The organism is Caballeronia sp. LZ043 (genome assembly GCF_031451075.1).
Classification (GTDB): domain Bacteria; phylum Pseudomonadota; class Gammaproteobacteria; order Burkholderiales; family Burkholderiaceae; genus Caballeronia.
On record NZ_JARUXT010000003.1, the window covers coordinates 570,268 to 627,938 of the forward strand.

At 62.7% G+C, this 57,671-nt stretch carries 45 protein-coding genes and 5 pseudogenes (2 of these 50 only partly in view); 36 read left to right on the forward strand and 14 right to left on the reverse strand.

Annotated features, from left to right (window positions below; all coding sequences use genetic code 11):
- On the forward strand, positions 1-1,208 hold the 3' portion of the coding sequence (locus QCE64_RS22760; protein WP_310006387.1) for a DUF308 domain-containing protein. 145 nt of this gene lie to the left of the window's left edge; the window shows 1,208 of its 1,353 coding nt (coding positions 146-1,353); its start codon lies beyond the left edge, outside the window; the stop codon is at positions 1,206-1,208.
- A 15-nt stretch (positions 1,209-1,223) separates the two neighbouring features.
- On the opposite strand, the gene QCE64_RS22765 is transcribed toward QCE64_RS22760, so the two are convergent.
- From QCE64_RS22765 to QCE64_RS22780, 4 genes are all read right to left on the reverse strand, one after another.
- Complete coding sequence (locus QCE64_RS22765; protein WP_309816050.1) at positions 1,224-1,481, reverse strand: hypothetical protein; 258 nt, start codon at positions 1,479-1,481, stop codon at positions 1,224-1,226.
- Positions 1,482-1,609: 128 nt separating this feature from the next.
- The gene (locus QCE64_RS22770) at positions 1,610-2,671 is read right to left on the reverse strand and encodes a glycosyltransferase family 2 protein (RefSeq protein ID WP_310006389.1); all 1,062 of its coding nucleotides are present in this window, start codon (positions 2,669-2,671) and stop codon (positions 1,610-1,612) included.
- Positions 2,672-3,673: 1,002 nt separating this feature from the next.
- Entirely contained in the window at positions 3,674-3,919 is a 246-nt protein-coding gene (locus QCE64_RS22775; RefSeq protein ID WP_309923820.1) for a hypothetical protein, read from the reverse strand.
- Between the two features lie 75 nt (positions 3,920-3,994).
- Positions 3,995-5,047: a LacI family DNA-binding transcriptional regulator gene (locus tag QCE64_RS22780; RefSeq protein WP_309923823.1), complete on the reverse strand. Its 1,053-nt coding sequence runs from the start codon at positions 5,045-5,047 to the stop codon at positions 3,995-3,997.
- 147 nt (positions 5,048-5,194) lie between these two features.
- Between QCE64_RS22780 and QCE64_RS22785 the strand changes: the two genes are divergently transcribed.
- The 3 genes and pseudogenes from QCE64_RS22785 (at position 5,195) to QCE64_RS22795 (ending at position 7,850) form a co-directional block, all read left to right on the forward strand.
- Positions 5,195-6,274 (forward strand): fatty acid desaturase family protein, encoded by a 1,080-nt coding sequence (locus QCE64_RS22785; protein WP_310006391.1) that lies wholly within the window; start codon positions 5,195-5,197, stop codon positions 6,272-6,274.
- A 20-nt stretch (positions 6,275-6,294) separates the two neighbouring features.
- Positions 6,295-6,603 carry a non-heme iron oxygenase ferredoxin subunit gene (locus QCE64_RS22790; protein ID WP_310006393.1) on the forward strand — a complete coding sequence of 103 codons (309 nt, stop codon included), beginning with the start codon at positions 6,295-6,297 and terminating at the stop codon, positions 6,601-6,603.
- 4 nt (positions 6,604-6,607) lie between these two features.
- Positions 6,608-7,850: pseudogene (locus tag QCE64_RS22795) on the forward strand (NAD(P)/FAD-dependent oxidoreductase).
- 9 nt (positions 7,851-7,859) lie between these two features.
- Here the strand turns inward: QCE64_RS22795 and QCE64_RS22800 are convergent.
- A complete protein-coding gene (locus QCE64_RS22800) occupies positions 7,860-9,815 on the reverse strand; it encodes a Cache 3/Cache 2 fusion domain-containing protein (RefSeq protein ID WP_309933423.1) in 1,956 nt (651 codons plus the stop codon).
- A gap of 95 nt (positions 9,816-9,910) precedes the next feature.
- Positions 9,911-10,783 carry a DMT family transporter gene (locus QCE64_RS22805; protein WP_310006395.1) on the reverse strand — a complete coding sequence of 291 codons (873 nt, stop codon included), beginning with the start codon at positions 10,781-10,783 and terminating at the stop codon, positions 9,911-9,913.
- Positions 10,784-11,158: 375 nt separating this feature from the next.
- On the opposite strand from QCE64_RS22805, the gene QCE64_RS22810 reads away from it, so the two are divergent.
- Positions 11,159-12,448: an MFS transporter gene (locus QCE64_RS22810; protein ID WP_309923833.1), complete on the forward strand. Its 1,290-nt coding sequence runs from the start codon at positions 11,159-11,161 to the stop codon at positions 12,446-12,448.
- A 49-nt stretch (positions 12,449-12,497) separates the two neighbouring features.
- Here QCE64_RS22810 and QCE64_RS22815 read toward each other — a convergent pair.
- Positions 12,498-13,508 (reverse strand): annotated as a pseudogene (locus QCE64_RS22815) (LacI family DNA-binding transcriptional regulator); the annotation flags it as partial.
- Between the two features lie 175 nt (positions 13,509-13,683).
- On the opposite strand from QCE64_RS22815, the gene QCE64_RS22820 reads away from it, so the two are divergent.
- From QCE64_RS22820 to QCE64_RS22830, 3 genes are all read left to right on the forward strand, one after another.
- Entirely contained in the window at positions 13,684-14,514 is an 831-nt protein-coding gene (locus QCE64_RS22820; protein WP_309923836.1) for an NAD(P)-dependent oxidoreductase, read from the forward strand.
- On the forward strand, positions 14,511-15,419 hold the full coding sequence (locus tag QCE64_RS22825; RefSeq protein ID WP_310006397.1) for an SMP-30/gluconolactonase/LRE family protein: 909 nt from the start codon (positions 14,511-14,513) through the stop codon (positions 15,417-15,419). Before QCE64_RS22820 ends, QCE64_RS22825 begins: the two co-directional genes overlap by 4 nt.
- 233 nt (positions 15,420-15,652) lie before the next feature.
- Positions 15,653-16,999: an MFS transporter gene (locus tag QCE64_RS22830; protein WP_310006399.1), complete on the forward strand. Its 1,347-nt coding sequence runs from the start codon at positions 15,653-15,655 to the stop codon at positions 16,997-16,999.
- 85 nt (positions 17,000-17,084) lie between these two features.
- Here QCE64_RS22830 and QCE64_RS22835 read toward each other — a convergent pair whose 3' ends face one another.
- The gene (locus QCE64_RS22835; protein WP_310006402.1) at positions 17,085-17,873 is read right to left on the reverse strand and encodes a FadR/GntR family transcriptional regulator; all 789 of its coding nucleotides are present in this window, start codon (positions 17,871-17,873) and stop codon (positions 17,085-17,087) included.
- 141 nt (positions 17,874-18,014) lie between these two features.
- Here QCE64_RS22835 and QCE64_RS22840 point away from each other — a divergent pair, with 141 nt between their 5' ends.
- From QCE64_RS22840 to poxB, 6 genes are all read left to right on the forward strand, one after another.
- Entirely contained in the window at positions 18,015-18,860 is an 846-nt protein-coding gene (locus tag QCE64_RS22840) for an NAD(P)-dependent oxidoreductase (protein ID WP_310006404.1), read from the forward strand.
- Positions 18,861-18,982: 122 nt separating this feature from the next.
- Positions 18,983-19,729, forward strand: a complete 747-nt coding sequence (locus QCE64_RS22845) for an amino acid ABC transporter permease (RefSeq protein ID WP_310006406.1) — start codon at positions 18,983-18,985, stop codon at positions 19,727-19,729.
- A complete protein-coding gene (locus QCE64_RS22850) occupies positions 19,726-20,379 on the forward strand; it encodes an amino acid ABC transporter permease (protein ID WP_309923848.1) in 654 nt (217 codons plus the stop codon). Before QCE64_RS22845 ends, QCE64_RS22850 begins: the two co-directional genes overlap by 4 nt.
- Positions 20,363-21,091, forward strand: coding sequence for an amino acid ABC transporter ATP-binding protein (locus QCE64_RS22855; RefSeq protein ID WP_309923850.1), 729 nt, complete (start codon positions 20,363-20,365; stop codon positions 21,089-21,091). The genes QCE64_RS22850 and QCE64_RS22855 overlap by 17 nt, the downstream gene beginning before the upstream one ends.
- Before the next feature lie 73 nt (positions 21,092-21,164).
- Positions 21,165-21,962, forward strand: a complete 798-nt coding sequence (locus QCE64_RS22860) for a transporter substrate-binding domain-containing protein (protein WP_309923852.1) — start codon at positions 21,165-21,167, stop codon at positions 21,960-21,962.
- A 358-nt stretch (positions 21,963-22,320) separates the two neighbouring features.
- Positions 22,321-24,042: a ubiquinone-dependent pyruvate dehydrogenase gene (poxB, locus tag QCE64_RS22865; RefSeq protein ID WP_310006408.1), complete on the forward strand. Its 1,722-nt coding sequence runs from the start codon at positions 22,321-22,323 to the stop codon at positions 24,040-24,042.
- A 73-nt stretch (positions 24,043-24,115) separates the two neighbouring features.
- Here poxB and QCE64_RS22870 read toward each other — a convergent pair whose 3' ends face one another.
- The 3 genes from QCE64_RS22870 to QCE64_RS22880 all read right to left on the reverse strand — a co-directional run bounded on the left by QCE64_RS22870 (position 24,116) and on the right by QCE64_RS22880 (position 26,403).
- The gene (locus QCE64_RS22870) at positions 24,116-25,039 is read right to left on the reverse strand and encodes a hypothetical protein (protein ID WP_309933430.1); all 924 of its coding nucleotides are present in this window, start codon (positions 25,037-25,039) and stop codon (positions 24,116-24,118) included.
- Positions 24,973-25,767 carry a DUF899 domain-containing protein gene (locus tag QCE64_RS22875; RefSeq protein ID WP_310006410.1) on the reverse strand — a complete coding sequence of 265 codons (795 nt, stop codon included), beginning with the start codon at positions 25,765-25,767 and terminating at the stop codon, positions 24,973-24,975. The genes QCE64_RS22870 and QCE64_RS22875 overlap by 67 nt, the downstream gene beginning before the upstream one ends.
- 126 nt (positions 25,768-25,893) lie before the next feature.
- Complete coding sequence (locus QCE64_RS22880) at positions 25,894-26,403, reverse strand: DUF6622 family protein (RefSeq protein ID WP_310006412.1); 510 nt, start codon at positions 26,401-26,403, stop codon at positions 25,894-25,896.
- Positions 26,404-26,834: 431 nt separating this feature from the next.
- On the opposite strand from QCE64_RS22880, the gene QCE64_RS22885 reads away from it, so the two are divergent.
- Positions 26,835-27,794 carry a bile acid:sodium symporter family protein gene (locus tag QCE64_RS22885; protein WP_310006414.1) on the forward strand — a complete coding sequence of 320 codons (960 nt, stop codon included), beginning with the start codon at positions 26,835-26,837 and terminating at the stop codon, positions 27,792-27,794.
- A 74-nt stretch (positions 27,795-27,868) separates the two neighbouring features.
- Here the strand turns inward: QCE64_RS22885 and QCE64_RS22890 are convergent, their stop codons facing one another.
- Positions 27,869-28,429: a thioredoxin family protein gene (locus QCE64_RS22890; protein ID WP_309933437.1), complete on the reverse strand. Its 561-nt coding sequence runs from the start codon at positions 28,427-28,429 to the stop codon at positions 27,869-27,871.
- 636 nt (positions 28,430-29,065) lie between these two features.
- Here QCE64_RS22890 and QCE64_RS22895 point away from each other — a divergent pair.
- From QCE64_RS22895 to QCE64_RS22935, 9 genes and pseudogenes are all read left to right on the forward strand, one after another.
- Positions 29,066-30,351: pseudogene (locus tag QCE64_RS22895) on the forward strand (glycine betaine/L-proline ABC transporter ATP-binding protein).
- Positions 30,348-31,250, forward strand: a complete 903-nt coding sequence (locus QCE64_RS22900) for a proline/glycine betaine ABC transporter permease (protein ID WP_310006416.1) — start codon at positions 30,348-30,350, stop codon at positions 31,248-31,250. Before QCE64_RS22895 ends, QCE64_RS22900 begins: the two are co-directional and overlap by 4 nt.
- 86 nt (positions 31,251-31,336) lie before the next feature.
- Positions 31,337-32,218 (forward strand): glycine betaine ABC transporter substrate-binding protein, encoded by an 882-nt coding sequence (locus tag QCE64_RS22905; RefSeq protein ID WP_310006417.1) that lies wholly within the window; start codon positions 31,337-31,339, stop codon positions 32,216-32,218.
- 46 nt (positions 32,219-32,264) lie between these two features.
- Positions 32,265-33,559 (forward strand): annotated as a pseudogene (gene glyA, locus QCE64_RS22910) (serine hydroxymethyltransferase).
- Positions 33,560-33,604: 45 nt separating this feature from the next.
- Positions 33,605-34,492, forward strand: coding sequence for a dihydrodipicolinate synthase family protein (locus QCE64_RS22915; RefSeq protein WP_310006419.1), 888 nt, complete (start codon positions 33,605-33,607; stop codon positions 34,490-34,492).
- Positions 34,493-34,498: 6 nt separating this feature from the next.
- Entirely contained in the window at positions 34,499-35,830 is a 1,332-nt protein-coding gene (locus QCE64_RS22920; RefSeq protein WP_309923876.1) for an FAD-binding oxidoreductase, read from the forward strand.
- Positions 35,831-35,848: 18 nt separating this feature from the next.
- Complete coding sequence (locus QCE64_RS22925) at positions 35,849-37,342, forward strand: aldehyde dehydrogenase (RefSeq protein ID WP_309933445.1); 1,494 nt, start codon at positions 35,849-35,851, stop codon at positions 37,340-37,342.
- Between the two features lie 16 nt (positions 37,343-37,358).
- On the forward strand, positions 37,359-38,126 hold the full coding sequence (locus QCE64_RS22930; RefSeq protein WP_309933446.1) for a pyrroline-5-carboxylate reductase: 768 nt from the start codon (positions 37,359-37,361) through the stop codon (positions 38,124-38,126).
- A gap of 131 nt (positions 38,127-38,257) precedes the next feature.
- Positions 38,258-39,260, forward strand: a pseudogene (locus QCE64_RS22935) (LysR substrate-binding domain-containing protein).
- Between the two features lie 6 nt (positions 39,261-39,266).
- Here the strand turns inward: QCE64_RS22935 and QCE64_RS22940 are convergent.
- Complete coding sequence (locus QCE64_RS22940) at positions 39,267-39,719, reverse strand: YaiI/YqxD family protein (RefSeq protein WP_309923885.1); 453 nt, start codon at positions 39,717-39,719, stop codon at positions 39,267-39,269.
- A gap of 3 nt (positions 39,720-39,722) precedes the next feature.
- Positions 39,723-40,427, reverse strand: a complete 705-nt coding sequence (locus QCE64_RS22945) for a GntR family transcriptional regulator (protein ID WP_309923887.1) — start codon at positions 40,425-40,427, stop codon at positions 39,723-39,725.
- A gap of 169 nt (positions 40,428-40,596) precedes the next feature.
- Between QCE64_RS22945 and QCE64_RS22950 the strand changes: the two genes are divergently transcribed.
- The 12 genes from QCE64_RS22950 to ssuD form a co-directional block, all read left to right on the forward strand.
- Positions 40,597-41,871, forward strand: a complete 1,275-nt coding sequence (locus QCE64_RS22950) for a glucarate dehydratase family protein (RefSeq protein WP_310006421.1) — start codon at positions 40,597-40,599, stop codon at positions 41,869-41,871.
- Between the two features lie 45 nt (positions 41,872-41,916).
- Positions 41,917-43,233 (forward strand): MFS transporter, encoded by a 1,317-nt coding sequence (locus QCE64_RS22955; protein ID WP_309923892.1) that lies wholly within the window; start codon positions 41,917-41,919, stop codon positions 43,231-43,233.
- 994 nt (positions 43,234-44,227) lie between these two features.
- The gene (locus QCE64_RS22960) at positions 44,228-47,239 is read left to right on the forward strand and encodes an enterotoxin A family protein (protein ID WP_310006423.1); all 3,012 of its coding nucleotides are present in this window, start codon (positions 44,228-44,230) and stop codon (positions 47,237-47,239) included.
- A gap of 330 nt (positions 47,240-47,569) precedes the next feature.
- Positions 47,570-49,168, forward strand: a complete 1,599-nt coding sequence (locus QCE64_RS22965; RefSeq protein ID WP_309923898.1) for an ABC transporter substrate-binding protein — start codon at positions 47,570-47,572, stop codon at positions 49,166-49,168.
- Between the two features lie 11 nt (positions 49,169-49,179).
- Positions 49,180-50,160, forward strand: coding sequence for an ABC transporter permease (locus QCE64_RS22970; RefSeq protein ID WP_310006425.1), 981 nt, complete (start codon positions 49,180-49,182; stop codon positions 50,158-50,160).
- Positions 50,161-50,177: 17 nt separating this feature from the next.
- Positions 50,178-51,110: an ABC transporter permease gene (locus QCE64_RS22975; protein ID WP_310006427.1), complete on the forward strand. Its 933-nt coding sequence runs from the start codon at positions 50,178-50,180 to the stop codon at positions 51,108-51,110.
- A gap of 12 nt (positions 51,111-51,122) precedes the next feature.
- Positions 51,123-52,811, forward strand: coding sequence for an ABC transporter ATP-binding protein (locus QCE64_RS22980; RefSeq protein WP_309933453.1), 1,689 nt, complete (start codon positions 51,123-51,125; stop codon positions 52,809-52,811).
- Between the two features lie 38 nt (positions 52,812-52,849).
- Positions 52,850-54,061 (forward strand): acyl-CoA dehydrogenase family protein, encoded by a 1,212-nt coding sequence (locus QCE64_RS22985; protein WP_309923907.1) that lies wholly within the window; start codon positions 52,850-52,852, stop codon positions 54,059-54,061.
- Between the two features lie 34 nt (positions 54,062-54,095).
- A complete protein-coding gene (locus tag QCE64_RS22990; RefSeq protein ID WP_310006429.1) occupies positions 54,096-55,439 on the forward strand; it encodes an LLM class flavin-dependent oxidoreductase in 1,344 nt (447 codons plus the stop codon).
- Between the two features lie 112 nt (positions 55,440-55,551).
- The gene (locus QCE64_RS22995; protein ID WP_309923913.1) at positions 55,552-55,812 is read left to right on the forward strand and encodes a hypothetical protein; all 261 of its coding nucleotides are present in this window, start codon (positions 55,552-55,554) and stop codon (positions 55,810-55,812) included.
- Positions 55,813-55,931: 119 nt separating this feature from the next.
- Complete coding sequence (locus tag QCE64_RS23000) at positions 55,932-56,906, forward strand: sulfonate ABC transporter substrate-binding protein (protein ID WP_310006431.1); 975 nt, start codon at positions 55,932-55,934, stop codon at positions 56,904-56,906.
- Positions 56,907-56,963: 57 nt separating this feature from the next.
- Positions 56,964-57,671 carry the 5' portion of an FMNH2-dependent alkanesulfonate monooxygenase gene (gene ssuD / locus QCE64_RS23005; protein WP_310006433.1) on the forward strand. 441 nt of this gene lie beyond the right edge of the window, so only the first 708 of its 1,149 coding nucleotides appear in the window; it begins with the start codon at positions 56,964-56,966; the stop codon falls past the right edge of the window.

Here is a 57,671-nt window from a genome sequence, read left to right on the forward strand (position 1 = left end):
AGCTCGTGGGCTGGCTGTTGCTGATCGAGAGCGTGCTTTCGCTGGCGGTGGCATGGGCAGGCGTCGGCGGACAGCGCAGGCTGCGTCATGCGAAGGGTATCGTCTTCCTGCTCACGGCCGCGCTGATTTTCGAAGGCAATCATCATGGCCACTTCATTCTGTCGATGCTGATCGGCGTGGCCTTCGTCTTCGATGGACTGCTTCAGGCGACGTCCGCGCTCGTCGTGCGCTACCGGCGCTTTCGCGTGGCGCTCGGGTTTGCGTTCTTCGAGATCCTGCTCGGCGTCTTCATGCTGCAACCCTATCCGACGCACTACAAAGGGACCGTGCCCTATTGCGTCGGGGCATTCTTCATCTTCGCAGGGATCAATCTGATCCTGATCGCGACCCGCGTCCGCAGGTTGACGGGCAATCCCGCATTACACGAGGCAGAGGTCGCGCGTCCTCCACAGCCTGCGCGTGAATGGGACGGCCCGCCCGCCGATGACGAGCCCGCGCTCACCGTGCATGTGTGGACGCCAGTGGGATCGTCGAAGGCGGAGACACAGTGGCATCCGGTCGTGGACCGCTATATCGCGGCGGTGGATCGCAACGGCGTCATCTCGACGGGACATGCGGCGCTCGAAGCGCCTGGCGGGCTTTATGTGAGCCTGTATCCGGCGGTGGAGATCGACCGCTCGCCGGACGACTTCGCGCGCCTGTTGCGTGCCACGCGTGAGAACGACGTGCCCGGCACGTTCCAGCCGAGCTATGAGTTCGAATCGAAAGCATGGTGTCCGTCGACGGTGCGCGTGCGTATTCGCAACTACGACCCTGCGCGGCTCGATAGTTTCTGGCGCAACTATCGGCAGGACACGACGTATAACCTCACGCACCGCAATTGTTCGAGCAGTGTCGCGCGTGCATTGGACGCTGCGCTGGAAGGAGCGGCGGGGCGCCTGTATGGCACGCATGCCGGCTGGGGCGCGCTGGTTCGCATGATTCTGACGCCGGAGTTGTGGGTCGCCGCGCAGATCCGCAAGCGCGCCGTGACGATGGCGTGGACGCCCGGTCTCGCGCTCGACTATGCCCGTGCGCTCAGCATGGTCGCCGATCCGCGGCCGTATGGGTGGCTCAAGGTTGCGCGCATGGCGTTGACGAAGATGCGCGACTCGCGGCGCGCGTGGCGTGGGGAAGGACCGCTTGCAGAGAGTGGCGAACGGGATTAGGCGCGTGCGAATCCGTCAGAGGTCGAGTTCGTCCTCGGCCTTGCGTGCCCGGCGTTCTTCATTGGCGCGGCGTGCGCGCAGGCGTTGGCGCGACAGCTGGGCGATGACTTCACCCGTGCTGGCGCCCGGCGGAATTTCGTTGCGAATGACCTTCGGCACCATGGGCAGACCCATGCGTTGTCTGCGCAACGCGCGCGCGATATGGGTGCGGCACTCCTGCCCGTGACAATCCCATTCGTCACGGATTCGCTCACAGTAGGGACATTTTTCCATCCCGGCAGTTTATCGCGAATCGCCGAAAGGTCTGTAAGCCGGGCGCGCCAGAAGAACGTGCTGACAAGCGAGTCAGCGTGCGGGCGAAGGAAGCGCAATCGATGCCTCCCGCCCGCACGCTGGCGCGCTCATCCGCTGAACTGGTTCGAGGCGCTCGAACGCCGCTCGCGCTGATGATGATCGAGACTGCGCCGCAAGACCTTCTTCACGAGCCCTTTAAGGAAGTGGATCGAACGATCCGCGCGCACGTTCAGATCGAAAGGCTTGAGCTCGACGACTTCGCGGCCGCTGCGTTCGGCGAGTGTCGTACGCGTCTTGCGATGATCGACCGCCATCGCCGACAGCGTCTCGGAGGCCTGCTTGAACGAGGCGCGATCCACGCGCGCGCACACATGGCAGGCGCGATGGAACAGCTTGTCGAACACAGTGAGCCAGTAATCGTCCATCTCGCCGCCGTTGCAACGCGCGAGCGCTTCGCGGCCATTGAGATGGAGATCCTCGACATCGTTCAGCGAGGCGCATTGCGTGATGCTGCCGAAGCGCCGGCGATAACCGATGAGCGGCGTCGGGACGCGATACAGGCTGCTCGCGCGGAGATACGTGGAGGGCACCACGGCCGCATCCTCGTAATGACGTCCGACAGGGAACGGCGCTTCGTCGAACAGGGAGGTGCGATAGACCCGCGCCCACACGAAGGTGTGGAAGTCGTCGGCGAAGTGCTGCAGCGCGGCCCGGTCCATGGGCGCGCCGCCGCGCGTGTCGCCGTCCACGATGTTGATCTCGTCGAGTTCGCGGCCTTCGTCGTCGATGATCTTGACGTTGTATTCGACGATATCCCACTTGTTCTCGGCCAGCACCGGAATGATCGACTCGCCGAAGCTCTTGAGGAAGACGTCGTCGCCATCGAGAAAGCCGACATAGGGCGTGCGCACCGACTTGAGGCCGGTATTGCGCGCCGCGCTCAGGCCACCGTTCTCCTGATGCACGAGTTCGATATGCACGCCGCGGTCGCGCTCGACAATCGCGCGCGCGGCGGCATAGGTCTGGTCGCGAGATCCGTCATCCACCACGATGATCTTCATTGCATCGATGCAGGGCTGGCTCAGGAGGGACTCGAGCGCTTCCTCGATGTAACCCTCGATGTTGTAAGCCGCGACGACGATGCTAAGCAGCGGGGTCGTGTCTCGCAAGGAGTCACTCTCAAACGGCATATATGACGCTCTCCGTCGATGATTGGGCTATGTCTCCTTGCATCGTGTGCAAGGAGCCTCGTCAATACGCGACGTGTGGCGAAACAGAGCCTTTCGCGCCAAAGCGAAAAATGCTCCGCCCAACGCGCCACACGGCGAGTCGTGCAGTGGTCTGTCAGTAACGGCGGGCTCGTTCACCGTGTAACGGCGGGGAGAGCCATTCGGAATGCCGATGCGGCGCAGCCAGTCACGCAGGACTTACGACAAGCAAGCCGCATGATCGGTCTGTCGACGCTTATTGTTGGTGCATGTCGCGTCATTCGGCCGGCCCCGGAAGCCCCGGCGTGACGCACATGTCAATCGAGCCAACGCCATATAGCACGTTGTAAGGGGCGGGTTCCCCAGCGTTTTTTCACTTCACTGACGCCATTCCCGTTGTCACCGAGTTACCGTGCCTGTTCTATGCGGAACTCCCTGACAGATCAGGCTGATTGCGTGGCCTGCATGTTAGCCGCTCAAAAAAGACCAGATTGCGCGACTGGTCAAACCAGTCATCGAAGTCCTGCCTCTTTGAAGACAACAATACGAAATCGTTCACGCACTACGCGTACTTATTGCATTGCGCGTGCATCCGTTACCCTTCTTGAATCTTGCGGTGTCACTTCAGTGATAACCCTTACTATGCTCCGGGCTCAAGTTTGCCTGCTCCGTGCGGTCCGCCACATGGGAGTGACATCAAACCCTCTGATTAGTGACAAACCGTTTCATTTTGCAAGCACGTATAGCAAGCGCAGGCATATTTTTCATGACAACTCCGATCGCGCCGCAGGGCGCTGAAAAATATGCTGATCACGTCCAGATGTGATGCGGGCTGGACAATCATGCAGTTCGTTACAGCAGAAGCAGTCGAGAGGCTTTAGCAAGCGTAATGCCACTGCATATCTGCTTCTGCTTCTTGATCTGAATGGCTGCAATGAAAGGAAAATGAATGAAAGCCAGGTTTCAACGATGCTTGTAGAGCGACTGTCCGAGTGCTTGCTCTGAAGGCTGGGTCAGCCATGCGTCCTGACGAGGGCTGACACCGGAGCCCGGTTCATGCATGTGCTGCGTAACAGCATAGATGACTTTTGATTGATGCAAAGGGCCATCGTGCAGCAAGCCTGACGAGGCGGGCGTTTCGGTTTGCGCATAAGTGAGCGCGGGCACTGCCATGGCGACAGCCAGCAGGGCCGCAAGAGGCATTTTCATGAGCGTCTCCTTGATCGTGTGGGAACTCACGAAGCAGGTTAGGCGCGCAGAATGAGTGCAAGCTTAGCCGCCTTCTCAGACGTTCTCCGGCGTGTAGAGCTGCGCGGGCAACGGATACTGACTCGCCAGTGCGGACTCGCCGGGGAGTGCCTGCAAGGCGCGTAACATGGCCTGCACGGCTGTTTCGGCAATGCGTTGCAGCGGCGTGTCGATCACCAGATCGATGACGCCTTCCACAAGCGCTTCGTAGCGGTCCGGCATCAGATCGCTGCACACGGTGACGATGCGTCGCTCCGAAGCCTCTTCACGCAGCGCGCGAATCACGCCGCCCACACCGCCGCCGGGAATGTAAAGGCCGGCGAGATCGGCATGGCGCGCGAGCATCGCCAGGGTAGCTTCGTAGGCGAGTTGCTTGTCTTCGAGGTTGATCTGCGTGTCCAGCACGCGCAATCCTGGTGCATGTTCGCGCAGATAGGAACGAAAACTGATCTCGCAGCTTTCCTGTCCCAGATAACGCGGTGTGCCGACGAACACGCCCACCGTCCCTTCGTTGCGATGGGCCAGCCGGCTCACGGCCCATGCGGCGGTGCGTCCGCTCTTGCGCGGATCGACGCCGATGTAGCCGGCGCGCAATGGCGCGCTCAAGTCCGATAACAGCGTAACCGTGGGCTTGCCTTGCGCGTGCAGGGTTTCGATCGCGGCTGTCACATGCGGATGATCGACAGCCACGACACCGAGCGCGTCCGCGCTATCGCCCAGTGCAAGCAGCGTGCGGGCGATCGAAGCCGGATCGAGTTCGTCCATGTATTCGATGACGGCCTTGCAGTCCTCGGGTTCGTGTCGCGCGGCGGCGTCGGTGAGGATGCGCGCAAAGCTCTGATAGAACGGATCAGCGCGTTTCTGAAGACAGAAGCCCAGTGTGTGGCGCTCGCGGCGTTCGCCGCGCTGCGCGCGCAAGCGCTCCCGCATCAATCCGGCGCCGTGATAGCCGATGCGTTCGGCGGCTTCGATGACGCGTAGCGCGGTGCCATCGCGGACGCTCAGACGCCCGTTGAACACGCGATCGACGGTTGCCGGACTCACGCCGGCCGCTTCGGCCACTGACTGAAGTGTGGGACGCTTGCTCATCGATTGATGTAAATGATGGGTTTCAAACGTGCGCAATGATGCTTAAAGATAGCAAATGCGCGCGCATATTGCGTGCGGGAAACGTCGCTCCTATTATCGATTCCAACAAGAACCCATGATGTGAATCCAATCAAAGCTTGAGGTGACATGATGGAATCGCGGCAGCCCGGGGAGACGGGCGAGCATGAGCGGCATCGCGCATACCGGCTGATCGATGGAGACGGAGAGCGGGCGAAGCTGGCCGGTCTCGTGAATGCGGAGTGGTACAAATGCGCCGTTCCGAGGCCGGTGATGAAAGGCCTGATGCAGCGAAGCGATGCTCGTGCGATACGCGACACGCTGCTGTGGTATGCGGCCATCGTCGCGAGCGGCGTGCTTGCATGGTTCGCCTGGCGCGCGCATTCGCCATGGGCGATTCCCGCGTTCTTCCTGTATGGCACGCTGTATTGCAGCCCCGCGGATTCGCGCTGGCATGAGAGCGGTCACGGCACTGCATTCAGGACGGCATGGATGAATCAGGTGCTGTATCAGATGGCATCGTTCCAGGTGTTCCGTCGGCCCACCATCTGGCGCTGGAGTCATGCGCGACACCACACCGACACCCTGGTGGTAGGCCGCGACCGCGAGATTGCCGTGCCGCTGCCCACCGACTGGCTGAGCCTCGCGCTGAACGTCTTCGCGCTGAAGCACGCGGCGGCGGAGGTACCGAAGATGATCTCGGCGGCGTTCGGCGACATCGGCGAGGAAGAAAAGACCTTCGTACCCGAATCAGAATGGCCGAAGGTGATCCGGGAAGCACGCATTCATCTGAGCATCTACATCGCGGTGATTGCGTCGTGCTTCATATTCCGCTCGATCCTGCCGTTGCTTTACGTCGGTTTGCCGAGCCTGTATGGCGCGTGGCTCTATCTCTACTTCGGTCTCACGCAGCATGCGGGCATGCCCGAGAACGTGCTCGATCATCGCAAGAACTGCCGCACCGTGATGATGAATCCGGTCTTCAGGTTTCTTTACCTGAACATGAACTATCACGTCGAGCACCATATGTTTCCGATGGTCCCTTATCACGCGCTGCCGCGTCTTCACGATGCCGTCAAGGACGACATGCCGCCGCCTTATCCGAGTTCGCTCGCGGCCTATGCCGAGATCATTCCAGCGCTGATGCGGCAGACGCGCGATCCGTCGTATCACGTCGAGCGGCCCGTGCCGGCCGCCACGCAGCCCTGAGCCCCGAAGGAGACAAGAACATGACGCAATGGATCGATGCAGCCGCGCTGGACGACATAGAAGACGAGGATGTCATGCGCTTCGACCATGACACGCGCACGTTCGCGATCTATCGCGTGAACGACGCCGTCTATGCAAGCGAGGGCCTGTGTACGCATGAACAGGTTCATCTGAGCGACGGCTTCGTCATGGATCATGTGATCGAATGCCCGAAGCACAACGGCCGTTTCGATATCCGCGATGGCCGGCCCCTGTGCGCGCCAGTATGTGAAAAGCTCAGGACCTATCCGGCGAAGGTCGAGGGCGGTCGCATCTTCATCGAGATCTGATGCCATGACCGACCAGCACGATGCCCGGGCGATGGTGATCGTCGGTGCGGGGCATGCCGGCGGGCGTGCCGCCGCTGCGCTGCGTGAGTTCGGATGGCGCGGGCGCATCGTGATGATCGGCGCGGAGCCGCATCTGCCTTATGAGCGGCCGCCTTTGTCCAAGCAAGTGCTGACCGGCGAGGGCGATGTGTTGCAGTGTGCGCTGCGCAGCCGCGATGCATGGGAGGCGGACCGGATCGAGCACAAGGTGGCCAGCGTCCGCGGCATCGTGCCGGGTTCGCGTGAAGTGATGCTCGCCGATGGCAGCCGCATCGCGTATGAAGCCTTGCTGCTGGCTGCCGGAGGACATGTACGCAAGCTCTCTATCCCCGGCGCGCAGCTCGACGGCGTCATGACGCTGCGCACCCTCGACGATGCCTTGTGCATCGCGCCGCGTCTCGTCAGCGGAGCGCGCGTGCTGATCGTCGGTGGCGGGTTCATCGGGCTGGAGGTGGCGGCGTCGGCACGCATGCGGGGTTGTGAGGTCAGCGTGATCGAAGGGGCGGCGCGGCTGCTTGGACGCGCAGTGCCCGAAGGCATCGCGTACAGCGTGCAGCGTCTGCACGAGCGCAATGGTGTCGCGATACACGTGGGCGTTGCACCGGTCGAGATCGCTCGCACATCACAAGGCGTGCTGCGCGTCCTGCTGTCGGACGCGCGTTCAATCGATGCGGACATCGTGATCGTCGGCATCGGTATCGAACCCGCGGACGAACCTGGCGCGGGACGCCGGTCTTGTCGTGAATCGCGGCGTCATCGTGAATGCGCAACTGGAAACGTCGGCGCCGGGCATCTTCGCGGCAGGCGATATCGCGATCCATCCAAGCCGCTTCACGGGCGCGCCCATCCGTCAGGAAACCTGGCACAACGCCGAAACCCAGGCGCGCACAGCTGCCCGGAACATGCTCGGCGCGCAGGCCGCTCATGACGATGTGCCGTGGTTCTGGTCCGATCAGTACGACCATCAGTTGCAGGTGGCGGGCGAGCCGTTGCTCGGCACGCGCACGGTGCGGCGCGCGCCGGGAGAGTCGGCTTCGATGGACTTTCATTTCGACGCGGCGAACCGGCTCGTGGGCGTAAGCGGATTCGGCCCGGCTCACGTCATCGCGAAAGACATGAAGCTTGCGCGCATGCTCGTGGAGCGCGGTCTGTCACCGTCCGCGGATGTGCTCAGCGATGCAGGCTTCCGGTTGAAGGCACTGCTTTGAAGCGGCGCGTCAGACGCGGAAGCGGCTGACTGCTTCTTCGAGTTGCCCCGCCTGATCGCGCAGTTCGGCGGCGGAGTGTTCGGCATTGCCGACGAGCGTCGCATTCTGCTGCGTCGCTTCGCCGATCAACATGACCGCGCTGTTGACCTGCTCGATGCCGCTCGCCTGCTCACGCGAGGCCACGTCGATCTCGCCGACGATGGCGTTGACGCGCGCCACGCGTTCGAGAATGCCGTTCATCGTGCTGCTCGCTTCCTCGGCGATGCGATAGCCGTGCGAGACCCGCGCGGCCGACTCGGCGATGAGCGCTTCGATTTCCTTCACGGCGCCCGCGCTGCGTTGCGCGAGCACGCGCACTTCGGCGGCGACCACCGCGAAGCCCTTGCCATGCTCGCCTGCGCGCGCGGCCTCGACCGCGGCATTGAGCGCCAGGATGTTGGTCTGGAACGCGATGCCTTCGATGGTCGCGGTGATGTCGGCGATGCGACGCGCCGATGCATCGATATCGCCCATGGTCTGCACCACGCGCGCAACGGCGTCGCCCCCGGCGCGCGCCGCATCCGATGCCGACGACACCAGCTCGCCAGCTTGCGCGGTGTTGGCGGCGTTCTGCCGCACGGTGGACGTGAATTGCTCCATGCTCGCGGCCGTTTCCTCGACGCTCGCGGCCTGCGTGGCGATGCGCGTGGCAATGTCGCTGCTGTCCGAAGCAATCCGGCCGGTTCCTTCGTTCATGCCGGCCGACGCATGGCGCACCTGCACGACGATGCCGGCGAGACCGCGCGCGATGCCGTCGATGGCGCGCATCAGGCGGCCGATATCGTCTTCGCGCGCACTGTCGATGCGGACCGTGAGATCACCAGCGGCGATGCGTTCGGAAGCGCGCGTGATCTTGTCGATGGGATGCCCGACGAGCCGCGCGACCGCATAGAGCAGCACGGCGACCAGCATCACGACGACGATGAGCCCGATGGCAAGGAACACATTGCGGCTGTGATCCACGTCCGCGAGCAGTTCGTCGCGATAGGCAATGCCGCCGATCATCCATTGCCATTGCGGCACGCTCATGTAGACGATCTCCTTGGTGCCGCCATGCACGCGCGGATCGGCGCCGGGAATGTCGGCGCCTTCGAACACGAGCTTGCCTTCGCGTGTATCGAGCATGTGCGCGAAGGGCGCGACGCGTTCGTCCATGCTCTGGCCTTGCGCTCCGGGATGCACCAGCAGCTTGCCGCGATTCGCGCCATTCGATGCATCGACGACGAAGTGATAGCCGCTCGCGCCGATCGCCAGCTTCGCGATGGTGTCCTGCAGCGCGGCGAACTCCGCGGTGACGTCGACGCCTACGAACAGCGCGCCGATCACGCGGCCGGACGTGTCCACGACCGGCTTGTACTCGGTGATGTATTGCTTGCCGAACAGCGCCGCGATGCCGATATACGGCTTGCCGGAGAGGATCGGCGCATAGGCCGGGCCCTTGCGGTCGAGCAGCGTGCCGATGGCGCGCGTGCCGTCCTGCTTCTTCAGCGACGTCGTGACGCGGACGAAGTCGTCGCCGGTGCGGGCGAAGATCGTCGCGATGGCGCCGCTGTCCGCGAGAAACGCATCGGGAATCGTGAAGTCGTTGTTGAGGGGCTTGTCGCCGGCCAGCATGGTTGGTGTCGACGTGCCGGCGATCTCGACCGTATGCGCGGGGTCGAGCGTGAACGAAGACGGCAGGCGATGCGCGAACAAGGTCATGAAGCGCGAGACTTCGGCGCTCACGGCCTTGTCATAGAGGCCGATCATTGTGGCAATGGACCGGTTCTCGCTCTCGACACGCGCCAGCGCATGCGTGTCCACCTGTTCTCCGGCGCGCTTCGTGACAGCGAGGGTAAAGAAAGCAATGGCGATCGCCGTGAGCGCGCAGGCGAGCACGGCAAACTGGGTCCCGACGTTCATGCGGGCCAGACGAGTTCGAAACATGGGCAGTGGTTGAACGTTATATGTAGTAGTGGTCCTTATCGGCAGCCGGCGCGTGCGTCTTTAATTTTTCGCTTGGGGCAGGACACCGCAATGTGCTAGCGGCGCTGACGCATCGCGAGCGCGACGCCCGAGAGCGTCAGTGCCATCGCCATGGCTTCGCGTGCGCCGAGCGGCTCGCCCAGCGTGACGGCCGCGGCGACGATGCCCATGACCGGCACGAGCAGCATGCCGATGGCGGCGACCTCGGCGGGCAGCCGGCGCAGGGTGGCAAACCACGCCAGATAGCACGCGCCCATCGGTACGAGGCTCATGTAGACCATGACGGCCCAGCCATCGAACTTGAGCGCCGCGAACGAAGGATGCTCGATCATCGCGCCGAGCAGGACCATCGGCACGCAGCCGATGCCGACTTGCCAGGCGACCAGCGTGATCGGCGCGACGGGCATGGGTCCATGCGTGATGACCGTGCCAAGCGCGAACAACACTGCCGCCGCCAGCGCAAAGGCGATGCCGGCGAGCTTGCCGCCATCGAACAAAAATCCGTGCCCCGAAAGCAGGACGATCACGCCGGCCAGGCCCAGAGCGAGGGCGCAAAATCCGGCGAAGGAGGGCTTGCGCTTCGACATGGGCCACGCGAGCAGCATGGCCCAGATCGGCATGGTGTAGACGAGCAACGCGCCTTCGCTCACGGATAGCCATTTCATCGACAGCGTGGCGAAACCCATCCAGGCGAACACGTTGATCGCGGATGCGAGGAGCAGGCGCGGAACACATGCGCGCGGCACGCGAAGGTTTTCCCCGGCAAAGACCGCGATAAGGCTCAGCAGGACGGCGGCCGTCACGCCCGCGACGCCGCGGGAGAAGAGCGGCGGCCATTCGCGCAGCAGAACCTTCATGGCCGGCCAGTTGAGCGCCCAGCCGATGGCGGTGACAAGCAGATAGATGAACCCCGTGAGACGAGAAGGCATGACGCGCGCGATGCGTTGCGATGGATGAATGGGGCTCGATCTTACAGGCGCGCGTAGACGCGGTTGGAATACAAAACACCTGATGCATAAAACCGTTCGCTTCTGGGAAAAATCGTAGAAAACGATTAACTTTTCGGTTGAGGCTTGCTCGGATCCCGCCAGAATGCCTGTGAGGCCGTGCTGTTGTGCGACCTAGGGCAAACACCAGGATGGTCACTCCGGTTCAAAACGACTATTCTTGATAAAACGTTTTCCAAAACGGCTGTATGGGTGACCGTCTGGTGCCTCCGGATGGATCCGCCCGCGGCGCTCGTCGCCCAATCCATGCAACAAAGAACGCGGCACGACGAGCGCCGCCGCGTCCGGAGACTCTTCATGAACACTGTCGTTGCCGGCGTCGTACGAACCGCCAGCCGTTATCGCTGGACCGTGTGCGCGCTGCTCTTCTTCGCCACGGTCATCAACTACATGGACCGGCAGATCCTCGGTCTGCTGGCGCCAATGCTTCAGCACGACATCGGCTGGACGCAGGTGCAGTACGGCCGCATCGTCATTGCGTTCTCGGCGTTTTATGCCATCGGCCTGCTGTGTTTCGGGCGGATCGTCGACTGGCTCGGCACACGCATCTCCTATGCGGCTGCGATGTTCATCTGGAGTATCGCGGCGATGCTGCACGCAGCCGTCGGGTCGGTGATGGGCTTCGCGATGGTTCGCGCACTGCTCGGCATCGGCGAAGGCGGTAATTTCCCGGCCGCGATCAAGACCACCGCCGAGTGGTTTCCGCGTCGCGAGCGTGCACTCGCCACTGGCATTTTTAATTCAGGTGCAAACATCGGCGCGGTCTTTGCGCCCGCGCTCATTCCGGCTCTGGCGGTGGCTTTCGGCTGGCGCGCGGCGTTCGTGCTGGTGGGCGCCGTCGGCCTCGTGTGGCTCGTCGTGTGGTTCGTGATGTATCGCCAGCCGGACGGCAGCGCGCACGACGACGAACTCGCCGATGAAGGCGACGAGGCGAAGATCGCCGACGCCGCCCATGCGAAGGCCGGCGCACCGGGCTTCAAGGAACTCATCAGGAAGCGCGAAACGTGGGCGTTCATCGTCGGCAAGTTCCTGACGGACCCGGTGTGGTGGTTCTATCTGTTCTGGCTGCCGAAGTGGCTCAATGAATCGCGTGGCATGGACATGCAGCACATCGGCCTGCCGCTCGTCGTGATCTATGCGATCACCACGGTGGGCAGTATCGGCGGCGGCTGGATCTCGTCGGCGCTGCTGCGCTCGGGCTGGACCGTGAACGCGGCGCGCAAGACTGCGATGCTGATCTGCGCCTGCGCGGTACTGCCCATCGCGTTCGTCTCGCAGGCGGAGAACCTGTGGGTCGCGGTGGCGATCGTCGGTCTCGCGGCGGCGGCGCACCAGGGCTGGTCGGCGAATCTGTTCACGACCGCATCGGACCTGTTCCCGCGCCGCGCGGTGGGTGCGGTGGTCGGTATCGGCGGCATGGCTGGTTCGATCGGCGGCGTGCTGTTCTCGGAAGTGATCGGTCAGGTATTGCAGCGCACGGGTCACTACTGGGTGCTGTTTGCGATCGGTGCGTCGGCTTATTTGATTGCATTCGCAATCATGCATGTACTGACGCCGAAGATGACGCCGGCGAAGCTTGCCGGTTGAGTTTGCGCAAGACCGGCGCGCAGGCCGCGCGCCGTGCATCATGCGTGCATCAGGTCGCGGCAGCCGTGGATTCACGCACGATAAGCCGCGGTTCGAACATGGAATTGCCCGGATCGGGATGTCCGGCGAGCGCGTCGATGAGTTTCTGCATGGCGAGTTCGCCCATCTTCTCGCTTTGAATGTCCACTGTAGTGAGGCCGGGCGCGGCATAAGCGCCGTACGGGACGTTGTCGATGCCGGTGACGGAAACGTCATGCGGCACCCGTATGCCGAGTGTCGCGGCTTCCTTCATGAAGCCGAGCGCGATCAGGTCGTTGTAGCAGATCACCGCCTGCGGCCGCTTCGGTCCAAGCATCACGCGCGAGCACGCCTGTTCGCCCGCGATGGAAGTCGGTGCATGGGCTTCATAGACATCGAGTTCGAGGCCCGCTTCGGCAAGGCAATCGCGAGCTCCGCGGATGCGCTCATCGTTGATGCGCGCATGCTCGAAGCCGAGGTAAGCGATACGCCGATGCCCCAGGTCGAGCAAGTGACGCGTCAGCATGTAGGTGGCAAGGCGGCTGTTGATGCCGACGCTCGGAATCGGCAGCTCGGCATTGCGCAGAAGCACGACCGGTTTGTCGAGTTCGAGCATCCAGTGCGCCTCTTCGTCGGGCAGGCGCGAACTGACGAGCAAGCCGTCCACGCGTTGCGCGAGCGCTTCGATGAGGGGACGCTCACGCGCCTGGTTCTCGTCGATGTCGACGAGCAGCAGCGTGTAGTCATGACGCAGCGCGATGCGGTTGGCGCCCTTGACGACGTGAGTGAAGTGCGGATTGCTGATGTCCAGGATGGTGAGTCCGATGGTGCGGGTCTTGCCGGTGATCATCGAGCGCGCCAGCGGATTCGAACGATATCCGAGCGTCTCGATCGCCTCCTTGAGCCGCGCTTCAACGGGCGCCGAAAATCGTTGCGCGCCGTTGATGTATTTGGAAACTGTCGCGACGGATACGCCCGCTGCGGCAGCAACGTCGCGAATGGTTGAGGAATTTTTTTTCATTCGGAGGGTAACGTTTTCGCGGAATTGACGAATTGTCGCAGAAAATAGGGAAACTCGGAAAACGGATCTGCATTTTGGATGATGTGTTATGCATTCAAAACCTTTCCAGCTCTTCCGCAGACTGCGCCGTCGACGCCGAAAACGTTTTCTTCCTTTTTGCTTTCAACGCAGTGCAACGTATCTCCAAGGAGTTTCGATGAATCAGCCAACGGCAGCGGGCAAACCGTTCAAGCGTCTGCTTCTTACCGGCGCAGCCGGCAACCTGGGCCGACAGCTGCGCGGTGCACTCTCGCAGTGGGCGGACGTGGTAAGGCTCTCGGACATTGCGCCGCTCGACGATGCCGGACGTCATGAAGAGACAAGCGCCGTCGATCTCGCTGACATTGCCAAGGTGATGCAGCTTGTCGAAGGCGTGGATGCGATCGTGCACCTGGGCGGTATCTCCATCGACGCCCCGTTCGATGACCTGATCGAAGCAAACATTCGCGGTACCTACAACATCTACGAAGCGGCGCGTCGCCATGGCGTGAAGCGGGTGGTGTTTGCGAGTTCGAATCATGCGATCGGCTTTCATTCCGTGACCGACGTGCTCGACGCCGACTCGCCGCAGCGGCCCGACAGTCTCTACGGTGTGACGAAGTGCTTCGGCGAGTCGCTGTCGCGCTATTACTTCGATCGCTTCGGCATCGAGACCGTCTGCCTGCGCATCGGTTCGTCGTTCGAGGAACCGAAGAACCCGCGCATGCTGGTCACTTACCTGAGCTATCGCGACTTCATCGAACTCGTGCGCTGCTCGCTGTTCACTAATCGCGTGGGACATACGATCGTGTACGGGGCATCTGACAATCCGGTGAAGTGGTGGGACAACTCGAAAGCCGGTTTCCTGGGATTCAATCCGCAAGACAGCTCGACGCAGTTCAACGAACTGTTCCCGCCGAAGGCGCCGACCGCCGATTACGACGATCCCGCCCAACGCTTCCAGGGCGGGCAGTTTGTCATCGGCGAGCCGATGGAGCGCAAGCGATGAGCAGCGCCGAGCGCGTGGAGCGTCTCGACCCGGCGGGCGCCGCGACGGTCGGCGAATGCCCGGTCTGGCGCGCGAAAGAGGGCGCGCTGTACTGGGTCGACATTCCGGCACGGCGCATCGTCCGACTCGTGCTCGAGAGCGGACAGCGCTCCGAATGGACCTTCGCTGAACAGGTCGCATGTATCGCATTCGATGCCGCCGGACGGATCGTCGCCGGCATGGAGAGCGGCATTTTTGCCGTGGCACTGCATGACGACGGTGATGCCTGCGCCGCGAGGCTCGCCGCGCCCTCGTTCGCCGCACCAGGCATGCGTTTCAACGACGGCCGCTGTGACAGGCAGGGCCGTTTCTGGGCGGGCACGATGGTGCAGGACATGTCGCTCGCGAGTGCGGCCGGCGCGCTATACCGCTTCGATGGACATGGCGTGCTGTCGGACCCGCTTGTCGAGGGTTTGATCACGCAGAACGGATTGGCCTGGTCGCCCGACGGCAAGACCATGTATCTGTCGGACTCTCATCCGCAACGTCGCCTGATCTGGGCATTCGACTTCGACGTGGACAGCGGCACGCCCGGCGCACGACGTGTGTTTGCCGACCTGCATCATCACACGGGACGTCCGGACGGCGCAGCGGTCGATGCGGACGGTTGTTACTGGACATGCGCGAACGATGCCGCGCGCCTGCTGCGCTTCACGCCGCAAGGCCGACTCGACCGCGAAATCGCGTTGCCGGCCAGCAAGCCCTCCATGTGCGCGTTCGGCGGCAGCGACCTCTCGACGCTTTTCGTCACGACGATCCGCCCGTCAACGAACGCGACTGACGACGACGGTCATGTGTTCGCGCTGAACGCAGGCGTGCAAGGATTACCGGAACCGGAATACGCCGGAATGTTACCGGTCGCATGACGGGTACGAAGCGGAACGATCTGTTCACATTTTCTTCGATATATGGCGTCGCAAATGCTGGGATGCAAGGCGTTCCGGCACCGGATTGGCGCATGCCGTTCCGGTTGCCAGCCGGTCTCCGGAACCGATACCAAGGCTAAACACCAATGCTGAAGTTCCTCCGTAAAGAGTAGGCTCCGCAGGTATCCCGAGTACCCGCGATCCAGCGATTCTTCTATCCGGAGGAGACATAGATGGACCTTGAAACTCGCACCATGAAGCGCGTGATGGTTCGCCTCGTGCCGTTCCTGATTTTGTGTTACTTCATAGCTTATCTGGACCGCGTCAACGTCGGCTTTGCAGCATTGCAAATGAACAAGGCGCTCGGCTTCACTGCGAGCATGTTCGGGTTCGGCGCCGGTATTTTCTTCATCGCGTATTTCTTTTTCGAGGTTCCGTCGAACCTGCTGCTTGAACGATTCGGCGCGCGCCGCTGGATTGCGCGAATCATGTTCACCTGGGGCATCCTCGCCGCCGCGATGGCATACATACCGCACATCGCGCAAGTTACGGGTCTGTCCAACGCCTACGTGTTCTACGGCTTGCGGATCCTGCTTGGCATCGCCGAAGCGGGCTTCTTCCCCGGCATCATCTTTCTGCTGACGCTGTGGTTTCCGGCCAAGTACCGGGGGCGCGTGGTCGGCTATTTCATGGCGGCGATTCCGCTCTCGACCGTGATCGGCGGCCCGATTTCCGGTGCGCTATTGCAGATGGACGGTATGGGCGGGATGCAAGGCTGGCAGTGGCTTTATTTGATCGAGGCCATTCCGGCGCTCCTGCTTGCATTCGTCGTGTATTTCTACCTCACCGACAAGCCCAAGGATGCGCACTGGCTCGCAGATGACGAGCGCAAATGGCTGGTCGACCGTCAGGCGCACGAGCGCGCGCATCGCGAATCGGTGCATGCGTTCAGCGTCAAGGAAGCGATCTTCAATCCCCGCGTGCTGGCGATCGCGCTGATCTACTTCGGCGCCAATGCCACCAACTATGGCCTGAGTTTTTTCCTGCCCCAGATCGTCAAGGCGTTCGGCCTCACCAATCTGCAGACGGGCTTCGTGACGTCGCTGCCTTACGCGGTCGGTGTCGTCAGCATGGTCTTGTGGGGACGTCATTCGGACCGCAAGCTCGAGCGTCGCTGGCATGTGGCGATTGCGTTGATGGTCGCGGCCGGCGGCATCGCTGTCTCGGCCGGACTCGACGATCCGGTCTTGAAGATGATCGCGCTGTCGATTGCGGGCTTCGGCATCTTCGGCTGCCTGCCGGTGATCTGGACCTTGCCTGCATCGTTCCTGTCGGGCGCTGCGGCTGCCGGTGGCATCGCCGCAATCAACTCGCTCGGCAATCTCGCCGGGTTCTTCGGTCCTTACGCAATGGGCTGGATCAAGGACAGCACGGGCGGTTTCGGCGCGGGGCTGCTGTGTCTCGCGGGGGCAGGCATGGTCGGCGTGGCGGCGGTTCTGCTGCTGCACCATGACTCGGCGCTGGAGACCATCTCGGGCGCCCACGACGTCAACGATGCGGAGCCCAAGCTTGCGCGCTGAGCGAGCGTGAGTGCGGGTGTTGCGAAAGACAAGGGACCGCGGAAAGAACGCGGTCCCTTTGCATTTTTAATCTTGCATCATGGATTCAATCGGTCGATGTCTGCGCGCGGCGCAGGCGTTCCCGGCTGTTGATCAGATGAAGACGCATCGCCGTGCGGGCGGAGTCAGCGTCGCCGCGTTCGATTGCATCGGCGATCTGTTCGTGTTCCCGATTCACCCGTGTCAGGTATTCAGCGTGGCGTTCGGGCGCGACAGGCGTTGCGGTAAGGCGCGTGCGCGGAATCATTCGCGCGCCCAGATGCGCCATGATCTCCACGAAATAGCGGTTGCCGGTCGCCTGTGCGATTTCCATGTGGAATCGCAGGTCCGGTGCGACGGTATCGGCTTGTCGGTCGACGTTCCTCGCGAAATCGACGAGTGCGGCGCGCATGGCCTTCACGCGTGCGGCATCGCATCGCAGGGCCGCGAGTCCTGCGCTCTCGGTTTCGAGGCTGATGCGCAATTCGAGGATGGCCAGAGCGTCGAGAGAGCCGGGGACATCGGCGGGATCGATCTGCAGCAGCGGCGGTGCGGCCGATTCGCAGATGAACGTGCCGATGCCATGGCGCGTTTCCACGAGTCCTTCCGCTTGCAGGCGCGACAGCGCTTCGCGTACCACGGTGCGGCTCACGCCGTAGTGCTGCACCATTTCTGCCTCGGTAGGAAGGCGGGCGCCGGCCTTCAGTTCGCTCGCATCGATCTGTGCGCGCACGGCGTCCACCATGCGCAGCGTGAGGCTTCGGCGCGTGCCTGAAGCGCTGTTCGGAGCAGTCGACGATGCATGCACGGAAGAAAGGGAATCCGCGTGATTGTGAGGATCGGGCGATTGCGTCACGGCGTTCTCGTTGGAATGGGTTTTACACACATTGACAAATCGGTTGGCAAATGATGATATGCGTCATGCGGTGATATGACAACGTACAAGAAGATGCGTGCAGGGTAATCCCTAGCCGAATCTCGCAGGAGACATGATTCGATGGAACAACGAAATAAAGCTTCGTCACGCGAGCACTCGGCTCGCTTCGAAAGACTGCTGCTCACCGGCGCCGCTGGAGGTATCGGGCAGGATATCAGGCATCGGGTTGCCGAATTTGCGCACCACGTGCGCATTTCCGACCTTCCTGGCGTACTCGTCAGCGAGGCTGCGCTGCACGAGGAAATCGTGCCTTGCGACCTTGCGGACCGTGAGGCCGTTGACACGCTGGCAAGCGGGTGCGAAGCCGTCATCCATCTGGGCGGCGTATCGGTGGAGCGTCCGTTCGAGGAAGTGCTCGAAGCGAACATCAAGGGCGTGTTCAATCTCTACGAGGCAGCGCGCCGACAGGGCGTGAAGCGCATCGTGTTCGCCAGTTCGAATCACGTCACGGGTTTCTACCGCCAGGACGAGATCATCGATGCGACGGCACGCAAGCGTCCCGATGGCTACTACGGACTGTCAAAGTCCTTCGGCGAGGACATGGCGCAGTTGTACTTCGACCGCTACGGCATCGAGACCGTGAGCATCCGCATCGGTTCGGTTTTTCCGGAGCCCAAGGATCGCCGCATGATGGCGAGCTGGATGAGCCAGGACGATTTTCACGACCTGTTGCGCCGCAGTCTCTTCACGCCCGATGTCGGCCACACGATTGCCTTCGGCATGTCCGCCAATGCGCACACGTGGTGGGACAACCGCTGCGCAGCGAATCTCGGCTTCGTGCCTCGTGACTCGTCGGAACCGTTCCGCGCAAAGATCGAAGCCACACCGCCGCCCCTTCCGACCGATCCCGTCGCGGTCCTTCAGGGCGGCGCCTTCACGACTATCGGACCGTTCGATCCGGTTTAATGCATGCAAGATTCATTATCACGAATCGTAGTATGTCGTCATACATCCAGTGCAGGATCGAATCAGCGGCGTGAAAGCCGTCATAGCGTGTAGAGCGCCAACCTGACAGAGACATCGCCTCCATGTTTTCACTCGATTTTTCACCCCTATGGCCTTATTGGCCGACGTTCCTGCTAGGGGCGTGGCTCACGCTCAAGATGACGTGCGTCGCGGTCTTCTTCGGCTTGATCGTGGGGATGTTCGTGGCATTCGCGAAGCGCGCCCGCGTACCTGTGCTGACGCGCCTCTGCATCATCTATATCGAGGCGGTGCGAAACACGCCGTTCCTCGTGCAGATCTTTCTGCTCTATTTCGGACTGGCGAGCATCGGCTTGCGCATGCCGACCTTCGCGGCCGCTGCGCTTGCGATGACGATCAACATCGGCGCCTATGCAGCCGAAATCATTCGGGCGGGTCTGGAATCCGTGCCGCGTGGACAGATCGAGGCGGCGGAATGCCTGGGCTTGCCGAAATGGCGCATCGGCTGGCATGTGATGTTGCAGCCGTCGATCGAAAAGGTTTATCCGGCGCTGACGAGCCAGTTCCTGCTGATGATGCAGGCGTCCGCCATTGCATCGCAGATCTCCGCGGAAGAACTCACGGCCGTCGCCAACACCGTGCAGTCCGATACCTTCCGTTCGCTCGAAACCTACATCGTGGTCGCGGGCCTGTATCTCGTGCTCTCGCTGATCATCAAGCTGATCGCGTGGCAGGTCGGCGAGCATCTGTTCAAGCGTCGCCGCGCGATCCGTCTGGCGGCGAAGAGGGCCGGCAAGGCGCCGCCCGATCCGCAACGGATCGATACGGTCATACCCGGGGGCGCGGCATGAGCGGCGGATTCACGGCTGCGCACCTGGCCTACCTGGTGCAATCGATCGGCTGGACCGTGGTGTTGTCGCTGCTCGCGTTCGTGCTGGGCGGCATCGGCGGCTTCGTCGTGATGCTCGCGCGCATCTCGCCGCGCGCATGGGTGTCGCGCGTCGCGCTCGTTTATATCGAAGCCATTCAGGGCATCCCGCTGCTGATCCTGCTGTTCATCGTGTATTTCGGCCTGTCCGTGTATGGCTATCAGGTGCCCGCGCTGTTCGCAGCGGGCCTTGCCCTGATGGTGTATTCGAGCGCGTATCTCGGCGATATCTGGCGCGGCTGCATCGAGGCGATGCCCAAGCCGCAATGGGAAGCCTCGGAATGCCTGTCGCTGTCGCGCTGGCAGACATTGCGGCTCGTGATCATTCCGCAGGCCATGCGCCTCGCATTGCCGCCCACGGTCGGTTTCCTCGTGCAGCTCATCAAGATGACATCGCTTGCTTCGGTAATCGGCTTCATCGAACTGACGCGCGCGGGCCAGATCATCAACAACTCGATCTTCCAGCCATTCCTCATCTTCGGCGTGGTAGGCGCGTTTTATTTCGTCCTGTGTTATCCGCTTTCGCGCTGGAGCCAATCGATGGAGAACAAGCTCAATGTCAGCAATCGTTAAGGTCGACGATATTCACAAGAGCTTCGGCTCCAATCATGTGCTCAAGGGCGTGTCGTTCGAGGTCAACAAGGGCGAGATGATTGCCGTGATCGGCGCGAGCGGCTCGGGCAAGAGCACGGCGTTGCGATGCATCGACCGGCTGGAGACCGTCGATCAAGGTCAGATCGAGGTCTGCGGCATCCGCGTCGACGACCCCAAGGTGGACCTTCATCACTTGCGCCGTGAAGTGGGTATCGTGTTCCAGAGCTATAACCTCTTTCCGCATCTGACGGTGGAAGAGAACATCATGCTTGCGTTGCGCCACGTGAAGAAAATGTCGCGCGACGAGGCACGGCGCATTGCGTTGAATGTGCTGGAGCAGGTTGGACTCGGACAGAAGGCAGACGCATATCCTGAGCAGCTGTCCGGTGGACAGCAGCAGCGAGTCGCGATTGCGCGCTCGCTGGCGATGTCGCCGAAGGTGATGCTGTTCGACGAAGTGACATCGGCGCTGGATCCGCAACTCACCGGCGAAGTCCTTCGCGTCATGGAGGATCTTGCCGCGGACGGCATGACCATGCTGCTGGTCACGCATGAGATGGCTTTTGCCAAGCGCGTGGCGGACCGCATTATCTACATGCATCAGGGGCGGGTCTGGGAAGTCGGCGACGGCAGCATGCTCGATTCGCCGCAGACGCCGGAACTGCGCGCTTTCCTCGATAACGGGCTGTGATTCCTGCTTCACGCAAGCACGCATTCGACTCACGCATCAATCCACGCAACAACCATAACGACGGAGACGTAACTTGAAAGCCAAGACTATCCTTGCACGCGCGGCCCTTGCCACGCTGATGCTGGCAGGCGCGGTGCACAGCGCCATGGCCGACCAGCTCGACGACATCAAGAAGGCCGGCGTCGTGCGCGTCGCCATTGCAATGGGCACGCCGCTGTTCAGCTATGCCGACGAGAACCTGAAGCCCGCTGGATCGGACGTGGATACTGCCGCCGCGCTCGCCAAGGATCTCGGCGTGAAACTCGAACTGGTGCAGATCACCAATGCCGCGCGCATCCCGACGCTGCAAGCCAAGCGGGCGGACCTCGTGATCGCCGACTTGTCGATCACGCCGGAACGCGCAAAGGTGGTCGACTTCTCGAATCCTTATGCGGTGATCACGATCATCGTCGGCGGCTTGAAATCCATCAAGGTGAAGGACTATGCCGATCTCGACGGCAAGACCATCGGTCTCACGCGCGCAACCGTGAACGACACGCTCACGACGCAGCAGGCAAAGGGCGCGCAGATCCAGCGTTATGAAGACGATGCAACGCTCATCACCTCGATGGTGACGGGTCAGATCGACGTGTTCTCGAGCACACCGTCGAACCTGCAGGAAATGCAGCACCGCGCGCCTCAGCGCAACATCGAGATGAAGTTCGAGCAGAAGAATTTCGATCTCGGGATTGCGATGAACAAGGATCAGCCGCGTCTGAAGGAATGGGTGAACAACTGGGTGGGCACGAACATGAAGAACGGCAACCTGAACACGATCTACAAGAAGTATCACGGCCGCGATCTGCCGGACAACGTTCGCAAGGGTGCGTGACGCATAGCACGTCGCGGTAGCCTGAAGGCCCGCCAGGGCCATGAAGGAGGGCGGATAGCGCAGGGCGACGAGCCCTGAGGCTATTCGCCCTTTTACATTTTGCATGCAGAAGGCAATCGGGCATTACGTATTCAAAATGCCCGATTTACCGCCTCTTCGGATCGTAGGGCAGGATCCGTTCACTCGCCGTGACGCGCTGCAGGCAAGGTACAAGACAATATTCACAGAGCCGGCATACACTTGCGTCTGCATTTTGCATCGTGCATTCAACGAGCCGTCGCTCGTTTGTGGCTCGTTGCGCTCCGAGTCCGCACGACTGCGCCATCTCCCGGCATCCCTTTCCACGCATGGAGCAAACATGGCCACTAAAACCATCGCCGATTACCTCGCAAGGACGCTTGCCGCAGCCGGTGTCGAGCGCATCTGGGGCGTCACGGGCGACAGCCTCAACGGACTCGCCTTCAGCCTGGATCGGGTTGGTTCGATCCGCTGGATGCATACCCGGCACGAGGAGGCCGCCGCGTTCGCTGCCGGGGCCGACGCCGCGACGACCGGCAAGCTGGCCGTCTGCGCGGGCAGTTGCGGGCCGGGCAATCTTCACCTGATCAACGGGCTCTACGACTGTCACCGCAACCATCAGCCGGTGCTCGCCATTGCCGCGCACATTCCGTCGACGGAAATCGGCCTCAACTATTTCCAGGAAACGCACCCGCAGGAATTGTTCAGGGAATGCAGTCATTTCGTCGAACTCGTGGCGAACGCATCGCAGTTTCCCCGCGTGCTCGAACGGGCGATGCGCGCGGCGCTGGATCAGCGCGGCGTCGCGGTGATCGTGCTGCCCGGCGATGTCGCGTTGAGCGAGGGCCCAGGTATCGAGCCTCGTTGGACGGCGAGCGCACCCGGCGCGATCGTTCCTTCCGACACCGAACTCGACAAGCTGGCCGGCCTCCTCAACGGCTGCGAGGCGGTGACGATCATGTGCGGCAGCGGCGTTGCAGGATCGCACGATGAAGTCGTGACGCTGGCGGACACGCTCGGTGCGCCTGTCGTGCATGCGCTGCGCGGCAAGCAGTTCATCGAGTATGACAATCCATTCGATGTCGGCATGACGGGTCTCATCGGCTTCAGCTCCGGGTATCACGCGATGATGAATTGCGACACGCTGCTTCTGCTCGGCTGCGACTTTCCCTATCGTCCGTTCTATCCGCCGAACGCGAAGATAGTCCAGATCGACTGGCGCGGTTCGCAACTGGGGCGTCGCGCGCAGTTGGAGATGGGTGTGGTCGGCACTGTCAAGGAAACGCTCACGGCGCTGCTGCCGAAACTCACGCGCAAGGACGAACGACGCTTTCTCGACAATGCGCTCAAGCATTATGCGAGCGCCCGCAAGGGGCTCGACGATCTCGCCACGCCTTCCGCTCCGGGCCGGCCGATTCATCCGCAGTACCTGACCAAGCTGGTCGACGACATCGCCGCCGAAGATGCGATCTTCACGGCGGATGTCGGCACGCCGACGCTGTGGGCCGCGCGCTATCTGACGATGAATGGCAAGCGCCAGTTGCATGGGTCGTTCAATCACGGCTCCATGGCCAATGCGATGCCACAGGCGCTCGGGGCGCAGGCGGCGCATCCGCAGCGTCAGGTGGTGTCCCTGTCGGGCGATGGCGGTCTCGCCATGCTGCTCGGTGATCTGCTGAGCGCCGTGCAACTCGAGTTGCCGATCAAGGTCGTCGTATTCAACAACAGCCTGCTCGGATTCGTATCGATGGAATTGAAAGCGGCGGGCTACGTCGATACGAACGTGGATCTGAGCAAGACCGATTTTTCGCAGATCGCAAAGGGAGCGGGAATCTGGTCAGTGCGCGTCGAGGAATCGGAACAACTCGAGAGCGCGCTGCGCGACGCGTTCGCGCACGCGGGGCCGGCGGTCGTGGATGTGGTGACGTCCAAGCATGAACTCTCGCTTCCGCCGACTATCGAGCTCTCGCAGGCGAAGGGGTTCAGCCTCTATATGCTGCGAGCTATCCTGAGCGGCCGCGGCGACGAGATCATCGAACTGGCGCGCACCAATCTTCGTTGAGCCTGGACGACGAGCGAAAACAAAGTGCGTGCCTGGTTCGGAACATCCGCGTGGAAACGAGCGCGACACGCGCTCAGAAGCGATACGTGACGCCAACCTTCACGATCGGGAAGAAGCGCAGCTTGTCGGCCTTGTTCTGCAGATCCTGTTTTTCCGCGTCGACGTTTGCCTGTCCTGCTTCAGCGACGATATCGGCGGGCACGTCGAAGTCGATGTGCGGGCGGCCGTACGCGACGCCGGCATCGAAGAAGGCCGAGAAGCCCTTTTGCGCAACCGGCGTGTGGCCGAAACCAATGCCGAGATAAGGACGGACTGTCGGGAAGCGCGCCTTCGCGTGAATGCTTTGCCCGAGCGTCGAATACTGCACGCCATTGATGGTGTACGTGCCGTTCATGCTGGTCGCGGTGGCATCGACGTTATCGCCGCCGACGAGCGCGCCGGCTGTGATGCGAAAACCGACGGTGTCAGGCGCCGGAAAAAAATCGAAATAAAAGCCGCCGTGATAAATGCTCGCCGTTCCGTCGTAATGCAGGCCGCCGGCATTGAAGTCATGCGAAAAACGAAATCCGTTGAACTCGGCGCGCACATTGTCGCGGGTGCCGAGCGGTTCGGAGTAGCCCAGGCCGACGCCTTCGGTGCCGATCTGACCATAGATTTCGCGAGCGTGCGCAAGCGGCGTGGCAAGCGCGGCAAGCGTGCCGGCGAGGGCCGCAAGCGCGGCCAACGAGTTCTTCATTGCAAAAATTTCCAGGGATGGATTGGACGGAAGGGGCGTCCTGGCGAAAGCGGCGGGGGGTGCCGGCTGGTGCGAGAGGCCATGTGCGATGAGCTTGCATCGCGGATAGTTTCGATAACGGAAACGTTTGGCGGATTCTTTAGATGAAAAAGGGCGGCTACCAAGCCGCCCTTCTGGCAAACGGTATTTTCGACTTATTGTTTTTTCTTTGCGCTTTCCGCACGGAATGCGGCTTCGCCCGCGTCCGACACTTCGACCCATTTTCTGTCGAGCTGGGCATCCGCTGAGTAGCTGTCATGCCAGTTCCACCATTTATAGGTGGGGGTCTGCGGGTAACCTTCAGGTGAGTCTTCCCAGAGTTCCTGACGGCCCAGCGGCGTGATGTCGAGGTAGTTCCAGGTATTGCCCATCTGTTCATCGCCGCGATTGTTGATGAAGTAGGTTCGGTACAGGGTGTCGCCGTCGCGGAAGAAGACATTCGTGCCGTGCCATTCGTCCACGGCGAAGTCCTTGTCGAACTGATCCGTGATGGTGACCCACGGTATGTCCCATCCCATGCGTTGCTTCAGTCTTGTGATGTCTTCCTGCGGCGCGCGCGATGCAAACACCAGCGTCGTGTCGCGCGCATTCAGGTGGGCAGGATGCGCGACCTGGTCCGCGACCATCGAGCAGCCGCGGCAGGCATGATCGGGCCAGCCGAAAACGCCCGGCTCGAAGAACGCGCGATAAACGATCAACTGACGCCTTCCATCGAAGAGATCAAGCAGGCTTCGCGTGCCTTCGGGCGTTTCGAACTGGTAATCCGCTTTCACGGCCATCCATGGCATGCGGCGACGTTCAGCGGCAAGCGCGTCGCGTGCGCGAGTGTGTTCCTTTTCCTTCACGAGGAGCCGATCGCGCGCCGCCTCCCATTCAGCCGGCGAGACAACCGCCGGCGTTTGCATGGCCGGTTGCGGGCCGTTCCCTGCGTTTTCGTCCGATGCAGTCATGACGTGTGTCTCCTCCTGAACAAGACCGTGAGTGTTGCGCCAGTGTGAGGCTGTGACGCGCGGTTCGGGAGTAACAAGTTTGACGCCATTTGCATCGGACTGTCTGGAGCAACGTCGTGCGCACCATCAAGCGGCGGCCGGACGGCACGCATCGAGCCCGCGCCAGTAGGTGATGAAGCGTCCTCCGAACATGCCTGCAACGAGTCCCGATATGGCCGCTTCGAGCGACGCATAGTGGACGAGCGAGGTGGCAAGCATCGTCGTGGCCATTTCAAAGCCGATCCAGAACTTGGCGATGAAGATGACGGCGATCAGCACAAGCGGAACGAAAGAGCCCGGCAGCATCACGGTGCGCGCAATCGGATCGACGATGAAACGCGAACGGCTCGCGGTGAACATGCCGCCCGCGATACCTGCTCCGACACCGATGATCCACGCCAGGACGGCGCTCCAGCCGGCGAACGGGTCCGACGTCAGATGCGCAATACCCAGGCCGGCGAAGATCAGCGGCACCACGGCGAGTTTCGAAAGCGGCGCGGTGCTGGTCTGTAATGCCTTGATTCCGCGATATAGAAGAAAGGCGAGCAGCACCCAGACCCAGGTCGGCGTGCCCTGAAGGATTGCGATTGGTGACATGACGATCTCCTTGTTGTGATCACCGGACGACTCATGGGGCTGGCATTCGCGCCATGAGTCTTCGTTCTTGCGCAGCATGAACGAAACGAATTAGCGGGAAATTAAAAAACGGAACGGCCCGTATCGACGCAAGCGGCGTCGGAATTAAGCGAATTCAGAATAGAACCGCGCCGACAGGTAAAATGCGGCGCCTGATGGATTTTTCTTGCCGCACCGCGCGCGATCCGCGCCTGACGGCACGGCGATCAGGCAGCCCAGGTGCCCAGGCGGCCGCCCCACGAGGGCAATCTTGCTGCGCATGGCCCCATTTGTTTCGCACGAGATCACACGATCGTTCCTGCGCAGCCGGCGCCCCCGGCGCCGCGGCAGCCACCGCGGTTCCGCCAGGAAGGCACGAAACGCTACCCATACGACTTTCGAGGATTGTTTTCATGTTTGCCCGCATCACCCGCCTTTTTCCGCTCTGGGCCGTGCTGGTTTCCATCGCTGCCTATGCCGAGCCTTCGTCCGTGACGGGCATCGCACCGCACGTCACGACGCTTCTGACCATCATCATGTTGTCGATGGGCGTCACGCTTTCCCTCGACGATTTCCGGCGCGTGTTCACGCGTCCCGCGCCCGTGATTGCCGGCATCGTTCTGCATTACCTCGTCATGCCGCTCGCCGCCTGGGTCATCGCCAAGGCGCTGCGCATGCCTCCCGACCTGACGGCCGGCATGGTGCTGGTGGGCAGCGTCGCGAGCGGTACCGCGTCGAACGTGATGATCTATCTGGCGCGCGGCGACGTGGCGCTGTCAGTCACGATCAGCGCACTGTCGACGCTGGTCGGCGTGTTCGCCACGCCGCTGCTTACGCGCCTGTACGTCGATGCATCCATCGTGGTCGATGTGCATGGCATGTTGATGAGCATCGTTCAGATCGTGGCGCTGCCGATCGTCGTCGGTCTCGTCGTCAATCATCTGTTCGGCAAGATCGTGCGCAAGATCGAATGGGTCTTGCCGCTCGTGTCGATGGTGTCGATTCTGCTGATCATCGCGGCGGTCGTCGGCGGTACGCAGAAGAGCATTGCCTCGGTCGGTCTCGTGGTGGCTCTGGGCGTGGTGCTGCACAACGGCATCGGGCTGCTGGGCGGTTACTGGGGCGGACGTCTGCTCGGTTTCGACGAGGCTGTTTGCCGCACGCTTGCCATCGAAGTCGGCATGCAGAATTCGGGTCTTGCCGCGACGCTTGGCAAGCTGTACTTCACGCCGATCGCCGCGCTTCCGGGCGCCTTGTTCTCGGTGTGGCACAACCTGTCGGGCTCGATGCTGGCCGGCTATTGGGCGGGCCGTCCCGCCAAGGGCGCGACGCGGGATGAGGATGCCGATGCCGCCGTCGCTCGCCATAGCTAAATAAAAGCGGAACCGCTTGTTCCAGATAAGAGGCGTGCCGCGGGCACGCCTTTTTTTCTGAACGCGCCTCGTGATCACGCTCCCAGCAGTTCCCTGATCTTCGCCTCGGTCTCCGCATAACCGCCCTCGCCATAGCGCCGGTACACGATCTTGCCGTCCTGGTCGATCAGGTAGAGTGCAGGCCAATACTGATTGCCGTAGGCGTTCCACGTCGCGTAGGCATTGTCCTGCGCAACGGGAAAGTCGATACCGTAGCGTTGAATAGCCTTCTTCAGGTTCCCGGTGTCGCGCTCGAAGCCGTACTCGGGCGTATGCACGCCCACGACCACGAGTCCCTTGTCGCGATAACGCGCATCCCAGTCCTTCACATGCGGCAGCGTATGCGCGCAGTTGATGCAGTCGAAGGTCCAGAAATCGACCAGCACGACTTTTCCGTGCATTTGCTTCAGATTCAGCGGCGCGCTGTTGAGCCAGTTGTCGATGCCGGTGAATTCCGGCGCCTGGACCGCGATCTGCCGCGCCGGGTCCGGTTCGGACGAGGCCCCCGTCGATGCGAAGGCGGTCAGCGCGGCCACCGCTCCGAAGGCGGCGATCATGGCGGCAGCGAAGGCGGCGATCTTGATGCGATCGAACATGAGGTTTCTCCTTTCCGGTTGGCGTGGAGCGTATTGAAGCGCGCGGATGTATCGGGCGCTTGTCCCGGTGGACGTCCTTCGGCATCACTGTGTATCCGGGGGCCTCGCAGATACATGGGGATACATGGAGAGCGTTCGTTCCGCCTTGCCCGAGGCAGCGATTGCGATAAAAGACCGAACGTTCCACACCGGTTTTTTCCGCAACGCGGGACGAATATCGTCGGCGCAAGGACCACGTTCGTGCGCGGCTTCCGAGCCCTTAACCTCACGAAAAGTCATGCAGGACAGCCCGTCTAGGTGCATTCCCTAGCGCCGCCGCATCAAGTTCACCCCGCCAGACCCGCTTCCGCTCAAGCTCGACGCCCGCAAAGCCGCATCCACACAAGCTTCCAGCGATTCACCCGCTCCCGCACCGTTTCCCTGCATCGCTGCACCACGGGAATCCATTACCAGAAGTATCGGAAAGGGCGCAGGAAATGTCGGTGGATGATCGAAATTGACCAGTTACGCTTCATTCCAACGCAACGAACGCCGGAATGTGATCGGCGCTGTCGACCCGGATCGTACTCGAAGGACGCATATGGCACACGTCCCCAACGTTTCGGTTTTTTCGAACTTGCCAGCTGGAATGAAACGATGATTCCGAACCTGACGCTCGCACCGGGCGACCTGTCAAAGACGGTTCCGCAGAGCCGGACAGCCTGTCTTCGGCACGATCCGTCGCCGCTTCGCAGACCGGGATCCTCACGGTCAAGAATCTCTCGAAGATCTTCGGCGCCAAGCCCGAGCGTGCGCAGGAACTCCTGAAACAAGGCCTCGGCCGCAACGAAATCTTCGCGCAGACCGGCAACATGGTCGCGGTCGATGACGTCAGCCTCGCGGTCAACGCGGGCGAAATCTTCGTCATCATGGGACTGTCCGGCTCGGGCAAGTCCACGCTCGTCCGCTTGCTCAATCGCCTGATCGAGCCGACTTCGGGTCAGGTGATTCTCGAAGGCCGCGACATTGCGCCGATGAACGTGAACGAATTGCGCGCGGTGCGCCGCGAAAAAATGGCAATGGTGTTCCAGTCTTTTGCGCTGCTGCCGAACCGCTCGGTCATCGACAACATCGCGTACGGACTCGAAGTCGCCGGCAAGAAAAAATCGGAACGATATGACATTGCCCGCGCTGCGTTGACGCGCGTCGGCCTGGGTTCCTACGAAAAATTGCTGCCGAGCGAACTGTCGGGCGGCATGCAGCAGCGCGTCGGACTGGCGCGAGCGCTCGCGGTGAATCCCGCGGTGCTCCTGATGGACGAAGCGTTCTCGGCGCTCGACCCGTTGATCCGCTTCGAGATGCAGAACGAACTGCTGCGCTTGCAGAAAGAAGAACAGCGCACGATCGTCTTCATCTCGCATGACATCGAGGAAGCCGTGAAGATCGGCGGGCGCATCGGCATCATGAAAGACGGCCGGCTGGTTCAGGTCGGCACGCCCGCTGAACTCATCCAATCGCCCGCCGACGATTACGTGCGCGACTTCTTCCGCAACGTCGACGTGTCGCGCTTCCTCGCGGCAGCGAGCCTGCTCACGAAGGTCGAGCGCGGCCTGATTGCCTGCGACGGCGGCGCACCATCCGAACGCTATCTGAACAGCCTGATCGACAGCGGCGCCGACTGCGGCTATGTCTGCGACGAAGCCGGACGCTATCAGGGATGCGTGACGCCCGCATCGCTGCACAAGAGCGGCGCGCGTCCGATTCGCGAAGCCTTGCTGCGCGACGTCGCCGCCGTGCCGCTCGACGCCGATCTGCACCGGCTCGCGGCCATCGCACTCAGTCAGGAACACGACGTGCCCGTCACCGACGAACAAGGCCGTCTCGCCGGCGTCGTCTCGTGCCGCACGATTCTCAAGCAGGTCATGGAGCGGAGGGCAGCATGAACGGTTCGAGCAGTTCGATTTTCGGCAAGTTCGCCGAGGACGCGGTCAATTTCTTGTTCTCACATTTTCGTGGCGGTTTCGATGCCTTTTCCGCCGCACTCGGCGCGGTCATCAAGGTGCTCGAAGATGGCCTGGGCGCGGTCCCGTTCATCGCGATGCTGGTGATCCTGATGGCGCTCGCGCTGTGGCGCAAGGGCGTCGTGTTCTCGGCATTCGTCGGCGTGACGCTCTACGCGATCAACTATATGGGCCTCTGGGCGCAGACGGTTTCCACGCTCGCGCTGGTGATTGCGGCGACGTTCTTCAGTCTCGTGATCGGCGTGCCGCTCGGCATCTGGGGCGCGCGCAGCAATCGCGCCGAAGTCGTGCTGCGCTCACTGCTCGACTTCATGCAGACGATGCCCGCGTTCGTCTATCTGATTCCCGCCGTGATCCTGTTCGGTCTCGGATGCGTGCCTGCCGTGATCGCGACCATCGTGTTCGCCATGCCGCCCGTCGTGCGCCTGACCACGCTCGGCATCCGCCAGGTGCGCGAAGAACTGCTCGAGGCAGGCCGCTCGTTCGGCAGCACCGATGCGCAGCTGCTGTGGAAGATCCAGCTGCCCAACGCGTTGCCGTCGATCATGGCAGGCGTGAACCAGACCATCATGATGGCGCTCTCGATGGTGGTGGTCGCATCGATGATCGGTGCGGGCGGACTCGGCGAATACGTATTGAGCGGCATCCAGCGGCTCGACATCGGCATCGGCTTCGAAGGCGGTCTCGGCGTCGTGCTGCTCGCGATCATCCTCGACCGTCTGACGGAAAGCTTCGGCGTCAAGGCAAAGAAGGCAAAGAAGGCAAAGAAGAAGAAGGTCATCTCCACGCCGGTCACGCCTTCCAAGGCGGCGCAGACCTGAAAGAAGACCGAGAGAAGAAAGGCGCCGGCAACGACCGGCGCACTAGCGAACCAGACCACACGCAGACCCACCCATCCGGAGTCGAAATGAAGAACCTGTCCATCAAGGCGGTGCTCGCAAAGGTGGTGATGCCCGCTGTCGTCGCCTTCGGCGTGGCGTCCGCTCCGGCCATGTCGGCCGAGCCTCTCAAGATCGCCGTCACCAACTGGGCCGACGTGCTGGCCGTCGCCAATGTCGCGAAGTACGTGCTCGAGACGCAACTGAAGCAGCCGGTGCAATTCGTGCAGGCGGACATCGGCATCCAGTATCAGGGCGTCGCGCGCGGCGACCTGGACATCATGGTGGGCGGCTGGCTGCCGGTCACGCACGGTCAGTATGTGGCGCGCTACAAGAACGATCTTGATGACGTCGGCATCATTTATACGGGCGGCAAGAACGGCTGGGCCGTCCCGGCGTATGTGCCCGAGTCGCAGCTGTCGTCCATCGAGGACCTGAAGAAGCCCGACGTGCAGAAGCAGCTCAACGGCGTGATCCAGGGCATCGAACCGGGCGGCGGACTGATGCAGGCATCGGAGAAGACCATCAAGGCCTACGACCTCTCTGGCTATCACCTGCAATCCGCAAGCGAGGCGGGCATGCTCGCGTCCATCCAGCGTGCCTATCAGTCGAAGCAATGGATCGTCGCAACCGTGTGGAGCCCGCACTGGCTGTTCCAGAAATGGCAGATGCGCTATCTGAAGGATCCGAAGGGCACGCTCGGCGGCGAAGAACAGGTGCATGCATTCGCGTCCAAGCAGTTCGCAGGCAGGTTCCCGCGCGCCGATGTCTTCTTCAAGCATCTGAAGCTCAATCTCGCGGATGTGGAAGCGATCGAGTTCGAGGGCAACAGCACCAACGACTATGCGACGGCCGCAAAGAAGTTCGTCGATGCGCACCCCGACAAACTGAAGGCATGGCTGGCGCAGTAACGCCAACGCCCTGCCATTCGCTGCACGATCCACGCGGAGTCTTCCTGTGAACGCACATGCGCGCTTCTTTGGCGAGAGCCTGCAGAGCCACGATCCCGTCATCGCTGCGGAGATCGCGCTCGAACTGCGGCGCCAGCAGAGCCAGATCGAGTTGATCGCATCGGAGAACATCGTGTCGTCCGCCGTGCTCGAGGCGCAGGGCACGGTGCTGACGAACAAGATTGCGGAAGGCTATCCGGGCGAGCGCCATCACGGCGGCTGCGAGCACGTGGACCGGATCGAGGCGCTGGCCATCGATCGCGTCAAGGCGCTGTTCGATGCCGGCTTCGCCAACGTGCAACCGCATTCCGGCGCGCAGGCGAACACTGCGGTGCTCCTCGCGCTGCTGGCGCCGGGCGACACCGTGATGGGCATGTCGCCCGATGCGGGCGGCCATCTTACGCACGGCGCGCGTCCCGCGCTCTCGGGCAAGTGGTTCAACGCCGTGCAGTATGGCGTGAGCCCGGAGACGCTCCGCATCGATTACGACGCGGTCCGGCGTCTTGCCGAGACACATCGGCCGAAGCTGATCATCGCCGGCTCTTCTGCTTATCCGCGTGCGCTGGACTTTGCCGCGTTCCGCGACATAGCGGATCGCGTCGGCGCGATGCTGATGGTGGACATGGCGCAGTTCGCGGGCATCGTCGCGGCGGGCAAGCATGAGAACCCGTTGCCGTTCGCTGACGTGGTCACGTCGACGACCCACAAGACACTGCGCGGCCCGCGCGGCGGCTTCATCCTGACCAACCACGCCGACCTCGCGAAGAAGATCGATACAGCCGTGTTTCCGGGCGCGCAGGGCGGTTCGCTGATGCATGTGATCGCGGGCAAGGCGGTGGCCTTCGGCGAGGCGCTGCGGCCCGAATTCGGCGCTTACATCGAGCGGATGCTGCGCAATGCACAGGCGCTCGGCAAGGTGCTGCAAGCAGGCGGCCTGCGTCTCGTCACGGGCGGCACCGACAACCCTCTCTGCTCGTGGATCTGCGCAGCAAGGGCATCACCGGCACGCAGGCCGAGAAGGCGCTGGAGCGCGCCGGCGTCACCTGCAACAAGAACGGCATTCCGTTCGATATCGAGAACCCGACCGTCACCTCCGGCATTCGCCTCGGGACGCCGGCCGGCAACACGCGAGGCCTGGGCGTCGCGGAGTTCGAAGAGGTTGGAGAAATGATCCTGCAAGTCATCGCGGCGCTCGTGCGCGATCGCGGCGGCGACGCGCAGGTGGAGTGTTCAGTGCGCGCGCGGGTGCGCGAACTGTGCGCGCGGTTCCCGATTTACACGCGTGCGGATGCGCTGGTCTGACGCATCGCAAACGACGACGCACGATCCTATTTCAGAGAGACGATCATGAGCTTCGAAGGCGTACATACCCCGCTGGTCACCCCGTTCAAGGCCGACGGCGAAATCGATCACGACATGCTCGGCAAGCATGCGGCGAATCTTGCCGGCCGCGTGACCGGACTTGGTGTGGGCGGCACCACGGGCGAATACTATGCGCTGAGCTTCGACGAGCGCGTGAAGACATTCGATACCGTGGCGCAGGCGGTGGGCGGCAAGACCTGGCTCACGGCGGGCATCAATGCAACCACCACAACTGAAGTGCTGCGCCTCGGTCGCGAGGCGAAGCGCGCGGGCTATGACGCGCTGCTGGTGGCTGCGCCTTACTACGTGCAGCCGACGCAGGACGAATTGCTGACGCATCTGCTGAAGATCGACGATGCGCTCGACCTTCCGGTCATGCTCTATAACTTCCCGGCACGCACCGGCACCGCGATCGGCGATGAAGTGCTCATGAAGCTGCTCGAGCGTCCCAACTTCGCCGCGATGAAGGAGAGCACGGGCGATGTCGCGCATCTCCATCATCTCGCGACGCAACTGCCCGAGCGCTTCGTCCTCAGTTGCGGCATGGACGACCAGGCGCTCGAGTTCTTCGCGTGGGGCGTGCGGAGCTGGGTGGCGGGCGCATCGAACTTCCTGCCCGAAGCGCATACGGAACTGCTCGAAACCTGCGTGAAACAAGGCGATTTCAACGCAGGCCGCAAGCTCATGACGCAGTTGCTGCCCGTGCTCGAACTGCTCGAACGCAGCGGCAAGTTCATTCAGTATGTGCGTTATGGCTGCGAGCTTGCGGGCACGCGTGTGGGTCATGCGCGCGCGCCGCTCGGCACCCTCGACGACGAAGAGCGCAACGCTTTCGCGAAGCTCGTTCAACCTTTGCTGCGCAACGCTCAGTGAACCTGCATGGCCTCGAAACTGGAGTTCGCGCATCTGCCTGCCCCGGATGGCGTCAACGGCTGGTGGGAAAGCCTGCCGCCCGCCGCGCCCGCGAGGACCGTGACGGGTGAACACGCTTTCGACTACGTCGTGGTGGGCGGCGGCATTACCGGGCTGTGTGCGGCGCGGCGGCTGGCCGAGCTCGCGCCGGACGCATCCGTCGCGCTCGTCGAGGCCGATCGTATCGGCCGCTCGACGGCGGGCCGCAATTCGGGCTTCTTTGTGGATCTGCCGCACGACATCAGCAGCGAGAGTTATTCGCGCAGCGTAGAGGCCGACAAGGCCGATGTCCGTCTGCAACGGCACGGTATCGACTATGTGCGTTCGATCGTGAGGCAGCATGGCATCGATTGCGACTGGCGCGACGACGGCAAGTATCACGCGTCGGTCAACAAGAAGGGACATGCGGCGCTCACGCATTTCGCGGAAGGCCTCGCACGCATCGGCGAAGCGTGCGAATGGCTCGATCAAAACGCGATCGAGAAAGTGACGGGCACGCCGTTTTACGAGAGCGCGCTGTTCACGCCGGGATGCAGTACGGTTCAGCCGGCCGCGCTGATGCGCGGTCTCGCTGCGACGCAACCCGCGAACGTGACGGTGTTCGAGCTGAGCGCGGTGAAGGGCATGGACACGCGCGGCGCAACGACGCTGCTGAAGTTCGCCGGCGGCAGCATCACGACAGCGCGCGTCGTACTCTGCACCAACGCCTATGCAGCGACCTTCGGCGGCCATCCGAACGGCCTGCTGCCGGTCTACACGTTCGCGTCGATGTCGCGGCCGATGAATCCCGACGAGATCGCGCGGCTGGGCGGCATGCAGTCGTGGGCGCTGATTCCCGCCGATCCGATGGGCACCACCGTGCGCCGTCTCGCCAATCACCGCATCTGCATTCGCAACCACTTTGCGTTCCGGCCGAACCTGTCCGTCTCGGACGGCGATCTCGCGAAGTCGCGACAACTGCATCAACGTTCGTTCGAACGGCGCTTTCCGATGTTGAAGGACGTTGAGCTGCAATACACGTGGGGCGGGGCGCTGTGCCTGTCGGCGAACAATGGCGCGTTGTTCGGCCAGCGCGAGCAAGGCGTGTTCGAAGCGGTCGGCTGCAATGGTCTCGGGTTGAGCCGCGGTTCGGCATCGGGCAAGCTGATCGCCGAATACGCGCTCGGCGAATCCCATGCGTTGATCGATCAACTGCTGCGACAACCGCATCCGCGTTCGTTGCCGATGCGGCCGATTGCCGATGTCGCGGTGACCGCCGCGATCTGGATGAAGGAATTCTCGGCGGGCGCCGAGCTTTGAATCTGTGAGGATAGACACATGACGACGCACCAGGAATGGACAAGCAAGGCACAAGGTCTGGCGCTCGATGGCCGCGCGCTGATTGCCGGGGCACGCTGCAACGCGGCGTCGAACGAAACCTTCGATACGCTCAATCCTTCGACGGGCAAGGCGCTTGCCGCGATTGCCAAGTGCGATGCGAAGGACGTGGACCGCGCGGTTGCAGCAGCGCGAGAGGCCTTCGAATCGGGCATCTGGTCGAAGGCCGCGCCATCGCATCGCAAGGCGGTGCTGCAGCGTCTGGCGCAACTCATCGACGACAACGCCGAAGAGCTCGCGCTGCTCGAAGCGCTCGAAGCCGGCAAGCCGATCAGCGAGTGCATGGGGCTCGACATCCCCGAGTCGGCGGCGTGCATCCGCTGGCATGCTGAAGCCACGGACAAGCGTTATGACGCGTTGTCGCCGTCGGGCGCGAGCGTCGTGAGCATGATCACGCGCGAGCCGATCGGTGTCGTCGGCGCGGTGTTGCCATGGAATTTTCCCGCGCTGATGCTGGCCTGGAAGGTCGGGCCGGCGCTCTCGGTGGGCAACAGCGTGATCGTGAAGCCAGCCGAGCAGACGTCCCTGTCTACCTTGCGCATCGCCGACCTCGCGCTCGAGGCGGGCGTCCCGTCGGGCGTGCTGAGCGTGGTCACGGGCCTGGGTGAGAGCGCCGGGCAGGCAATCGGCTGTCATGCCGACATCGACCTCGTGGCCTTCACCGGTTCGACCGAAACGGGCAAGCGTTTCCTGCGCTATTCCGCCGATACCAACCTGAAGCGCGTCGTGCTCGAATGCGGCGGCAAGAATCCGCAGGTGGTGCTGCCGGACGTCGCCAATCTCGATGCAGTCGCGGAACAGGCCGTCGCCGCCGCGTTCTGGAACATGGGCGAGAACTGCAGCGCCGGGTCGCGCATCATCGTGCATGCCAGTCACAAGGAGGCCTTGCTGCAGAAGATGCAGGCCGTGCTGGAAGGCTGGAAGACCGGCGACCCGCTCGATCCCGATGTGAAGCTCGGCTCGCTCATCGAGGAAGCGCATTACCGCAAGGTGCTGGGCCACATCGAGAAGGCGCGGGCCGAGGGCGCGCGCGTGGTGTGCGGCGGACAGGCGACGCTTGCGGAGTCCGGCGGCTGGTTCGTCGAGCCGACCATCATCGATCAGGTCACGCCGGAGATGAGCATCGCCCGCGACGAGGTCTTTGGCCCGGTGGTGTGCTTTATCGAATATGCTGACGTCGACGAGGCCGTGCGCATCGCCAACGATACGTGCTATGGCCTCGCGGCATCGCTGTGGACCGACAATGTCAATCACGCTCACAAGGTGGCGGCGCGCATTCGTGCAGGCACCGTGACCGTCAACTGCTTCGGCGAAGGCGACCTGACGACGCCGTTCGGCGGCTTCGGGCAGTCGGGCTTCGGGGGACGCGACAAGTCGATCTACGCGCACGATCAATACTGCGAGCTGAAGACCACGTGGCTTAAGCTCGACTGACTACAGACGAGGAAGTATGCGGATTGGATTCGTCGGCACCGGCGCGATCACGCGGGCGGTCGTGACCGGGATGATCAGGTTCGAGGTTCCCTTCGAGCGTATCGCGCTGTCGCCGCGGAATGCGGACACGGCGGCAGAGCTTGCGAAACTGGATTCACGTGTCGAGGTATGCGCCAGCAATCAGGCGGTGCTCGATTCCTCGGACGTGATCTGTCTCGCGGTGAGGCCGCAGATCGCCGCCGATGTCCTGCCCGCGCTGAAGTTCGAGCCGCGCCATCATGTCATCAGCTTCATTGCCGGCAAGTCGCTTGCGCAGATGCGCGAATGGCTGGGTGACGTGGCGGCGGTGATTCGCGCCATCCCGCTGCCGGCGGTGTCGGAAGGCAAGGGCAGCACCGCGCTGTGTCCGCCGGATGCGGTCGCGCGCACGCTGTTCGCGCCGCTCGGAGCGGCCGTGGAAGTCGAAGACGAACATCAGTTCGATGCATTGTCCGCCGCCACCGCGACCATGGCGAGCTACTTTGCGTTGCTGGAAGAGCAAGCCTCGTGGCTCGTCGCGCAAGGTCTGCCGTATGCATCGGCGCGCTCGTTCCTGTCGGGGTTCCAGGTGGGCCTCGCGCATGAAACCACCAAGGACGCCCGGCCGTACTCGGAGTTGATCGGCGAAATGTGTACGCCGGGCGGACTCAATGAACAAGTGACCAACGAGCTTGCGCAGCGGGGCACCTATCAGCATTACATCGAAGCGCTCGAACGGATCCTGAAACGCGTGCAGGGACGTTGACGGACGCTAACGGACCGGCTGCGGGTCGCCATCACCATCAAGACAGGCAATGAAATCAATAAAATGACTCATCAGCGGCGCCGCGTGCCGGGCGCCTGCAGGTGCCCGCAAGCCCTTCGAAGGTGATCCCGATGCAGAAGAAACAGCAGTTCGCCGACCGGCTGCTCGCACAGATGCCCTCGTTGCGCGCGCTTCGGTGCTTCGTCACCGCAGCGCGCTATGAAAGCTTCACGCAAGCCGCGGAAGTACTGTGCGTGACGCAGGCCGCTGTCAGCCGGCAAATCAAGGAGCTCGAGGACACGCTTGAAGTTGCGCTGTTCGAGCGCGCCGGCCGTCATATCGCGCTGACGGATGCGGGGCGCATCCTGTACAACGCGTCTTATCTGTCGATCATGAATATCGCGGAGGCGGCGCAGGCGGTGCGGCGCGTGGATCGTCACGCGCTCACACTGTGCATCTCGCATACTTTTTCGGCGCTGTGGCTGTCGGGCAGATTGCCTGCATTCCGTCGCCGCTTTCCGGAAATCCGCCTGCACGTGATGGTCACCGACCAGTTCATGGAACTGGACGATCTCATGGAACCGGACGTCATCATCACGAAAAAATCCGCCGCGCGAGGCGGAGTACGAAGTCGAGCCGCTGTTTCACGACATCGTTTATCCGGTATGCAGCGTTCCGTTTCATGAACGCCACTTCCATGGCCGCACGCTCAAGCCGCTCGATCTGCTCCAGCATCCCACTCTGAGTCTTTCGCTGCTGGGGCGGGCGCAGGTGTGCGAGCACGTCGACTGGCGCGTATGGAAGAACTGGTTCCAGCAAGGCGACGGCTCGGAGCGCCTCGATCAGAACGACAACTTCGAGAGCAACGACTACCGCTTGCTGGTGGCGCAGGCCGAGGCGGGCGAGGGCACGCTGCTCGGCTGGCATCATCTCGTGCATCGCCAGGTGGAGCAAAAGAAACTCGTGCGGCCCGTCGACGATGCGCTCGTGTTTCATGACCGTCATCATTACCTGAGCACACATCGCAATGCGCGGGCGCGGCCGGAGTACATGCAGTTCCGGCAATGGCTCGACGATGAGATCGGCGCGATGATGCAGGGCTGGCCGTCCGAGCAGGCCAAGGTCGCGCAGTGATCCGCTTCAGCCGCGCGCGTGCCGGGCAAGAAACCGGTCGAGCTGCGCGGCGAACTGCTTGCCGTCGCGCGGACTATAAGGCGGCGGTCCGCCGGTAGCGACGCCGCTGCTGCGCAACTGGTCCATCATCGAGCGGATCGAAAGACGCTCCTCGATATTCTCTTCACTGAACCATTCGCCGCGCGGGTCCAGCGCGTGCGCTGCCTTGGCGAGCACGGCTGCGGCGAGCGGAATGTCGGCCGTGATGATGAGGTCCCCCGCCTGCGCCATCTCGACGATGCGCGCGTCCGCGACATCGAAACCCGCGGGCACCTGAACCGCCCGGATGAACGGCGAGGGCGGCGTGCGCAGGAACTGGTTGGCCACCAGCGTGACGGCGACTTTCACGCGCGGCCCCGCACGGAACAGGATGTCCTTGACCACGCTCGGGCAGGCGTCAGCATCGACGAGGATTTGCATGCGTCAATGGTCCGTCAGATAGTCGGGATGGCTCGCGCGGATTTCGTCGAGCTGGCTGAGCGTGCCGGACAGATGCGCGCGCAGGGCGGCATCGGCGGCATCGGCATTGCCCTGCTCGATGGCGTCGACGATGGCGGTGTGGTCGCGCACCACGGCCAGCGTCTTGCCTTCCACGGGCAGATGCAGGCGCCGCAAGCGGTCTATGTGTCCGCTCAGCCGGCGCACCAGGTCCCAGAGCTGCGGCACGCCCGCGGCTTCATACATCTGCCGGTGAAACGCATGATCCAGCAATGCGAACTGCTCGACGTCCTGCGGTTCCAGATAATCCATTTGTTCCGCGATCGTCGCGCGCAGCCGCGCGACCAGTGACGCCTTGTGCGCTTGCGCGAGCGTGCGCACGATTTCGAGTTCGATCGAGCGGCGCAGAAAGTGCGCCTGCAACGCCGATGCGACGCTGATCTGGCTCACGACGGTAGCGTGCTGCGGAAAGATGTCGACGAGACCCTCTTCACCCAGCTTGATGAGCGCGTCGCGCACAGGCGTCTGGCTCAGGCCGTAGCGTGTCGCCAGTTCGCTGCGTGACAGCACCGTGCCGGGCGCCAGTTCGAGCGACAGGATCAGCTCCCGCAGGCGTTCGAATACCTGCGGCGCCGCGTGGCGCGATCGGTCCAGGCGATGGGTCGCGCGCGGAGCATCGATATTACTCATATGAATGATGAAGCGTACTGAAACATTAGTACTATAGCCTGCCTTTGCGGCCCTGCCGAGCGGCGCGAGACCTCCGGAACGCTCGGTGATTTCCCTACTGACACACTAATGTATTAGTGCTTTACCATGGCTTCATTCTCGCTTCCGTCCATTCGCAGGAAACATCGCCATGACTCGACAGATCGCCATTACTCACGTGCGCATCACGCCGATTGCCTTTCGCGACGGCCCGCTCCTCAATGCCGCGGGCATCCACGAGCCGTGGGCACTGCGCGCGATCGTCGAACTGGAAACGAATGACGGACGAGTCGGCATCTCCGAAACCTATGGCGACGAACCCATGCTGCGGGTGCTGCACCAGGCGAAGGATCTCGTCATCGGCCTCTCGCCGTTCGAACTCAACCAGATGGAAGAGCGCATGCGCGCGACCATCACGGCCACGCCGGGCGCCGTGGAGTTCGAACTCGCACCGGGCTCGCATGCCGCGAAGAATGCGCCGAAGGTCATCAGCACGCTGGAAGTGGCGATGCTCGACCTGCAGGGGCAGATCGTCGGCGCGCCGGTGGTGGATCTCCTGGGCGGCAAGGTGCGCGACGCCGTGCCCTACAGCGCGTATCTGTTCTTCAAGTACGCGGAACACATCGACAAGCCCTACGCGCCGGATGCATGGGGCGAGGGCATCAGCCCGGAGCAGATCGTCGCGCAGGCACGCCGCATGATTGACCTGTACGGCTTCCAAAGCATCAAGCTGAAAGGCGGCGTGTTCGAGCCCGCGCATGAAATCGCCTGCATGCAGGCGCTTGCCGAGGCGTTCCCCGGCATGCCGCTGCGTCTCGATCCGAACGCGAACTGGACGCTGGAGACGAGCATCAAGGCCGCGCCCCAGCTCGACGAAATCCTCGAGTACTACGAAGACCCGTGCCCTGGCCTCGACGGCATGGCCGAACTGCAAAAGCATACGAAGCTGCCGCTTGCGACCAACATGGTCATCACGACCATGGACGACTTCCGCAAAGGTTGCGAGATGGGTTCGATCAAGGTGCTGCTCTCGGATCACCACTACTGGGGCGGACTGCGCGCCACGCAGACGCTTGCGCGCATGTGCAGGCTGTGGGGCTTCGGCATGTCGATGCATTCCAACTCGCACCTCGGCATCAGTCTGATGGCGATGACCCACGTGGCGGCGAGCGTGCCGAACCTGACCTACGCGTGCGACACGCACTACCCGTGGCAGGAAGAAGAAGTCATCAAGGGCGGCCGCGTGAAGTTCGACAACGGCGCGGTGCGCGTGCCCGTCACTCCGGGTCTCGGCGTCGAGCTGGATCGGCAGAAGCTCGGCGAATTGCATGAGCAATATTTGTCATGCGGCGTGCGCAATCGCGACGACCTCTCACAGATGCGCAAATATCAGCCGGAATTCACCGGCAAGAATCCGCGCTTCTGATTCGAATAAAAAGGCGTTCGCAGCGCTACTCCAGGAGACATCTTCATGAGCACTTCCAGCGCGCTGTCGAGCGCCGTCCGCAAGATCAAGTGGCACGTGCTGCCGCTGTTCGTCGTGATGTTCATCGTCAATTACATCGACCGGGTGAACATCGGTTTCGTGCGTCAGCATCTGAGCGCGGACCTGGGCATCGGCGCTGCGGCCTATGGGCTCGGCGCGGGTCTGTTCTTCGTCAGTTATGCCGTATTCGAAGTGCCGTCGAACATGCTGCTGCAACGCTTCGGCGCGAAGGCATGGCTCACGCGCATCATGGTCACGTGGGGGCTGGCTGCGGTCGGCATGGCCTTCGTGAAGGGCGAAACATCTTTCTATGCCATGCGTCTGCTGCTCGGCGCGGCCGAAGCGGGCTTCTTCCCGGGCGTGGTTTTCTACTTCACGCAATGGCTGCCGCGCGATCAACGCGGCCGGGCCATGGCGGTCTTCCTGAGCGGCTCGGCGCTTGCATCAGTGTTCTCCGGGCCGATTTCCGGCGGCCTGATGCTGATCGAAGGCGCGGGCCTGCATGGCTGGCAGTGGATGTTCATCATCGAAGGCATGGCCTCCGTGGTGCTCGCGGGCTTCGTGTGGTTCTGGCTGGACTCGAAGCCGCGCGACGCGAAGTGGCTCACGCGGGAGGAACAGGATGCGCTCATCGCGGAGGTGGAAGCGGAACAGCGTCAGCGCGATGCCGCGCATACCGTGAAGCCCTCGTCGTGGAGCCTGTTGCGCGATCCGCAGATCCTGATCTTCTGCCTGATCTATTTCTCCGTGTCGCTGACCATCTACGGCGCAACCTTCTGGTTGCCGAGCATCATCCGCAAGATGGGGCATCTGAACGACTTCCAGGTCGGGCTCTTCAATTCGATTCCCTGGCTGATCTCGATCGTCGCGATGTATCTGTTCGCCGCTCTTGCTGGACGCTTCAAGTTCCAGCAGGCATGGGTGGCGTGCGTGCTGTTGATCGCGGCGGCAGGCATGTATGCCGCCGGTCTGGGCAGCCCGGCGTTCTCGTTCGTCGCCATCTGTTTCGCGGCCATCGGCTTCAAGGCGGCATCGTCGTTGTTCTGGCCCATTCCGCAAGGCTATCTGGATGCGCGCATCGCGGCGCCAGTGCTCGCGCTGATCAACTCGATCGGCAATCTCGGCGGCTTCGTGGCGCCCGCAGCCTTCGGCTTCCTCGAACAGAAGACCGGCTCGATCCAGGGCGGTCTCACGGGCCTGGCGATCATGTCTGTGGTGGCCGCGGTCATCGTCTTCCTGGCGCGCATGGCCCCGCGCGAGGGTCGCACGGCGCTCGGACTTCAATCTCGCCCCACGAAATAAGTCCTGACGGCAGCGCCCATTAGCTAAGACCAAAGCCTTGGTTTGAAGGGCGCGGCACGCGTATCAGCATGAATCGCATCCGGCGGCCGTGCATGGCCATAAGCGACAGTGCTATGTGTGGTACTTGATCGCCACCGTCCGAGCGGGCGACCTCACTATGATCAATCAACAGGCTTTTGGTACGTACCGTACCGATCCGGTTTGTCGATCGTCATTGCGAGGATTACATGAAGGTTCCCAGCACGAGTCAGAGTTTTCAGCCTAACGAAGCATCAGACGCCTGGTCGAACCAGCAAGTCTGCACTGAGCCGAGTCCACAGCCGGACCAAGCTGATTTGCCAGCGTGTCCGGTAACGGGAGATCAACCCGCCGGCCAACTTAACGGGCGTAACGCGCCTGCCACCTGTGGCCAAGGGGACGACCTCAGTGCGTCGCCAATCTCCTCCAGCGGATCTGATGTCTCGTCCGCCAATGGGCTCTTAACGGATACCCGACATGGCGATTCCACCGGGAATGCCCTGCATGAGCAAGTTCAGCAAAAGGTGGGGCAAGCCACAGCTTGGCGATTGAGCCTCGACAAGGGTGATGCGGACGAAACCAGGCATGATGCTCTTGGCGGCTCGCTTCAATCGCTCCCTCTCCCTGTCCCGAATGCGGATCGAACACCCGCGCAGGCTGTCAAGCCATCACCGGGCATCCTCAATGATCGGCCCATCATGGTGCGCACACCGACCGCCAACCTGCTGCAGGAGGCCGCCGGTTTTTTGCCACGTTCGCATCGCCAAGCGATGCCCATAGCCAAAACGCGCAACTGGCGGATGACCACGTCATCGAGAAACGCGATAAGCCCAAAGAGAAGCGCTTTCGCGAATACCGGGGCGGTGACGCCTTGCGGGAGCGCGCGCGTTCGTATGAACGATTCGATCAGTTTGACTATCTACGCACACGCGGCGTAACGGGGCGTGGAACCTGCTTCGGACTCGACACGGAGGCGATGCGCCGGATCGATGCAGCCTCGAACTCCCAGTTCGATCTGCAAACGGTAGTGCGATCGATGCGTGACACCGCGCAATCGAACTCACCGGAGGCCGAAAAGATGTTTGATCGAGTGGACAGCTATCAGGCGAAGCAGCGCCAGGATGGACCACCGATCCTTGGTCACTATGACAAGGAACCGACGCAGTATCTCGCATTAATGAACCTGGAGCGCAAACAACGCCTGGAGGCGCTTTACCGTTCTATCGACAACTTGCAGTCGGGCGATCACGCCTTGGTGCTGCTCGGCGTCTACTCGAAGAAAAAAGCCGATTCCGAGATTGGTGGCCACGCCATTCTTATACAAAGGCAATCGAACGGTGAGTACTCGATTTTCGATCCGAACAACGGCGTCTTCAACTACAAGACGCGCGAAGCCGCGTCAAAATCGCTTGCTCGCTACTTTAATTCGGCGTATTCGGAAGTCGGTGGCAAGCTGAATCCGGACGCAATCACTGTCTACCGTCGGGTCCCTGCATCGACTCCCAGATCTTTCCTGTCCTCGCAGAACGTTACATTTCCGCAGGCTGAGCAAGACCTCCCGCTCGAGCCGTTTCTGTACGGTGCGCACGCGGACGATGCGAATGGTCTAACAGGCGCCGCGCTGTTACCACCGATGCTGCGGGGCATCTCGTACAGCAGCTACTGGGATGCCCTCGGTACGCATGCGATGCGTGATGTTGCAACGGGACGCGCTTCAGATCTGGCTGCTTCGACCGTGCAACTTAATGACGATCTGCACCGGGTTGGGCGCGGCATGCGAACACTCGGACAACTCAACCTGTTGCGCGACCAAAGCCGCTACATCGCGAGTCCAGATGTGCCCGACCGCGTCCGTCATGGGGGCGTGAGTCACGCCAATAGTGGAGCCACGCTGACCGTCGATCTGGCAAATCAGTTCATGCGTGGGTATCCCAGCGGTGAGGCGTCGCTACCCTTGCCCAACGACTTCGCATACATCGATTTCGAATTGGGCGAACCCGCGAGCGGGGGCGGCAACCCCGCAGCCCGCCATCGGCCCTTGATCGTGCAACGCCTCAATCCCTCTTCGAACTACAGAAACGATCGCTACCAGATCTATGATCCTGAGCACGGCGTATTTACTTATCGAGACTACGCTCACATGGAGCGGGCCGTGAGCGACGCGTTCCACGAGGCATACCAGGATTCGGGCGGCGTCCGATCTGCCAGCGTTACCTACTACGCTGTTCCTGACGATCACGCCAGGTCCAACGCGCTAGTCTCGTCACGTCCCAGCGGTGGGATCGGCAATCAGTCGCTGTCGAGCATTCGCGAGCGTTATATTGGCGCTTCGCCTCCGGTGCCCGACTTCGCGGCTCGCCCACAGCCGCCGAGTGTGGTGTTCAGCCCGACTACCTTGCCGAATCATGACGAATTCAAGCGCGGCAGCGATCTGTCCATGGAGACAAAGCCCTACGAGCGCTTTCGTCCATCGCGTGAAACGCCGGGTTCTCTGAAGGCGCGTGGTGGCTTCGAATCCGAGGAAGTATCGCTTCAGAATGTCAGTCTCGACGTGCATGATTTCGACATGGCGTCGAACCCGCGCACGACCGATGGTGCGGGCTATCTGAGCACGTTTGCGATCTCCGTTGCAGCCCGGCGGCGCCTTGCTGCGCAAGGGCCTAACGGATACATCTATTCGGTGGCGCCATCGCCGAACATGGTGTCGGTCAACGGCAGTCTTGGGGAATACTCGCGCAACCCGGAGGATCAGGAAGTTGCCGCGATGGGCCGCATCGATTACGGCCAGATCAGGGGCTGGTGGCAGGTGTCCAACGGTGAGGCAGGGAGCTTCGTCGCCAATCCGGACTATCGTTCGGACATCTTCGATACAACCCGCACAGCGGGTGCCCGGCCGGATTTGGCGCGCTTCCCCAACGGCGATCCGCCTTGGGGAGAGGCGCTGTGGCGTTCTTATGCCAGACCTGTCAAGCAGGGTCTTGAGACAGTCGGATGGCAGCCAGAAGGTGATCAGAATCTGACTCAAGCCAATTTCTACGCACACTCGCTGGGCAAGATCCGGATCGCGGAGGAGCGGCAATCCTGCCATCTGGACTATCGCGGGCCGACCACACTATGGGCTGGCGATCCGCCGAGCGCTCATTCTGGCATCCTGCTTTACGTCGACGGTTCGGGCAATGTGTACGACGACTATGTTTACAGGTCGGGGCCAAACCGATCCGATAGCGTAAGCCAGTTCCGTTTCAGCGACGACGGCCGTTTCCACCTCGCGAACGACACGAACCGCGTACTGGAGGTTCGAAGCGACGGCTACGTTTATACCGGACCGACACCCGAAGGGACGGGTACGAACGGCGTGTTCCGCTACGAAACCGGTCATTTGATTCACGTCGAAGACGGCAAGTATCTGTCGATCGGAAAGTTCGGCTATCAGCCGTACGTGTCAGCGACCGACTTGGGACGTCTGTCGAAATGGACCTTGACCGACCCGGGACTTCATCCGGTGACGCCACCCGCTGCCAACACGTTGACATATCACGAAAGTAATGCTGGCGACTCAGCCGCGCTGCGGGAATTCGAACGCGATCCCGACACCGCGCTTCCGCCTGGGTTCAACGGGTTTGTCACTCGTGTTCCCAGCATCGATTCCAATGCCTTGGGCGGCAGCATCGAAGATTTTGTGCAGAACACGGGAGCCGTATCAGCACCGAGGATTGCGGAGTGGCTTGGCCGACGGCATGTTGCGCTGCTGTTGCGCGATGGTACCTACCTGGTGCCGACGCCATACGGCCAGCTCGAGGCTCACAGGATCGACGGCATGCCGACGTGGCGGACGACATACGATTGGACCGAGCATGCACAAAATTGGCAAATGCTTGGAGAATTCCCACCCAGCCGGTACAGCGTGCCCGACGATGTCTGGCAATCAATCCAGGCACAAGCAGCACGGCGCGACAGGATGGAGAAGGAGCTATCCGCGCCCACATGACGCGAGCCCGATATACCGGGGACCGTGCATCGGGACGGGCTCGTGTGTCCTTCCATTCACCTTCGACGCGCTCGACTGCTTCTTCGAAGCCGATCACGCCGTGGCCCATGCCGCGCGCTGGGCGCGGCTGTGGATCGATCAACGAAGGCGCGGATGAGCAGAACATACCCTTTCCGCTCGTTTCCTCATAAGCTTTTCGCGCCGCCGTGCTTTTGCATATGCGGAACGCTTGGTTCTCTTGCATGCGATGCCGTTCTATCGTGAGCGGCGCGGCAACATCATGCCGCGTCATATCCGAACGACCACGGCACACAAGAGGAACGGCAGCACATGGCAGGTTTCAATCGGCGGGAATTCCTGGTTTCATCGGGCGCGGCGCTCGCGTCCGCAAGCCTGTCTTCACTGACTTTCGCACAGGGCGCGGCGCCGAAGCGGGGCGGCACGCTCAACATGCTGATCAATCCCGAGCCGCCCGTGCTCGTCTCGATCTTCCAGACCACGGGACCCGCGCTCGTCGCCAGCTCGAAGGTGCTGGAAGGGCTGCTCGCCTATGACTTCGATCTCAAGCCGCAGCCGCAACTCGCTACCGCCTGGAAGGTCAGCCCGGACGGCCTCAGGTACACGTTCACGCTGCGGCAGAACGTCAAGTGGCACGATGGACAGCCTTTCACTTCAGCTGACGTCGCGTTTTCCATCGACCTGCTGAAGTCGATTCATCCGCGCGGCCGCAGCACCTTTGCGAACGTCGTGCAGGTCACGACGCCGGACGCGCGCACTGCTGTCATCGAATTGTCGAAGCCCGCGCCTTATCTGCTGAAGGCGCTTTCGGCAGGCGAGTCGCCGATAGTCCCCAAGCATCTCTATGCCGCGGGCGATCCGTTGTCGAACCCGCATAACAATGCGCCTGTCGGCACCGGCCCGTTCCGCTTCAAGTCGTGGACGCGTGGTGCGAACATCGTGTACGAACGCAATCCGGACTACTGGGACGCAGGCAAGCCGTATATCGACGCACTCGTCTTCAAGGTTGTGCCCGATGCCGCCGCGCGTTCGGCCGCCTTCGAAACCGGCGCGCTTGATCTCGGCGGAGAGAACCCCGTGCCGTTGTCGGACTTGCCGCGTCTCACGCAGTTGCCGCAACTCGCGGTGGAGACGCGTGGCTATCGCTTCCTCGAGCCGCTCTCGGAGATTGATTTCAATCTCGATCATCCGGTCCTGAAGGATCTGCGGGTGCGTCAGGCTATCGCGCATGCAGTGAATCCCCAGATCGTGCAGAAGACGATTGCGTACGGTTATGCCGATGTCTCGCCCACACCCATCACGCCTGCTTCGCCGTATCACGATGCAAAGCTTGCACCGTATGCATTCGATACAGCGAATGCGGAGAAGCTGCTGGATGCGGCAGGTTATCCGCGCAAGAACGGCGGTCCGCGCTTCCAGCTGACGCACGACTATCTTCCCTATGGCGACATGTACCGGCGTCAGGCCGACTATGTGAAGTCCGCGCTGGCGCGCGTGGGCATCGAGGTCACGGTGCGCTCGCAGGATCTGCCGTCGTTCCTCAAACGCGTGTATGCGGACCGTCAGTTCGACTTCACGAGCATCGGCGTGAATACGTTGTTCGATCCGAGCGTGGGCGTGCAGCGTTTGTACTGGTCGAAGAACATTCGTCCGGGCGTTCCGTTTTCCAATGCACCGCATTACAACAACGCGCAGGTGGATAGCCTGCTCGAAGCGGCGTCGATTGAAACCGACGAGAGTAAGCGCATTGCGTTGTATCAGCAATTCCAGCAGATCGTGTATCGCGACCTGCCGATTCTCAATCTCGTCGCGCCGCGAATGGTCACGCTCGCGAATCGCCGCGTACGCAATCACACGGTGTCCGCGCAAGGCCTGGAAGGCAATCTCGCCGATGTGTGGCTGGCTGCATGAGGAGCGATGCGATGAACCGACGCAGCCGTTTCGCCGCCATAGCGAGACGCACGGCATGGCAGGCGCTGCCGTCGATGCTCGCCATCGTGATCGCCAACTTCTTCCTGCTGAAGCTGATGCCCGGCGACGCCGCCGATGTACTGGCAGGCGAGTCCGGCTCCGCCACGCTGGAAACGGTGCAGGCCTTGCGCGCGAAGTTCGGCCTGGACCAGCCGGTGCTGCATCAGCTCGGTGCGTACCTCGAGCATCTTGCGCACGGCAGCCTCGGCTATTCGCCGCGCTATGACGCGCCAGTCATGCAGCTGATTCTGTCGCGCCTTCCCAGCACATTGATCCTGATGGGCACGGCGCTCGCGCTGGCCATCGTTGCAGGGATCGTGCTGGGCGCGGTCATGGCGCACTGGGCCGGCAAGTGGCCGGACCGCGTGCTCTCGGTGCTCGCGCTGCTGCTGTATTCGACGCCGGGCTTCTGGATCGGGCTGCTGGCCATCGTCCTGTTCTCGGTGCATCTCGGCTGGCTGCCGAGCGGCGGCGATGTGACGGTGGGCGCAAACCTGCATGGCTTCGCCCATCTCGCCGATCTTGCCCGGCATGTGCTGCTGCCGGCCGCGACGCTCGGCTCCTTCTTCGTCGCCATCTACGCACGGCTGACCCGCAGCGCGATGCTCGAAGTCACGCGCCAGGACTTCGTTCGCACCGCACATGCAAAGGGGCTGCATCCTTTGCGCGTGACGGTGCGCCATGTGCTGCGCAACGCCCTCATGCCGCTCACGACGATGGTCGGCATTCACTTCGGGACGCTGCTGGGCGGAGCGGCCGTGACGGAGACGGTGTTCAGCTGGCCGGGCCTTGGCCGGCTCGCGCTCGATGCCGTCATGGCCCGCGACTTCAGCGTGTTGCTCGGCGTGCTGCTGCTGTCCTCGTTGCTGGTGATCGTCGCGAACGTCGTGGTCGATCTGCTTCAGGCGTGGCTCGATCCACGCATCGCTTGACTCACTCATTCTCACGCATGGCTACTCCTTCACCTCATTCCGCCTGGCGACGCCAGCTCGCGGGCGCGTTGTTCGGCTCGCGCCGTGCACAGCAGGCGCCGTCTTCGCATGGCTCGCGCGGTGCATGGCATGCGCTGCTGCGCAATCCTTCCGCGCTTGCGGGCCTTGCGCTGCTGGCCGCCTTCATCGCACTTGCGCTCGGCGCCCCGCATTTCTTTCCTGGCGATCCGCTCGACATGGTTGCAGCGCCTTTCGAATGGCCGGGCGCTGATCCGCTTTACCGCCTCGGGACCGATTCGCTCGGCCGCGATGTGGCGGCGGGCGTCACGCACGGTGCGCGCGTGTCCTTGCTGATCGGTGCATCGGCGGCGGCGATCGGACTCGTGATCGGCACGCTGGTGGGCGCGCTAGGCGGCTTCTTCGGCGGGCTGACCGATGACGTGCTCGTGCGCGTCACCGAATTGTTCCAGACGGTGCCTTCGTTCCTGCTGGTGATCGTGATCGTCGCGATCGGCAATCCGGGCGTGACGGTCATCGCGCTGGCAATTGGTATTGCCTCGTGGCCGACGGTCGCGCGGATCGTGCGCGCCGAGTTCCGTACCTTGCGACAGAGCGATTTCGTCCTCGCCGCGCGCAGTCAGGGCTTCAGTCATACGCGCATCATATTCGGGGAAATATTGCCTAACGCATTACCTCCGGTGATCGTGACGGCATCGGTGATGGTGGCGAGCGCGATCCTGATCGAATCGTCGCTGTCGTTTCTCGGCATGGGCGATCCGAACGTGGTGACGTGGGGCGGCATGATCGGCGCGGGCCGCGATTCGCTGCGCACCGCGTGGTATCTCACCGCGATTCCCGGCGCGGCGATCGTGCTGGCCGTGCTCGCGCTGAACCTGCTCGGCGACGGTCTCAACGACGCTCTCAATCCGCGCATGCGGCCGCTTTCCTGACGAGGTGAAGGCTTGACTCAACTTCTTGAAGTGCGCGGTTTGCACGTGGATTTCGGCGCGCATCGCGCGGTGCGCGGCATCGATCTGGATATCGCGGCCGGCGAGACGCTGGCCCTCGTCGGTGAATCGGGCTGCGGCAAGTCGGCTACGGCGCTCTCGCTGATGCGGCTGCTGCCCGCGCCGGGGCGGGTGACCGGAAGCGTGCGTTTCGACGGACGCGACGTGCTCGCATTGAAGCCGCGCGACATGCGTGCACTGCGTGGGCGCGACATCTCGATGATCTTCCAGGAGCCGATGACCTCGCTGAATCCGGTGTTGCCGGTCGGCGCGCAGATTGTCGAAACCTTGCGGCAGCATGAATCGCTGTCGAAGCAGGCAGCGCAGCGGCGCGCAGTGGAATTGCTCGATCTCGTGCATGTGCCCGAGCCGCAGCGGCGCGTAGCGGATTATCCGCATGAACTGTCGGGCGGGCAGCGGCAACGCGTGATGATTGCGATGGCCGTGGCATGCCGTCCGCGTCTCCTGATCGCCGATGAACCGACCACCGCGCTCGACGTCACCATCCAGGCACGCATCCTCGAACTGCTCGACGAATTGCGCCGCGAACTGTCGATGTCGCTGCTGCTCATTACGCACGATCTCGGCGTCGTTGCGCAGCATGCGGACCGTGTCGCCGTGATGCTTGCCGGCGAGAAAGTGGAGGAAGGGCCGGTGGAACAGTTGTTCACGCGGCCGCAGCATGCTTATACGCGCGGGCTGCTGGGAGCGTCGCTGAACCTGTCGAACGAGGTTCACTACCGCGAATGGAAGCTGCCGGAGATCCGGCACGCGGCTTCCGCCGACGGCAAGGCGGCCTTCAACGTGACGCCTCTGGCGCGCGTGAACACGCCTCAGGAAAAGCAGGACGAAGGCGAACCCTTGTTGTCGGTAAGCGGCCTGACCGTCGACTATGCGCATCGCCACGGCAAGGGCATGGCGCGCGCGGTGGACGGTGTGTCGTTCGACATCGGACGCGGAGAGACCGTGGGTCTGGTCGGCGAATCGGGGTGCGGGAAATCCACGCTCTCGAAAGCGATCATGCGCCTCGTGCCGGCTTCGGGCGGCGCGATCCGCCTGCGCGGCACGGACCTCGCGCCGCTCGACGAACGCGCGTTGCGGCCGCATCGGCGCCACGTGCAGATGGTGTTCCAGGATCCGTATGCGTCGCTGAATCCGCGCCGCACGGTGGGCGCGATCCTGGAGACGGTGCTGGCGGTGAACGGCGTCGGCGATGCCCGTGCGCGCCGTGCGCGTGCCGCCGCAATGCTCGATCGCGTCGGTCTGCCCAGTACGGCGCTCGCGCGCTATCCGCACGAATTTTCGGGCGGCCAGCGGCAACGCATCGGCATTGCGCGCGCGCTCATCCTCGAACCCGCGCTGCTGATCTGCGATGAACCGGTTTCCGCGCTCGATGTCTCGATCCAGGCGCAGATTCTCAATCTGCTGGTGGAGTTGAAGCGCGATCTGGGCCTGGCCTATCTTTTCATCTCGCACGATCTTTCGGTGGTCCGGTATATCGCCGACCGCGTGCATGTGATGCATGGCGGACGCATTGTCGAGAGCGGCCATCATTGCGAAATCTGGCGCTCGCCCCGGCATGCCTATACGCGCACGCTGCTCGACGCCGTGCCGGCCCTCCAATTCGACGCGCAGGCCGCCTGACGGCCGGCCGCGCGCAGATCAAAAAACTGGAATGAACCATGTCACAAGACTCTCAAGCCCGCAACGCATTGCATGACGCACTCGCCGCGTTGCCCGCGCTCGCGGAAGCCATCGGTGCGGACGCCGCCGCACGGGAAGTGCGTCGCGATCTGCCGTTCGAGGCGTTCGCCCTGTTTCGCCGCTCCGGCCTCGGCAAGTTGCGCCTGCCGGTGGAGTGGGGCGGGCTCGGCGGCTCGCTCGAAGATGTTTTCCACGTGATCTCCACGCTCGCCGCGCACGAGAGCAATGTGGCGCATGCGCTGCGCATCCATTTCGACCAGACCGAAGCGTTGTTGTTGTCGCCGCGTACGCCGTTCAACGAAGTGCAGATCCGGCGCGTGGCCGAGGGCGCGATATTCGGCGGCGCTTCGACCGAAGCCGGCACTTCGCGTCCCGGTGAGATCACTACGCAACTGCGTCGCGAGGGTAATCAATATCGCCTGAGCGGCCGAAAATATTATTCGACGGGCACGGCGTTCTCGGACTACGCGCGGCTCAATGTGCAGGACGAGCACGGCGAGTCGGTCAGCGCGATCGTGCCGGTGCAGCGCGAAGGCCTGCGCGTCCTCGACGACTGGGACGGCATGGGGCAGCGCATGACCGCCAGCGGCAGCCTGGAGTTCGACAATCTCGTCGTCCATGAGGACGAAGTCGCGCCGCGCGTGCAATCGACGCTCGTCGGACGCCACGGCAGCGCGCTGCGGCAACTGCATCTGGTGTCGGTCGCGGCGGGCATCGTGCGCAATGTCGTCGCCGACGCGAAGCGCTATGTGCTGAAGCACGGGCGTCCCGTGCTGCACAGCGCGGCGCCGACTGCGCGCGAGGACGGGTTCATCCAGCAGGTCGTCGGCGAGCTTTCGGCGCACAGTCACGCTATCGATGCGCTGATCGCCGAGAACGCGCGCGTGCTGGACCGGACGGCACGCGCCATCCGCAACGGGGCCGCCGATGCCGAAGCGCTCGTGCTGGCAGGCTCGCTCGCAACGGCGCGCACGCAGATCGTCGTCAGCAAGCTCGCGCTGCAAGCCGCGGAGCGACTGTTCGAGGCGGGCGGCGCGTCGGCGACTTCGCGCGCGCACAACTTCGACCGGCACTGGCGCAATCTGCGCACGATCTTCAGCCATAACCCGCTGTTGCATAAAGCGCGGGTGCTGGGCGACTACGAATTGAACGGCGTGACCACGCATCTGACCGAAGGCCGCGTTTTCTGAACCGGACGTTCCGAATTTTTCTGGAGTTTCATTCATGAGCGCTGCCGCTCCGCGCCAGTTGCATCTGAACATCAACGCGCTGCATTCCGGTTTTGTGCCGTCGGCATGGCGTCTCGCCGATGCCGATCCCGCCGCGTTCATCGACGTGAACCACTATGTGCGGCTCGCGCAGATTTCGGAACGCGCGTGCCTCGACGCCATCTTTCTCGCCGATAACGCCGCGATCGCCGACCAGCTCGACATGCGGCCGATCACTGCGCTCGAACCGACGCTGCTGCTGACCAGCGTGGCGGCGGCGACCGAGCATCTGGGGCTCATCGCGACCGCATCGACGAGTTATAACGAGCCGTACAACCTCGCGCGCCGTTTCGCGACGCTCGATCTCATCAGCGGCGGACGCGCGGGCTGGAACATCGTGACGACGGCGGACTTGCCGTCCGCGCGCAATTTCGGCCTTGACGCCGTGCCCGATCATGCACAGCGCTATGCACGCGCCGACGAGTTCGCGACGCTCGTGAAGACGCTGTGGAACAGCTGGGAGGATGACGCGCTGATCGCGGACAAGGCCAGTGGCCGCTTCGTCGACATCGCGCGCGTGCATCCGGCGGCGCATCGTGGCCGCTTCTTCGGTGTGCAAGGGGCGCTCAACCTGCCGCGCTCCGCGCAGGGTCATCCGGTGCTGGTGCAGGCGGGCGCATCCGGCGATGGCCGCGAACTTGCGGCCCGTCATGCGGAAGCGGTCTTTTCGGCTTCGCAATCGTTCGATGAATCGCGCGCGTATCGCGAGGATCTGCACCTGCGCGCGGCGCGTCATGGGCGTGGACCGGACGCCGTGAAGGTGCTCGCGGGCCTGACCACGATCATCGGCGGGACCGAAGCCGAGGCGCTGCGCCGGCGCGATGAACTCGTCGACCTGATTCCGTGGCGCTACAGCCTGAACCGTCTGGCGGGCACGCTCGGCGTGCCGGCCGATAGTCTGTCGCTGGACCAGCGTTTGCCCGACGACCTTCCGCCGCCGAATAACGGCAACGGCAATCACACTTTTTTCAACGCGACACTCGCCCAGGCACGCACGCACGGCTATACGGTGCGCGAACTGGTGCACGCGCTCGCGGGCGGCGGCGGGCATCGTGTGATCGTCGGCACGCCGGAGCAGATCGCGGACGACATCGCCCACTGGTTCGAACAGGGCGCCGCCGACGGCTTCAACCTGATGCCCGATGCGCTGCCGGGCGGACTCGAAGCATTCACGGAAGGCGTGGTGCCGATCCTGCAAAAGCGCGGCATCTTCCGCCGCGCGTATGAAGGCAAGACGTTGCGCAGTCATCTTGGGCTGAGTGTGCCCGAGGGGCGCCGTGCGGCGGAGAAGGCTGCCTGAAGCGGTCCGTGCTCGAAATCGGGGCGCTGGAATGCATTGCAGAAAAGTTTGTTTGCCGGAATTTTTGCAACGGTCTAGATTCGAAGCATTCACGCTACGCAGGAGCGCAGCCATGCAGCACATCCTGACTCGTTACTGGCAAACCCTGTCGACTTCCGTACGGGAGAGGCGCGATCGCAGCCGGATGCGCGCATTCCAGCGCGTGCGCCAGGACTGTGCGTGCGGAACAGCCTCCGGCAAGACGCAGCATGACGAACCGCCGAGCCGCACCGAGCGGCTGGAAACCATCGCGCTGTACGCGCGCGCGGGCTACTTCAACATGGGCTATACGGTGGACGTGTTCCAGTCGCCCGCCGATCTTCCGCCGGAGTGATGCCGTTTTTCTGAATTGATTATGACGATTGCTCGCTTAGCGATGGCTGGACCCGTTGCTAAGATCGATGAACCCAGACGGCATCACCGATGTCATCGTTCATCGCCAGAGGAATCCTCATGTTCGTTCCGGAAAATGTGTCGCGCCGCCGTGCGCTCGTCAGGCTCGCCGCACTGGGCGCGGGTATGACGGGGGCCTTCACCGCCGGCGGCGCGAGTGCCGCTGACACGTCAAAGACCTTGCGTATCGGCTATCAGAAATATGGCAACTTCGTCGTCTTGAAGGCGCGCGGCACGCTCGACAAGCGTCTCGCGGCGCAGGGCATCACCGTGCAATGGCTCGAGTTTCCAGCCGGGCCGCAATTGCTGGAAGGCCTCAATGCCGGCGCGGTCGATATCGGCACGGTAGGTGAGACGCCGCCCATCTTTGCGCAGGCGGCGGGCGTGGACTTTGTCTATATCGCCAATGAACCGCCCGCGCCCAGGGCGGAGGCCATCGTCGTGCCGCAGCAGTCGCCGCTACGCTCGGTTGCGGACTTGCGCGGCAAGAAAGTGGCCTTGAACAAGGGGTCGAACGTTCACTATCTGCTGGTCGAGGCGCTGAAGAAGGCGGGGCTCGCCTATACGGATATTCAACCCGTCTATCTCGCCCCCGCCGATGCACGCGCGGCCTTCGTTCAGGGAAGCATCGACGCATGGGTCATCTGGGATCCGTATCTGGCCGCCGTCGAGAAACAGGCGCATGCGCGGCAGCTCGTCGATGGCACGAACCTCGTCAGCAACGTGCAGTACTACCTCGCGACGCGCAGGATCGCGAGCACGCAAGCGCCACTCGTGCATGCGGTGCTCGACGAACTCGATCAGGTCGATCGCTGGGCGCGCGACAACGTGCCTGCGGTCGCGGCGCAACTGTCGCCGCTCGTGGGTCTCGATGCGGACATTCTCGAAACCGCGCTCAGACGCACGGCATACGGCGTGCAGCCGGTCACGAATGCCACGCTCGCGTATCAGCAGCGGATCGCGGATGTGTTCACGAATCTCAAGCTGATTCCGAAACAGCTCGATGTGAGCGCGGCGCGCTGGAACGTCGCCTGATGCGCTGACGCGCCTGCATCGATTTAAAAACGAGACGCTTACGCAAGGTTTATCGCAATGAATGTTTTCTGGTTCATCCCCACGCACGGCGACAGCCGCTATCTCGGCACCACGCAAGGCGCGCGCGCGGCGGACTACGATTATTTCAGGCAGATCGCAACCGCCGCCGATACGCTCGGCTACGAAGGCGTGCTGCTGCCCACCGGACGTTCCTGCGAGGATGCGTGGGTGGTGGCGTCGAGCCTGATTCCGGCGACGAGGCGTCTCAAGTTTCTCGTCGCGATACGTCCGGGCCTGAGTTCGCCGGGCCTGTCGGCGCGCATGGCAGCCACGTTCGACCGGCTCTCCAACGGCCGCCTGCTGATCAACGTGGTCACGGGCGGCGACCCGTCCGAGCTCGCGGGCGACGGCGTTTTCTACGACCACGATACCCGCTACGAACTCACCGATGAATTCCTGAGCATCTGGCGCGGCCTTCTGGAAAGCGCGCACGAGAACGGCAGCTTCGACTTCGAAGGCAAGCATCTGCGCTCGCAGGGCGGCAAGGTGCTGTATCCGCCGGTGCAGAAGGCACATCCGCCGCTGTGGTTCGGCGGGTCCTCGCCGGCCGCGCACGAGATCGCCGCAAAGCATGTCGATACCTATCTGACATGGGGCGAGCCGCCTGCCGAAGTCGGGAAAAAAATCACCGACATTCGCCGCCGCGCCGCCGCAGCAGGCCGCGACATCAAGTTCGGCATCCGGCTGCACGTGATCGTCCGCGAG

Excerpts from the sequence above, each read along its gene's own strand:
- QCE64_RS22790 (WP_310006393.1), top strand. The coding sequence starts at position 6,295 with ATGACGCAATGGATCGATGCAGCCGCGCTGGACGACATAGAAGACGAG.
- QCE64_RS22805 (WP_310006395.1), bottom strand. The coding sequence starts at position 10,783 with ATGCCTTCTCGTCTCACGGGGTTCATCTATCTGCTTGTCACCGCCATC.
- QCE64_RS22830 (WP_310006399.1), top strand. The coding sequence starts at position 15,653 with ATGGACCTTGAAACTCGCACCATGAAGCGCGTGATGGTTCGCCTCGTG.
- QCE64_RS22785 (WP_310006391.1), top strand. The coding sequence starts at position 5,195 with ATGATGGAATCGCGGCAGCCCGGGGAGACGGGCGAGCATGAGCGGCAT.
- QCE64_RS22985 (WP_309923907.1), top strand. The coding sequence starts at position 52,850 with ATGTCACAAGACTCTCAAGCCCGCAACGCATTGCATGACGCACTCGCC.
- QCE64_RS22780 (WP_309923823.1), bottom strand. The coding sequence starts at position 5,047 with ATGAGCAAGCGTCCCACACTTCAGTCAGTGGCCGAAGCGGCCGGCGTG.
- QCE64_RS22915 (WP_310006419.1), top strand. The coding sequence starts at position 33,605 with ATGAGCTTCGAAGGCGTACATACCCCGCTGGTCACCCCGTTCAAGGCC.
- QCE64_RS22875 (WP_310006410.1), bottom strand. The coding sequence starts at position 25,767 with ATGACTGCATCGGACGAAAACGCAGGGAACGGCCCGCAACCGGCCATG.
- QCE64_RS23000 (WP_310006431.1), top strand. The coding sequence starts at position 55,932 with ATGTTCGTTCCGGAAAATGTGTCGCGCCGCCGTGCGCTCGTCAGGCTC.
- QCE64_RS22820 (WP_309923836.1), top strand. The coding sequence starts at position 13,684 with ATGAATCAGCCAACGGCAGCGGGCAAACCGTTCAAGCGTCTGCTTCTT.
- QCE64_RS22855 (WP_309923850.1), top strand. The coding sequence starts at position 20,363 with ATGTCAGCAATCGTTAAGGTCGACGATATTCACAAGAGCTTCGGCTCC.
- QCE64_RS22940 (WP_309923885.1), bottom strand. The coding sequence starts at position 39,719 with ATGCAAATCCTCGTCGATGCTGACGCCTGCCCGAGCGTGGTCAAGGAC.
- poxB (WP_310006408.1), top strand. The coding sequence starts at position 22,321 with ATGGCCACTAAAACCATCGCCGATTACCTCGCAAGGACGCTTGCCGCA.
- QCE64_RS22975 (WP_310006427.1), top strand. The coding sequence starts at position 50,178 with ATGGCTACTCCTTCACCTCATTCCGCCTGGCGACGCCAGCTCGCGGGC.
- QCE64_RS22825 (WP_310006397.1), top strand. The coding sequence starts at position 14,511 with ATGAGCAGCGCCGAGCGCGTGGAGCGTCTCGACCCGGCGGGCGCCGCG.
- QCE64_RS22955 (WP_309923892.1), top strand. The coding sequence starts at position 41,917 with ATGAGCACTTCCAGCGCGCTGTCGAGCGCCGTCCGCAAGATCAAGTGG.
- QCE64_RS22800 (WP_309933423.1), bottom strand. The coding sequence starts at position 9,815 with ATGTTTCGAACTCGTCTGGCCCGCATGAACGTCGGGACCCAGTTTGCC.
- QCE64_RS22925 (WP_309933445.1), top strand. The coding sequence starts at position 35,849 with ATGACGACGCACCAGGAATGGACAAGCAAGGCACAAGGTCTGGCGCTC.
- QCE64_RS22890 (WP_309933437.1), bottom strand. The coding sequence starts at position 28,429 with ATGTTCGATCGCATCAAGATCGCCGCCTTCGCTGCCGCCATGATCGCC.
- QCE64_RS22990 (WP_310006429.1), top strand. The coding sequence starts at position 54,096 with ATGAGCGCTGCCGCTCCGCGCCAGTTGCATCTGAACATCAACGCGCTG.
- QCE64_RS22905 (WP_310006417.1), top strand. The coding sequence starts at position 31,337 with ATGAAGAACCTGTCCATCAAGGCGGTGCTCGCAAAGGTGGTGATGCCC.
- QCE64_RS22920 (WP_309923876.1), top strand. The coding sequence starts at position 34,499 with ATGGCCTCGAAACTGGAGTTCGCGCATCTGCCTGCCCCGGATGGCGTC.
- QCE64_RS22840 (WP_310006404.1), top strand. The coding sequence starts at position 18,015 with ATGGAACAACGAAATAAAGCTTCGTCACGCGAGCACTCGGCTCGCTTC.
- QCE64_RS22970 (WP_310006425.1), top strand. The coding sequence starts at position 49,180 with ATGAACCGACGCAGCCGTTTCGCCGCCATAGCGAGACGCACGGCATGG.
- QCE64_RS22900 (WP_310006416.1), top strand. The coding sequence starts at position 30,348 with ATGAACGGTTCGAGCAGTTCGATTTTCGGCAAGTTCGCCGAGGACGCG.
- QCE64_RS22810 (WP_309923833.1), top strand. The coding sequence starts at position 11,159 with ATGAACACTGTCGTTGCCGGCGTCGTACGAACCGCCAGCCGTTATCGC.
- QCE64_RS22965 (WP_309923898.1), top strand. The coding sequence starts at position 47,570 with ATGGCAGGTTTCAATCGGCGGGAATTCCTGGTTTCATCGGGCGCGGCG.
- QCE64_RS22775 (WP_309923820.1), bottom strand. The coding sequence starts at position 3,919 with ATGAAAATGCCTCTTGCGGCCCTGCTGGCTGTCGCCATGGCAGTGCCC.
- QCE64_RS22850 (WP_309923848.1), top strand. The coding sequence starts at position 19,726 with ATGAGCGGCGGATTCACGGCTGCGCACCTGGCCTACCTGGTGCAATCG.
- QCE64_RS22950 (WP_310006421.1), top strand. The coding sequence starts at position 40,597 with ATGACTCGACAGATCGCCATTACTCACGTGCGCATCACGCCGATTGCC.
- QCE64_RS22995 (WP_309923913.1), top strand. The coding sequence starts at position 55,552 with ATGCAGCACATCCTGACTCGTTACTGGCAAACCCTGTCGACTTCCGTA.
- QCE64_RS22870 (WP_309933430.1), bottom strand. The coding sequence starts at position 25,039 with ATGGGTCGAAGTGTCGGACGCGGGCGAAGCCGCATTCCGTGCGGAAAG.
- QCE64_RS22930 (WP_309933446.1), top strand. The coding sequence starts at position 37,359 with ATGCGGATTGGATTCGTCGGCACCGGCGCGATCACGCGGGCGGTCGTG.
- QCE64_RS22885 (WP_310006414.1), top strand. The coding sequence starts at position 26,835 with ATGTTTGCCCGCATCACCCGCCTTTTTCCGCTCTGGGCCGTGCTGGTT.
- QCE64_RS22845 (WP_310006406.1), top strand. The coding sequence starts at position 18,983 with ATGTTTTCACTCGATTTTTCACCCCTATGGCCTTATTGGCCGACGTTC.
- QCE64_RS22960 (WP_310006423.1), top strand. The coding sequence starts at position 44,228 with ATGCGCCGGATCGATGCAGCCTCGAACTCCCAGTTCGATCTGCAAACG.
- QCE64_RS22765 (WP_309816050.1), bottom strand. The coding sequence starts at position 1,481 with ATGGAAAAATGTCCCTACTGTGAGCGAATCCGTGACGAATGGGATTGT.
- QCE64_RS22880 (WP_310006412.1), bottom strand. The coding sequence starts at position 26,403 with ATGTCACCAATCGCAATCCTTCAGGGCACGCCGACCTGGGTCTGGGTG.
- QCE64_RS22945 (WP_309923887.1), bottom strand. The coding sequence starts at position 40,427 with ATGAGTAATATCGATGCTCCGCGCGCGACCCATCGCCTGGACCGATCG.